Here is a 56,229-nt window from a genome sequence, read left to right as displayed (position 1 = left end):
GGAGGCGCACCGACCAGGCGCGAGACCGTGTGGCGTTCGCCGAACTCGCTCATGTCGAAGCGGAGCATGGCGGACTCGTCACCGAACAGCGACGACGCGAGGGCCTTCGCCAGCTCGGTCTTGCCGACGCCGGTCGGGCCGAGGAACAGGAAGCTGCCGACCGGTCGGCGCTGGTCGCCCATGCCGGTGCGGCTGCGCCGGACGGCCTTCGCGATCGCCGCGACGGCGTCGTCCTGGCCGACGACGCGCTCGTGCAGCTCCTGCTCGAGCACGGCGAGCCGTGAACGGTCGCCCTGGGTCAGACGCGTCGCCGGGATGCCGGTGGCACGCGACACCACGCCCGCGATGTCGCGTTCCGTGATCGAGGTGCCCACGGATTCCGGACGGGTGGGCCCACGCCGCCGGTCCCGCGGCGACGCGTCAGCGGCGTCGCGGCCGTGCCGGTGGGGAGCGCGCCCAGCGTCCGCCGACGTGGCGGCGGCGATCCGGGCCTCCAGTCCGACCGTCTCGTCGCGCAGGCGCGACGCCTCTTCGTACCGTTCCTCGGCGACCGCGCGGTCCTTCTCGGCGAGCAGCTCGGCGACCTGGTCGCGCAGGGCCTCGACGTCGACGTCACCCGAGCGGGCGAGCCGGCGACGTGCGCCGGCCTGGTCGATGAGGTCGATGGCCTTGTCCGGCAGGTGCCGGTCCGTGACGTAGCGGTGCGAGAGCTCGACGGCGGCGCGGAGCGACTCCGGCGTGTAGACGACGCCGTGGTGCTCCTCGTACCGGGGCGCGAGCCCGGTCAGGATCGCGACGGCGTCCTCGACACTCGGCTCCCCGACCGTGACCGGCTGGAAGCGACGCTCGAGTGCGGCGTCCTTCTCGATCCGGCGGTACTCGTTCAGGGTGGTCGCGCCGACCAGGTGCAGGTCGCCGCGGGCGAGCCGGGGCTTGAGGATGTTGCCGGCGTCCATCGAGCCGCCCTCACCGCCTCCGCCGGCGCCGACGACGGTGTGGAGCTCGTCGACGAAGACGATGAGCTCGTCGGCGTGCGCCGCGATCTCGTCCATGGCCTTCGTCAGGCGCTCCTCGAAGTCGCCGCGGTACCGGGTGCCGGCGAGCATGCCGGGCAGGTCGAGTGCGACGACCCGCTTGCCCTGCAGCAGGGACGGGACGTCGCCGTCGACGATGCGCTGCGCGAGTCCCTCGACGATGGCGGTCTTGCCGACGCCGGGCTCGCCGATCAGGACGGGGTTGTTCTTGGTGCGGCGGAGCAGGATCTCGACCGCCTGTTCGATCTCGTCGGCACGACCGATCACCGGGTCGATGCGGCCGTCACGGGCCCGCGCGGTGAGGTCGGTGCCGAACTGGTCGAGGGTCGGGGTGTCGCTGTCGGTCTCGGTCGTGCCGGGTGCTGTGTCGGTTCCGGGCATGGGGCGCCCCTCTCGTGCTGCTGCCGCGGCCTGCTGGGCGTAGTCCTGCATGGCCTGCGGGGTGACACCGGCGCTGGCGAGCAGCTGCCCGGTGACGGTCTCCTGGTCGGTCACGAGCGCGAAGAAGACGTGCTCGGGATCGGTGTAGGTGCTGCCGAAGCCCCGCGCGGCCTGGGTGGCCTCGACGAGGATGCGCTGCGCCGTGCCGGTGAGGGCCGGGCGGCCGGTCTGCTCGGCCTGCGGTTCGCGCGCCATCGGCAGGCGCTGCTCGATCTCGGCGGCGAGGCGCTCGGGGTCGACCCCGGCGGAACGGACGACGGCGTCGAACGGTTCGGTGCGGACGAGCACGTGCAGCAGGTGCAGTGCGTCGACCTCGCGCTGTCCCTGCGACACCGCGTACTCGGCGGTGTGCTGGAGCAGCTCGTGGGTACGGCGGCTGAGGAGCCGCGTGATGTCCACCGGTCGGCCGAACGCACGGACGCGCTGCGGGTCGCCGGTGTTCTGCGCCGCGAGGAGTCGGGCGAGGAACTCGTCGAACGAGTCACTGCCGCTGGTCGGGCCGAACGTCTCTGGCAAAGGGACCTCCTGGGAACTTGAGTGCCTTCGACTCAATGCAACGCAGGAGGACCAGGGTCATTCCCGGTCCGGCGAGAAACTTGCGGCGACCCGACTCAGGTCCGCGCGATCGCAGCGGAGACCGCGTCGGTGACCCGCGCGAGGTCGGCCGGTGCGACCTCGATGTCGAACCCGCGGCGACCTCCGGAGACGAAGATGCTGTCGTACGCCAGCGCCGACTCGTCGAGGACGGTCCGGATCCGGGACTTCTGGCCGACCGGGCTGATCCCGCCGACGACGTACCCGGTGCGCTTCTCGGCGAGGGCCGGGTCGGCCAGCGTCGCCTTCTTCCCGCCGACGGCCGCGGCGATGGCCTTGAGGTCGAGCCGGTTCGCCACCGGCACGATCGCCACCGCCAGTGCGCCGTCGACCGACACCACCAGGGTCTTGAAGACCTGCTCCTCGCGGAGTCCCAGGGCGGCGGCGGCCTCCTCGCCGAAGTTCGTGGCGCTCTCGTGGTGGTCGTACACGTGCGGCGTGTACGACACCCCGGCTCGGTCGAGCGCGACGGTCGCTGGGGTGCTCGGCGAACCTGCGGTCATGCGCCGATCCTCTCCCGTGCTCCCGTCCTGTCCGTGGCGGCACGCGGGCGTTACGCTGAACCGACCATGACCGTCGCCCTGCTGGTCCTCCGCGCCGCCGCCGCGCTCGTGCTCGGTGCGCCGGCAGTCGGCGACCCCGCGGGCGGTGTCCTGCCGCTCCTGGCGGTCGCCGCGCTCGGTCTGACGGCCGTCGCCGTGGCGGTGCTCGTCGCACAGGTGCTCGCCACGGTGCTCGCCGCGGTGCTCGGACTCGGCACGACGGTCGTCGAGCGCGACGCGGTCCCCGACCTGGTGACGCGCATCGCGTGGAGCCACCCCGATGCCGACGGGCACGTCCGATCGCGTGCTCCGGGAGTCGTCGCCCCGGCCTGACCACCCATCGGTGGCCGGGCCCGTCGCGACCCCTGCTCTGCACCACCACCGATCGGAACCGTCATGGACCTGTCCACCCTGCCCCTCGTCGGCCCGCTGCTGCACGGCGGCGCGGACCTCGTCGCCGCCCTGACCGCGGCGCTCTCCCCCGTCGCCGGCTCGTTCGCCGCGGCGATCGCCGTCGTCCTGCTCACCCTCGCCGTCCGAGCCGTGCTCGTCCCGTTGTCCGTCCTGCAGGTGCGAGCGGAGCGCGACCGGCGTCGGCTCGCGCCGCAGCTCGCCGCGCTGCGGAAGCGCCACGGGAAGAACGCCGAGCAGCTGCAGCGGGCCGTCCAGCAGCTCTACACGAACGAGAAGGTCTCACCCCTCGCCGGCTGCCTGCCCGTCCTCGCGCAGGCTCCGGTGCTGTCCTTCGTCTACGCCCTGTTCACGCACGCGTCGATCGGCGGCACGGCCAACGCCCTGCTCGAGGCCACCCTGGTCGGCATTCCGCTCGGGCACTCGCTCGTCGTCACGCTGACGTCGCCGCTCTGGGTGCACGCCTGGGTCGTGGTGCTGTTGCTCGTCGTGCTCGCCGTCGTGGTGGAGCTCAGCCGTCGGGCGAACCTGCGTTGGAACCCGCTACCCACGCCGGAGCCCGGCGCGCAGGTGCCCGGTGCCACCGCCACCGCGGCGATCGGGCGGTTCGCACCGTTCATCACGGTCGGGTTCGCCGCGATCGCGCCGCTCGCCGCCGCGCTGTACGTCGTGACGAGCGCCGCGTGGACGGCGGGCGAGCGCGCGGTGTTGCGCCGGGTGATCCGGTAGCGCGGGCGCGCGGCGTCGGGCCCGGCGTCAGCCGCCCTGGCCCTCCTGCTGCGGCCCCTGGTCGACCGGGTCGTACTCGGTGCCGCGACCTTGTTCCTCGTCGGCGGTCGGCACGTGGCGCTCCGTGCCGGTCCCGCCGGGACTCGTCGCGACGTAGTCGGCCTCGCCCGACTGGGTGTCGTGGCTCAGCGGCTCGAGGGTCTCCGGGTCGGCGTCGTGCCGCGGTTCGGGTTCGGTGCTCATGGGTCACGCCTACTCCCCTCGTTCTGGGTGCGCGCCGCCGTCCGCGCAGTGCCACGATGAAGGGAGTCCACGCGACCGGCAGATCGGGAGTGCGCATGGCCCACGACGACGTGGCAGCGGAACGGGCACGGCTCGAGGCCGTCGCCTGGGGAGCGGGATCGAGCCCCGCCGACGCGGCGCGCGCCCGGATCGCGCTGCAGGACCTGGCGAGCGGGCGGCGGTCCGGTGGTCGGCGGGCGGTCGCGGGTGTCGCCGCCGCCTCGGGGTCGGGCGAGCGGTCGGGAGGCACGGCCCCCGCCAGCGCGCAGGTCGCGTCCCCCGAACGGTCGGCTCCACCGCCCGTGCCCTCGCCGGAGCGGTCGGCCCCGGAGCGCCCGACGGCTGCTGCCGAGCCGGAGCCGTCCCTGCGGACGTCGGCCGGACCGTGGGCGGCGACCGAAGCCCGGGAACCCGAGCGTGTCGACGACGCGAGTGGTGACGGCGGGGCTGAGCCGGGCCTCCCGGTCGAACCGACCCGACGGTCCGGGTGGCGCACGCTGCTCTGGACGGGACGGCCGCGCGTCTGGGTCGCGCTCGGCGCGGCGGCGGCCATCGGGGTCGCGTTCGCTGCCGGCACCGTCGTCGGGCCCGTGCGTGGCGACGTGGCGGCGGCACCGAGCGTCACGCCCACGGCGGGCACGGTCACGCTCGAGCAGCTGCTCGACGTCCCGCAGACCTACGCCGACCAGCTGCCGGGGCCGGTGGAGGCGCCGGTGAGCCTGCACTCCACGCGGCTCGTGTTCACGAACCGGGCGCTCGACGGCAGCTCGTTCGACACGCCGTGGGCCGTGTGGGCCGGGATCGGCACCGACCGGTCGACGATCTGCCTCGTCGCGACGGCGAACCGGATCGAGTCGTCGACGGCGTGCTTCCCGCGCGAGGCGGCGCTGCACGGCTCGGTGTCGATGTCGGCGCAGTCGATGAGCGGGACGCTGACGATCGCGCTGCGCGGCGGCGGGGTGCAGGGGCGGGTGACGAACGAGAACTGAGCGGGCGCCGCTTCTCGGCGGTCCGAGTATTGGAGCGCTCCGAGAATCTCGTCCGACCCCCTCGCGGGCTGCGGTCCATCGTGCAACACTGGATGAGCGCACTCGCCGTGGAGTCGTACCCACATCACCCACATCCACAGCGAGCGCGCCCCGCAGACCCCCCGGTCACCGTCGTTCCCCCGAACGGCACCGTTGCGCGCTCGCCCGTGCCCCGGAGGAGGTCAGCAGCGTGTCCACCAACACCACCACCTCGGCCGTGTCGACGAACACGCGGCCGATCACCGTCACCACCCAGTCGATCGTCGGCATCGCCGTGCTCGGGCTGGCGACGTTCTTCGCCATCACCACCGAGCTCATGCCCGTCGGGTTGCTCGGCACGATGAGCGCCGACCTCGGCGTCTCCGAGGCCACCATGGGCATCGTCGTCACCGTGTACGCGGGGGCCGTGGCGCTCCTGGCGCTACCGCTCACCGCCTTCACCGCGAAACTCCCCCGCAAGGCCGTGCTCGTGTCGACGCTCGTCGGCTACACGGTCTCGAACCTGATGATCGCGTTCGCACCGTCGTTCGCCGTCGTCTGCGCGGGTCGCGTGGTCGGCGGCGTCGCGCACGCGTTGTTCTTCTCGGTCGCCTCGGCGTACGCCACCCGGATCGTGCCACCGCGCCTGGCCGGTCGGGCGATCGCGTTCGTGTACTCGGGCAGCTCGCTCGGCTTCGTGCTCGGCGTTCCCGTCGCCACCTGGGTCGCGCAGCACATCGGCTGGCGTCCCGCCGTGTTCTCGATCGGTGTCGCCGCCGCCGTGCTCGCCGCCGTGGCACTGCTGTTCCTGCCCGCCGTCAGCGGTGCGTCGTCGCCGCACATCGGGTCCCCGAAGGCCTGGGCGCGCACCGGCCTGCTGTCCGTCGTGATCGCCGACCTGCTCCTGTTCGCCGGGCACTACGTCGTCTACACCTACGTCGGGCCGTACGCGATCGACGCCGGACTCGACGCCTCGATGGTGAGTGGTGCGCTGCTCGTCCTCGGCGGCACCGGGGTGATCGGCCTCTGGCTCGCGGGCATGTTCGTCGACCGGGCTCCCCGGCAGACCCTCATCGCCGCCGTCGCCGTGATGGCCGCCGCGTTCGCCGCGATGCCGTTCGTGCACGGCTCCCTGGTCGGCACGATGGTCGTCGCCGGCGTGTGGATGGCCGCCAACGGCACGACCGGCACGCTCTTCATGGCGGCGGCGATCCGCTCCGGGGGCGTCTCCCCCGACATCGCCGGCGCGCTCATCAACGGTGCGTCGAACATCGGCATCGCCGGAGGCGCGGCCATCGGCGGGCAGGCGCTCGGGATCGTCGGGCTGCAGTACCTGCCGTTCGCCGGGGGCGCCGTGCTGCTCGGCTCGCTCGGGGTCGTCGTCCTGGCGCGTCGGGGCTTCCCGGTGCACTCGGTCGGGCAGGAGCACCTGTCGACGTCGTCGATCGAGGCGATCACGTCCTCGCTCGCGGTGGTCACCACGTCGGTGCCCGTCGTCGGCCGGGCGATCCAGACCCTGACGGGCTCGGTGGCGACGGTCACGGGGTCGCACCGCACGCACCGCACGCAGTAGCCCGGGCGGGCGCGAGCGCGTCGTCGTCGGGCGCGTGCGTGGGGTGCGTGCCCGTGCGGCGCCGAGGTTCCGAAATCTCGGCATCTCGACGGTCCTGGCAGCGATCCGTGGAACCTCGGCGGTGGGGCGGCGGCATGTCGTGGAACCTCGGCGGCGAAGCCCGGGCGTGGCGTCGTCGCTGCGGAGGGTGTCGGCGTGTGGCGAGGGGCCGCGGCGACATGCCGTGCGCGCGGCGTTGAGGTTCCACGAACTGCCGTTCGCGTTGCGTTGAGGTTCCACGAACTGCCGTTCGGGACGCCGAGATGGGCAGATTTCGGAACCTCGGGGCGCGCACCGACGACGAAGGGCGGGCCCGGCAGCGCGCCGGACCCGCCCTTCGTCCTTCGCAGATCAGTCCTGCAGGTGGCTCCGGCGACGGTTGCGCACCGCGCGGTAGGTCAGGAGCGCCGCACCGAGCAGCACGAGCACCCCGGCCGCGATGAGCCCGGGCTTCAGGTCCGCACCGGTGTAGGCCAGCGGCCCACCGTCGCCGACGTCACCCGAACCAGCGGCCGGCGCGTTGCCCGAACCACCGGCAGCGGGCACGGTCGGGACCGCCGTCGGCGAAGTGCTCGGCGTCGGAGCACTGGGCGACGGCGACGGTGCCGGGGTGACCGCGGCGTCGACCACGAAGGCGAGCGGCGTCGCGGCACCGTCCTCGGGCGTGACGACGGTCGCCGGGGTGGCGCCGTCGACGTCGACCGTGATCACGTACTCGGTCGTCGGCTGGAGGCCGGTCAGGTCGAACGCGCCGTCCTCGTCGGTCGAGACGGTGACGGGGTCGCCGGCGTCGTCCTCGGTCGGGGTGGCGACGACCTCGACGTCGGCGATCGGGTCACCGTTCGTGTCGACCACGGTGCCGGGCTGGTCGGTCGTGACGACCTCGGACTCGGCGGCCGACGTGAACGGCAGGTCCGACGTCACGCTGGTGCCGGTCAGCGCCCCGATGCCGGTGTTCGCGGTGTCGCCGGTCGCACCCGCGGCGGGGACCACCGTGCGGACCGTGTAGGTGCCGGTCACCGTGGCGAAGACGTAGCGGCCGTCGGCGTCGGTGGTGTCCGAGCCGACGACGGCACCGTTCTCGTCGAGGAGTTCCACGACGACGCCGGCCGGGACGGGTGTCCCGTCGAGCGACACGACACCGGTCACGGTGGCGATCACGGCGGGCGGGGCGACGATCGCCTCGGGTTCGGCCGGTGCGGCACCGGCGTCACCGGTGGTGATCGGCACGGGTGGTTCGCCGGCCACCGAGACCTCCACCGCGGTGTCCGCGGGCAGGTCGGATGCGGTGTACACACCGTCGCTGTTCGTCGTGGTCTCGATCGGGTCGCCCCCGGGGACGTCGATGACGACGGGCACGTTGGCCGCGGGGTGGTCCTCCTCGTCGTTCACCGTCCCGATGACCGCGACGGTCTCCGGCGGCGACGTGAACGCGAAGTCGGCGACCCCGTCGACGCCGCCTGGGGTGCCGGCGACGGCGAGCGACACCCGCTGCGGCTGCTCCGGACCATCAGCGCCCGCCGGCGGCGTGACCTCGACGCGGTAGTTCGCGATCACCGGCAACTGCGGGAACACGTAGTTGCCGTCGGCGTCGGTGGTCGTCGTGTACACGGTGCCGCGCGGCGCGGTCACGGTGACGGTCGCACCGGGGATCGGCGTGCCGTCGAGCGTCGCGGTGCCGTTGATCGCCGCCGTGCGGTTGGCGAACCAGGTCTGGTAGACGGGGAACCCGCTGCGCTGCTGGTACGTGATCGTCAGGCTGGTCAGCGAGACGGTCGGGGTGAACCAGGCGGAGGCACCCGCGGTGTCCGACGCGGCGGCGTTGCCGGTCAGGGTGCGGGTCGCTTCGTCCCAGGTCGGCTCGTCCTGGCCGGTCGTGCCGTCGGGGTCGGGCGTGCAGGACCAGCCGCCCGGCGCCGGTGCCGCCGAGCACGAGTTGTAGGACCCCTCGTAGCCGAGCTGCTCGGCGGTCGCCGCGCCACCACCGGCCACCGTCGCCGAGATCGTGGCCTGGTCGGCGTCGATGTCGCCCAGGACGAACGACCAGCTCTGTGCGCCGGGCGTCGCGCCGTCGAAGGTGTAGGTGGTGGTCGACGCGCCGGCCGTGGTGGGCGAGTCGGCGAACGGCCGCTGGTTCATGTACGTCTGCGCCCGACTCGAGCCGTAGACCGCACCCGACGGCGTCCCTGCCGACTGCCACGTGGACGCCCCGCTGATGACGGTCGACTGCCGCGAGTTCGAGGTGAACGTCGTGGCGGGGAACCCGGGCAACGTCATCGTGCCGGTGTACGCCTTCGACGCGCCGCTCAGCGTGAACGTGCCCCAGTTGCCCGCGGGCTCCGCCGAGGCGCTCGTCGCACCGCCGATCGCGAGTCCTGCTCCGAGTGCGAGGGCGGTGAGCCCCGCCGTGACCGCGCGCCAGCGCCGCATGTGTACTCCCCTGGTGATGACGTCGGCGTGCCCCGACGTCCGCGCAGGCTATCCAGACGGCGAGGACCCGGCCCACACCGACACCACATCGTGATTCAGGCTCGTCGGTCGAGCAGCACGAGCAGCGCGTCCAGTGCAGCGACCTGGCCCGCGACGAGCAGTTCCCGTGCCTCGTCGACCGGCACCCACCGCCCGTCGTCCACCTCCGGCACGTCGACGAACCGCCCCGAGCCTCGCGGCAGCTCGAGCCGGACGGTGTTGCTCCGCACCGCGGCGACGTCGAACCCCGGCGCCGAGGCCGAGAACACCCGCACGCGCTTGCCGGACGCCTGCCGGAACTCGCCCAGGTCCGCGACCGCGTCGGCGGTCACCGGTGCGGGGACGCCGATCTCCTCGCCGAACTCGCGCAGCGCCGTCGCGAGTGGGTCCTCCCCTGGTTCGACGAGCCCCTTCGGGATCGACCAGGCTCGCGGTCGGTTCCGCCAGAACGGCCCGCCCATGTGCGCGACGAACACCTCCGGCCCGGTCGGACCGGTCCGGTGCAGCAACAGTCCGGCGCTCACCACCACGCCTGCGACACTACGCGGCGTCGGACGGGAGGCCCGGCCCGCGTCCGTCACGCCGGTCACCAGCGCGCACGGCCGGTTCCACGGCTCCCGACCGGAGTACCGTGTGGCGCACGGAGCGCCAGGTGACGCCCCCGGAGGACCTGCGATGAAGGAGGCCGATCGGGATGGACGAGCGATGGACGACGGTGACGTTGGCCGCCGACGCGGCGATGCCCCACGACGAGGCCCTGCGGTGGATCGCCGCGCGGGTCGGCACGGGCATCGAGCGGCTCAGGATCATCGGCGCCGACCACGCGCTGGAGGGCCGGACCGCGGTCGCCGACCAGCTCGCCGAGGCCGCGCGGACCGCGCTGCCCGGTGTGGCGGTCGAGGTGCACCGGCACGCCGACCCGTTCGCGGCCGCGCTCGTCGAGGAGTCGGACGGCGGCGACCTGCTCGTGATCGGGAGCTTCCGCCACCGGCGCGGGTCGACGGCCGGCGGGGACCCGGCGCGGGTCGCCGAGCGTGCGGCCGTCCCGACCGTGGTCGTGCCGGAGGGTCCGCACCCGATCGACGGCGACGTCGTGCTGGCGGTCGAGGACCCGATCGACGAGCGGGCCGCGTCGGTGGACGCGGCCGATGGTGCGCTCAGCCGGCGAGGGCACGGATCGCGGCGGCCATCCGCGCGGTCAGGTAGGTGACGCCGCGCTCGTTCGGGTGCAGGGCGCCCGCCTTCAGGTCTATCTTCCGCAGGTCACCGGAGCCGGTCAGGGTGACCCCGGCGACGTAGCGCTTCGACGCCGCGCACGGTGAGTGGTCCTGGGTGCTCGCGAAGACGTCGACGAACCGCACCCCGGCAGCGTCGGCAGCCGAACGGGAGACCTCGTTGAGCTCGTCCTGGACGCCGTGCAGGTACTCGACGTCGGTGTCCGTGAACGGGTAGGTGTCCGAGGGGAACGAGCCCGCCAGGGTGCCGAGGTCGAGCGCGGATCGGAAGCAGCCCTTCGCGGGGGTGTCCTCCGCGTCGGGGAAGATCGCCGGGTACCCGAGGAACACGACGACGGCGTTCGGGGCGGCCCGCTGCACCGCGCCCAGGGTGTCCGCGATGCCGAGCGCCACCCGCGACTGGATCTTCACGGCGAGCTGGTCGACGCCGTCCCGCACCAGGGTGCTCTCGCACGAGGGGGCGTCGCGGCCCGAGAACACCGGGCCGTTCGCGGAGATCGCCAGGCAGGACGCGGCCGTGCCGAACAGGTCGGCGTCGTTGCCGCCGATCGTCAGGGTCACCAGCCGGGTGCGGTCGGACAACGCCTCGATCTGGGGTGGGACCCCGTTGAACTGGTGGCCCGTGGTGACGTCGTCGCTCGTGGCGCCGGCGCAGGTGACGTCGGTCAGGGCGAGCCCGAACTGCGCCGCGAGCCGGTGCGGGTAGTCGCGCGCCGACTGCACGCAGGCGGTGGTGGGCAGTCCGGTGCGGTCCCGCAGGCCGTACCCGGCCGAGTAGGAGTCGCCGAGCGCGACGTACTCGCTGCCCGGTGGGATCGCGTCGAGCCACTCGGCGGGGTCGCCGGTGACGGAGTACGGCGCCGGCACCGGCCACATCGGCGCCGCCGACGCGGACGGCACACCGACGGACCCGCCGAGGCCCGCCGCCACGAGACAGACGGCGCCGACCACCGCCAGGGCGGCGCGCAGTGGTCGGCGGACGATGCGGAGCAGGTGCGGCCTCAGCGGCGTCCGAGGCGGCGCTCGCCGCCGCTGCCCGTGCGGTACTCGATGCCGTAGTGCTGGTAGAGCTCGGGCTCGGTCGCGGCGTCGAGCTCGCCGTCGGTCGCGATGGACGGCGCGTCCTTCACGAGCTTCTTCGGGAACGTCACGCGCAGGTGCTTCGGCGCGACGGTCGCCCCGACGAGCGGGACGAACACGAGCTTGTGGAAGCCGACGAGCCCGGTCGTGAGCGCACCGAACGTCGGTTCGGACGTGGCGGTGTCGTAGTAGATGCTCTCGAGCGTCCCGACCTTGTCCTCGGCCTCGTCGACGACCGGCAGGCCGATCCAGTCACGGATGTTGGCGGCTTCGAACACGAAGGTCTCCTTCCGAGTGCCCGGAGGGTCCGGGTGGCTCTCGGTCGACGCTACCGGTCGGTCGCCTGTGCGGTCACCGCGAGGACGCCGAGCCGGTCCACCGCGGCGAGCACGTCGTCCGCCCCGACGGCGAGGATGGCGGGATCGGGATCCTCGGCGAAGACGTCGCCGCGCCGGACCGATGCGTCCGTGAGGACGATGTGCGGGCCGGATGCCGGGGGTCCCCACGCCTCCGGCGGCGCCGGCCCGAACAGCACCACGGACGGCACGCCGTAGGCGGTCGCGAGGTGCGCGGCACCGGTGTCGACGGTCACGACGAGGCGCGCCGCGGCGATCACCCCCGCGAAGTCCTGCAACTCCAGGGAGCCGGCCAGCACCGCCCCCGGCGCCAGGCCGGCCGCGTCCGCGACGGCACGAGCCCGGACGACGTCGTCCGCGCCTCCCGTCAGGACCACGTCGGCACCGCGGTCCCGCAGCCCACGCACCACGTCGGCGAAGCGGTCCGTCGGCCAGTGCCGCGCCCCGTGGAAGGCGCCCACGTGCACGACGGCGGCGTCGGCGACGACGGGCGGGGCCGCCGGACGGGCGAGGGACACGTCGTCGGCGTCGGCGGGTACGCCGTGCCAGGTGAGCAGGTCCGCCCAGCGGTCGCGCTCGTGCACGTCGGACCGCCACTCCGGGCCCTCGTAGCCGCGGGTGGGGTCCGCGTGCCCGATGACCCGGCGGGGCTGGAGGGCGGTGATCAGGTCGGACGACTCCGGACCGGCGCCGTGCAGGTTCACCGCGATGTCGACCGTGCCGGCGGGGACGGCGATCGGGTGGTCGAGGCCGTGTTGCGCCAGGTGGACGTCCACCGCCGGGACGAGCTCGACGACCGGAGCCAGCCACGCGGTCGTGGCGAGGGTGATCCGGTGGTCGGGGAAGGCCCGTCGCAGGGCACGGAGCGCGGGGACGGCGACCAGGAGGTCGCCGAGCTTGATGGCGCGGAGGACGACGAGTTCGGGGCGTCCGTCGGCGTCGGGGAGTGTCTCGAGGGCGGTCACGACCGCGACGGTAGGCGCTGTGCGCTGGTCGCGTCGGCAGCGAACGCGTTCCCCGGCTGTTCCTGGGGCGGCGCCCGGCGGCTCCCCGGTACTCCGGGTGCATGTCCCTCGCACCGGACCGCGTGATCCGCGGCCTGCTCTTCGACCGCGACGACACCCTCGTCGTGGACGTCCCGTACAACGCCGACCCTCGGCTCGTGGTCCCCGTCCCCGGCGCTCGTCGTGCCGTGGAGCGGGCCCGCGCCGCGGGGCTGCTGCTCGGCGTGGTCACGAACCAGTCCGCGATCGCGAAGGGCCTCGCAACCCGTGCGCAGGTGGACGCGACGAACGACCGGGTCGACGAGCTCGTCGGACCGTTCGACGTCTGGTGCGTCTGCCCGCACGACGCCGCCGACGACTGCGCCTGCCGGAAGCCGCGCCCGGGCATGGTGCTCGACGCGGCCGAGCGACTCGGTGTCCCCCCGCAGGCACTCGTGGTGGTCGGCGACATCGGCGCCGACGTGATGGCCGCCCGGGCCGCCGGGGCGCAGGGCCTGCTCGTGCCGACGCCGCGCACGCGACCCGAGGAGGTCGACGCCGCCGACACGGTCGCGCGGACCCTGGCCGAGGCCGTCGACCTCGTGATCGCGGCGGCCGAGCCGTCACTCGTCGAGACGGATCGGGCGTGAGCCGTCCCCGCGTCCTCGTGGCGCGCCTCGACTCCTTCGGCGACGTCCTGGTCGCCGGCCCCGCCGTCCGCGCCGTCGCCGCCGGGGCGTCGCACGTCACGATGCTGTGCGGGCCGCAGGGCGCGCCGGCGGCCGACCTGCTGCCCGGCGTCGACCGGGTCCGGGTGTGGGCCGCGCCGTGGGTCACCGAGACCGCGCGGCCGATCGACGACACCGTGCTCGACGAGTTCCGTGCGCTCGTCGCCGAGGAACGCCCCGACGAAGCGGTCGTCCTCACCTCGTTCCACCAGTCGCCGTTGCCGCTGGCGCTGCTCCTGCGTCTCGCCGGGGTCCCCCGCGTGTCCGGGGCGTCGGTCGACCACCCCGGCGCACTGCTCGACGTCCGGCTCCGGCCCGGCGAGGACCTCCCCGAGGACCTCCCCGAGCCGGAGCGTGCGCTGCGGATCGCCGCGGCGGCCGGGTTCCGGCTGCCGCCGGACGACGACGGGAGGCTCGTGGTCCGCCACGACGCCGTCGCACCACCATCCGTGGCCGGGCTGGAGCGGTACGTGGTCGTCCACCCCGGTGCGAGCGTGCCGGCCCGGTCGTGGCCGGAGTCGCACCACCGGGAGCTCGTCGCCGCCTACGCCGAGCGCGGCGTGCCCGTCGTCGTGACCGGCTCCCCCGGCGAACGCGACCTCACCGCCGCCGTCGCCGGCGACACCGCCGTCGACCTCGGCGGCCGGACCACGCCCGCCGAGCTCGCCGCCGTCCTGGCCGGCGCCGAGGTCGTCGTCGTCGGCAACACCGGCCCGGCGCACCTCGCCGCTGCGGTCGGGGCTCCGATCGTCAGCCTGTTCTCGCCGGTCGTCCCCGCGGTCAAGTGGGCGCCGTACGCACCGCTGGTCGAACTCCTCGGGGACCAGGCCGCACCGTGCCGTCTCAGCCGGGCGCGGGAGTGCCCCGTCGCCGGCCACCCGTGCCTGTCCACGGTGCGCACCGAGGACGTCCTCGCAGCCCACGGACGGCTGCTCGACCGCGCTTCTCGGATGGAACCGAGAAGTCTGCGGAGCGCCCCAGAAGGCGCTGCGTAGCGTCCGCCACTGCTTCTCCTTCTCCTCCTGCCCGACCCACCCGAAAGGCTCCGCATGCGCATCCTCGTGTGGCACGTGCACGGTGGCTGGATGGACGCCTTCGTCCGCGGCCCGCACGAGTACCTGATCCCGACCACGCCGGCGCGCGACGCCTGGGGCCTCGGCCGCGGTGGCCGCGCCTGGCCGGCGTCCGCGATCGAGATCGACCCCGCCGACGTCGCCGACGCCGACGTGGACGTCGTCGTCCTGCAGCGCACCGAGGAGCTCGACGCAGCGAAGCGCCTGCTCGGCGGTCGCGACGTGCCCATCGTCTTCGTCGAGCACAACGCCCCCCGGGTCGACGTGCCGAACAGCCTGCACCCGTTCCGCGACCGCGACGACCTGACCATCGCGCACGTCACGCACTGGAACGCGCTGATGTGGGACTGCGGGACCACGCGCACCACCGTCGTCGAGCACGGGGTCGTCGACCCCGGGCCGCTGTACACCGGCTCACTCGAACGCCTCGGCGTCGTCATCAACGAGCCCGTCCGCCGGAACCGCGTCGTCGGCACCGATCTGCTCCCCCGGTTCGCGGCCGTGGCGCCCGTCGACGTCTGGGGCATGGGCACCGAACGACTGCCGGAACTCGGCTTCGGCGACCGCGTGGTCGCGCAGGGCGACGTCCAGGCCGACCCGATGCACGCCGCACTCGCCGAACGACGGGCCTACGTCCACCCGAACCGGTGGACCTCGCTCGGGCTCTCGCTCCTCGAGGCGATGCACCTGGCCATGCCCGTCCTGGTGCTGGCCTCGACCGACGTGCCCCGCACGGTCCCGGGCGAGGCCGGTGCGATCGCGACGGACGTCGAGGAGCTGGTGCGCGCCTCCCGGATCCTCATCGAAGACCCCGACGAGGCACGCCGACGGGGCGCCGTGGCCCGCGAGGCCGTGCTCGCACGACACGCGCTCGGCCGCTTCACCGCCGACTGGGACGAGCTGCTCGACGACGCCGTCACCCGTGGCACCGGACGCAACCGGGTGGCCGCGGCCGCCCTCGAGGGGAGCCCCCGATGAAGATCGCGATGGTGTCCGAGCACGCGAGTCCACTCGCCGTGCTCGGCGGTGTCGACGCCGGTGGACAGAACGTCCACGTGGCCGAACTGTCCGGAGCGCTCGCCGACCGCGGACACCAGGTGACCGTCTACACGCGGCGGGACGACGCGGCGCAGCCCGTCCGGGTCCCGCTGCGCCCCGGCGTCGAGGTCGTGCACGTCGACGCCGGACCCGCGCGGCACGTGTCGAAGGACGAGCTGTTCCCGTTCATGGGGACGTTCGCGTCGGTGCTCGCCGCGGAGTGGTTCGTCGACCGGCCCGACGTCGTGCACGCCCACTTCTGGATGTCCGGGCACGCGGCGCTCGACGCCGTCGCGCAGGTGCAGGCGCGGACCGGTGGCACCCGCATCCCCGTCGCGCAGACGTTCCACGCGCTCGGCGTCGTGAAGCGTCGACACCAGGGGTCGGCCGACACGAGTCCCGCAGAGCGCGAGTGGCTCGAACCGGCCGTCGGGCGGAGTGCCGACCAGGTGGTCGCGACGTGCTCCGACGAGGCCTTCGAACTCAAGGCACTCGGTGTCCCCCTGCAGCGCATCTCCGTCGTGCCGTGCGGCGTCGACGTGTCGCTGTTCCGCCCGGACGGACCCGTCGAGGAGCGCGGCCGTGCACAGCGGGTCCTCACCGCGTCGCGCCTGGTGCGGCGCAAGGGCGTCGGCACGACGATCGCGGCGCTCGCCGCCCTGGTCGCCCAGGGCCGCGACGTCGAACTCGTCGTCGTCGGCGGTGCCGGCGTCGCCGGGGCCGACCTGGTGGACGACCCCGAGTACCAGCGGCTCGACGCCCTCGCCCGGACGCTCGGGGTCCGTGACCACGTGACCTTCCGCGGCCAGCTGGGGCAGCACGAGATGCCCGCCGTCTACCGGAGTGCCGACGTCGTGGTCTGCGCCCCCTGGTACGAGCCCTTCGGCATCGTGCCACTCGAGGCGATGGCCTGCGGACGACCCGTCGTCGCGTCGAGCGTCGGCGGGCTCATCGACACCGTCGTCGAGGACGGCACGGGGCTGCACGTCCCGCCGCGCGACGAGGCCGAGGTCGCTGCCGCCGTCGGCGCCCTGCTCGACGACCCCGACCGCCGCGAGGCACTCGGCCGGGCCGGCCGCGCACGCGCCGAGTCCCGGTACACGTGGCAGAAGGTCGCCGCGGACAGCGAGCGCGTCTACGAGCGGCTCCTGGCCGGTGCGGTCGCCGTGGCCGCACCGACCGCACCCGCGGGCGCACCGCAGCGCACCGCCACCCACGCCGGACGGGTCACCCGTGCCGCACAGCCGACCGAGAGGACCGCCCGATGACCATCGACCAGCAGCCCGGGATCGACGAGCACACGACCGCGAGTGCACGCATCGTGCTCGACCACGTCGCCGCCTCGGTCCCCGTGATCGCGTCGCTCGTCGACCACCACGACCACATCGCCGCCTGGGCCGACGACATCGCCGGCCGGCTCGTCGCGGGCCGACGGCTGCTCGCCGCCGGCAACGGCGGATCCGCCGCCGAGGCGCAGCACCTGACCTCGGAGCTCACCGGTCGGTTCGACGGCGACCGCCCCGCCTACTCGGCGATCTCGCTGCACGCGGAGACGTCGGCGGTCACGGCCATCGGCAACGACTACGGGTTCGACCAGGTGTTCGCCCGCCAGGTGTCGGCGCACGCCCGGGTCGGCGACGTCGTCGTGCTGCTGTCGACCAGCGGCAAGAGCCCGAACCTGCTCCGCGCCGCCGAGGCCGCCCGCGCCGTCGGTGCACGTGCGATCGCACTGACCGGACCGCGACCGAACCCGCTGGCCGACGCGGTGGACGACGCGATCTGCATCGAGGGCCCGTCCGCCAACGTGCAGGAGGCGCAGCTCGTGCTCGTGCACGCCCTGTGCCGGGCGATGGAGCCCGCACTGCACCGTGGAGGACGACGATGACGACACAGCCGCAGTCGTCGGCACCTCACCGCACCACCGGCCGTCGCCTGCGGATCGCCGTCGTGGGCGACACGCTGCTCGACGTCGACGTGGCCGGCACGAGCGAACGGCTCAGCCCGGACGCGCCCGTACCCGTCGTCGACGTCACCACCGACGACCGCCGAGCGGGTGGTGCCGGACTCGTCGCCACGATGCTCGCGCGCGACGGGCACGACGTCACCCTGGTCACCGTCCTGAGCGACGACGCCCGCGCGCAGGAGATCCGCGACCTGCTCCCCGACGTCACCGTCGTCGCCGGCCCGTCCGGCGCACCGACACCGGTGAAGACCCGGGTGCGCGTCGTCGACCACGCCCTGGTCCGGATCGACGAGGGCTGCGCGACCCCGCCCGTCCCCGAGGCGACCGACGCCATGACCGCCGCCCTCGACGACGTCGACGCGGTCGTCGTCGCCGACTACGGCCGCGGGGTCGCCGCCGTCCCGGCCCTCCGGGACGCGCTGGCACGGGTCGCCGAGCGCACGCCCGTGGTGTGGGACCCGCACCCGAAGGGCGCCGCACCGGTCGCCGGGATCACCGTGGCCACCCCGAACGCCGCCGAGGCACGACGCTTCACCGACGTCGAGGGGCACGGCGTGCCCTTCGCCACGGTCGCTGCAGCCCGGCTCGTCGAGCAGTGGCAGGTCGGCGCGGTCGCCGTGACGATGGGCGACCGTGGGGCACTCCTCGCCGATGCCCGGGGCGACAGCCGCTTCGTCCCGGCGCCCTCCGTCAGCGCCGGTGACCCCTGCGGTGCCGGCGACCGACTCGCCGCCGGGGTCGCCGTCGCGCTGGCCGGTGGAGCGGACGTGCCCGATGCCGTCTCCGCCGGTGTGGTCGCCGCGTCCGAGTACCTCGCGGCAGGCGGCGTCGCGGCGCTCTTCGCCGACGTCGGCGCGGCTCCGCTCCCGGTGCCCGGCGCCGACCGCGACGCCCTGCGCACCGTGCACGACGTGCGCAGTGCCGGCGGCACCGTCGTCGCGACGGGCGGCTGCTTCGACCTGCTGCACGCCGGCCACGCCCGCACGTTGTCCGCGGCTCGGGCGCTCGGCGACTGCCTGGTCGTGTGCCTCAACTCGGACAGTTCCGTCCGGGCGCTCAAGGGACCCGACCGGCCGATCATGACGCAGGACGACCGGGTCGAACTGCTGCTCGCCCTGGACTGCGTCGACGCCGTCGTCGTGTTCGACGAGCACACCCCCGACGAAGCCCTGCGCCGCTTCCGGCCGGACGTCTGGGCGAAGGGCGGCGACTACACCGCGAGCGAACTGCCCGAAGCCGAGACGCTCGCCGAGTGGGGCGGACGCGTCGTCACCGTCCCGTTCCACCCCGGCCGCTCGACGACCCGGCTCGCCGCGGCCCTCGAACACGTCGGCTGAGGCCGACACGATCCACGCCCCTACGGAAGGAAGTCCATGCCCGTCCCCACCACCCCCATCGGCCGCGTCCTCGTCACCGGCGGTGCCTCCGGTCTCGGCGCGGCGGTCGTCGCCGCGGTCACCGAGGCCGGCGGCACCCCGATCGTCCTCGACCTGCGCGTCGACGCGGTGCCCGAGGGCATCGACGCCGTGGCCGTCGACGTGTCGGACACCGACGCGGTCGAGCAGGCGGTCCGTCAGGCCGCCGAGCGCCACGACGGACTCGACGCCGTCGTCACCGCCGCGGGGATCGACACGCCCGCACCGATCGACGCGATCTCGTCGGGCAACTGGGAGAAGATCGTCGCCGTCAACCTGATCGGCACCGCTTCGGTGGTCCGGGCAGCACTCCCCGCGCTCGAGGCGAGCCACGGTCGCGTCGTGACGATCTCGTCGTCGCTGGCCCTGCGCGGCGTCGGCGACGGCACCGCGTACTCGGCGTCGAAGTTCGGCGTCCGCGGGTTCTCACAGGCCCTGGCAGCCGAGACCGCCGGCCGCATCGGCGTCACGAACGTGATCCCGGCCGGCATGCGGACGAACTTCTTCGCCGACCGCACCGAGCAGTACAAGCCGGGGCCGGACGCGCAGCTGATCGAGCCGGAGTACGTCGCGAACTCGATCATCTTCGCGTTGTCGCAGCCGGCCGGCTGCGAGATCCGCGAGCTGTCGATCATGCCCGCGACGGAGCCCAGCTGGCCGTAGGGCCGGCGGCCCCGTCCACCTCGCGAACGCGACAGATCGCTGCGGAACGTTCGCAGGGATCTGTCGCGTTCGCGGACGCCGGACGGGAGGCGCGGTGCCGGTCGCATGCTGTGCCTCCCGTCCGTCCGTCCCGTGACGTCGCCTGCACGGTGCGGTTTGCGTCGTCTGGTGCCGGCTTGACGGCGTGGTGCGCGCCTGCAGCGCCGCACGGTGCGGCCAACCGCACACCGGGTGGCGACGTGCGCACGGTGCCTCAGACGGTGCGGAGCAGGTCGGCCACGTCGTCGAGGACCGGCTGCGGGTCGACCTCGTCGACGTAGGACGGGTCGTGCGCGCAGCGCTCGGCGGTCCAGCCCACCTGCGTGACGTCGACCCCGCAGACCGGGCAGCGGGTGACGTACGACAGGTGCACGCGGTGGCGCCCACGATCGAACGGTCCGGCGTTGACGACGTTCCCGAACCAGAACACGCCGACGGTGGGCGTCCCGACGGCGACCGCCAGGTGCCGCGGCCCCGAGTCGTCGCCGACCATGACGTCGGCGGCGGCGAGCACGGCCGGCAGCTGCCCGAGCGGCACGGTGCCGGTCAGGTCGTGCACCCGGCCGGTGAGGTGGGCGGGCAGCGCGTCGACGATGGCCGTCGCCGCCGGCACGTCCGACGCGTCACCGACGAGCACGACGTCGTCGCCGGCCTCGAGACGGGCGCGGGCGACGGCGGCGAACCGGTCCGGGCTCCAGCGCCGACGCGGGTCGGTCGCGCCGGGGTGGATCGCGACGAGTCGCGCGCCGTCCCCGGTGACGCCCAACCGCTCGCGGACCGCTGCCTGCTCGTCGACGGCGACGCGCACCCGGGGGTCGAGCGTCACGGGCACGGCCCCGGCGAGGGACACGACCTCGAGTGCACGGAGCACCTCGTGCTGGTAGTAGACGTAGCGGACCCAGCGCTCGAGGACCTCGGCGTCCTCGGTCGCGGTGCCGACGGTGTGCCGGGCGCCGAGCCGGAGCAGGAACGGGTTCGAGTTGCGGCCGCCACCGTGCAGCTGCACCGCGAGGTCGAACCGTCCGTGCAGGCGCGCGACGAAGTCCTCGGCGTCGGGCGCCCCGTCGCCGGAGTCGCGGACGCCCGGCGCGATCGGGAGTTCCTCGAAGGCGTGGACGGCGTCGGTCCGCCCACGGAGGACCGTTGCAGCGGCGGGTGTGCCGAGCAGGGTGACGCGCGCGTCCGGGTACGCCGCCGCGAGTGCCTCGAGTGCGGGCACGGCGAACATCAGGTCACCGAGACCGCCACCACGGAGCACTGCGATCTCCGTCACGCCGTCGAACCGTTCTCCGCCCACACCGATCTGCTGCACGACTCCCGTCTACCGGTCGGACGCCGGTGGCACGTCCAGCACCGGGCTGCGGAGGGCCGTCGATGGACACGAAGCGCGATGCCGAGACCGCACACAGAGGAGTCCGAGCAGCGTCTGACTCCCGCCCGCCCTCCGGAAGGACACCATGACGATCGCACCCGCTGCTGCCGACGCCACCACGGACCTGGTGGTGACCGACCCCGTCGACGGGACGGTCGCGTCGACCGTGCCCCGTGCCTCCGAACCGGAGGTCCGCGACGCCGTCGCCCGCGCCCGGGCCGCGGCCGGCCCGTGGGCGCGCACCGCACCGGCCGAGCGCGGCGCGCTCCTGCGCGCGGCGGCCGAGCACGTGCGTGCGCACGCGCAGGAGCTCGCCGACCTGAACACCCGCGAGACCGGCAAGGTGCCGGGTGACGCACTCGGCGGGGTCGACGCGGGCGTCGGCACCCTGGTGCAGTACGCCGAACTCGGACCGGTGCACCGTGGCGAGGCCCTGCGCGGCCAGTTCGGTGCCGCCGACTGGGCGGTCCCACACCCCCGCGGCGTGGTGCTCGCCCTGACGCCGTGGAACGACCCCGTCGCCGTGGCGTGCGGCATCCTGGGCGCAGCGATCGTCACGGGCAACACCGTGGTCCACAAGGGCAGCGAGCGCTCCCCCGCCACCATCGCCCGCCTGAACGCCCTGCTCGCCGAGGTCCTGCCCGACGGCGTGCTCGTCGGCGTCGACGGGGACGGGTCCACGGGCGAGCTGCTGCTCGCCCAGGACGGCATCGACGTCTACGCGCACGTCGGGTCCACCGCGACCGGGGACCGACTGTCCGAGGTCGCCGTCGCGACCCGAGCCCACGTGGTCCGCGAGAACGGCGGGAACGACGCGGTCCTCGTCGACGCCGACGTCGACCCGGAGTGGGCCGCCGCCCAGGTGGCGCTCGGCGCGTTCGCGAACACCGGGCAGATCTGCACCAGCGTCGAGCGCGTGTACGTGCACCGCGACGTCGCCGAGCCCTTCGTCGCCGCGCTGGTGGCCGAGGCGGAGCGTCGCACGGCCGCACCCGCGGACACCTACGGTCCGCTCGTCGACCAGCGGCTCCGCAGCACCGTGCAGTCCCACGTCGACGACGCCGTGCAGCGCGGCGCGACGGCTCGGACCGGCGGGGTCACCCCGGACGGTGTCGGGACGTTCTACCCGGCGACCGTGCTCACCGACTGCACCGACGACATGCTCGTGATGACCGAGGAGACCTTCGGCCCGATCGCGCCGGTCCGCGTCGTCGACGACTTCGACGAGGGACTCCGGCTCGCCGCCGCAGACCGTTACGGCCTCGCCGCGACCGTCCTGACGAACGACACCGGCCACGCCCTGCGCGCCGCAGCCGAGCTGCCGGTCGGCACCGTGAAGGTCAACGCGGTGTTCGGCGGCGCACCGGGCGGCAGCGCCCAGCCGCGCGGCGCGTCCGGAGCGGGCTTCGGGTACGGCCCGCACCTGCTCGACGAGCTGACCACCACCACGGTCGTCCACCTCGAGCCCGCACCCGCACGCACCACCGGCGGTACGAAGTGAGTGTCGACGTCCGGCTCGTCCGCGACCTCGTCGCCACGATCGACGACCGCGAGCCGCTCGTCGTCGTGATCGGCGACTGCATCCTCGACCGGTGGACCGTCGGCGAGGCCGAGCGGGTCTCGCGCGAGGCACCGGCACCCGTCGTCCGGGTCACCGAGACCATCGCGGTGCCCGGTGGCGCCGCGAACACCGCGGTGAACGCCCGCGCCCTCGGTGCCCGTGTCCGGATGGTCGGACTCATCGGCGACGACGAGGCCGGCGACGTCCTGCGCGAACGGCTCGAGACCGCGGGCGTCGACACCTCGTTCCTGGTCGAGATCACCGGAGCGCGCACCACCACGAAGTCCCGCGTGGTCGGTGGCGACCGGGTCGTGGTCCGGGTCGACGACCTGGCCGGCACCCCGACCGCCGAGCACAACGAACGGTTGGCGCGTGCCGTCGCCCGTGCGATCCGGTGCGCCGACGCCGCGGTCGTCTGCGACTACGGGCTCGGCGTCCGGGCCGAGGACGTCGTGCCGGTGCTGGACCGCGACCGCCCCGGCGCGATCGTCGTCGACGCGCACGACCTCCCCCGCTGGGCGTCGTTGCGACCCGACCTCGTCACGCCCAACGCCGGCGAGGCCGCACAGCTGCTCGGCCACGACCTCGGGACCGGTGCCGACCGGGTGGCCGCCGTCGTGGACGCCCGCGCCGACGTCCTCGCCCGCACCGGTGCCCGCGCGGCCGTCGTCACGCTCGACCGCGACGGCACCGTGCTGCTCGAGCGCGGCTCGGACGAGGGCTACCGCACGCGTGCGGTCCCGGCCTCGGAACAGCAGGCCTCCGGAGCCGGCGACACGTTCTGCGCCGCCGCGTCGGTGGCACTCGCCGTCGACGCGTCCGTCCGCGACGCGGTGTCGGTGGCGCAGGCCGCCGCCGACGTCGTCGTCCGTGAAGCCGGCACGTCGGTGTGCAGCGCCGCCGCCCTGCTCGCCTCGGTGGCGGCCCCGGCAGCCACCGTCGTCGACCACGACGAGCTCGCGGTCGCGGTCGGACGAGCGCGCCAGGACGGGCGCCGGGTGGTGTTCACGAACGGCTGCTTCGACGTCGTGCACCGTGGACACACGACGTACCTGCGCCAGGCCCGTGACCTCGGCGACCTGCTCGTCGTGGCGCTGAACGACGACGACTCGGTGCGCCGGCTGAAGGGCCCGGAGCGACCGATCAACCCGGCCGAGGACCGTGCCGGGGTGCTCGCCGCCCTCGCCTGCGTCGACCTGGTCACGGTGTTCGCGACGGACACCCCGATCCCGCTCATCGAACGGCTGCGACCCGAGGTCTACGTCAAGGGCGGGGACTACTCGCCGGAGATGCTCCGCGAGACGTCGGTCGTCCGCGGGTACGGCGGCGAGGTCGTCATGGTCGACTACGTCCCCGAGCACTCCACGACGGCCGTGGTCCGGCGCATCCGCGAAGCCGCGGCGGCGTCGGCCGGGTCCGCCGTGCCGGCCGCCGCGACCACCGCGCCCGCAGCCGCGACCGACCCCGAGGGGACCACCGAGGGAAAGGTCATACCGCAGTAGGGGGTCGTCGAGACCCCGGCGGGATGGCAGCGCTCGTGGCGCTCCGTAGCGTCGAACCCGTCGACGAGGTCCGTCGGCGGAGGGAGCATCGCCGTGTTCGACCAGATCACCCCGTTCGTCGTCGAGTTGGCCGCGAGTCCGCTCGTCTACGTCGTGCTCGTCGCCCTGTGCTTCGTCGACGGCTTCTTCCCGCCGGTCCCGAGCGAGTCGGCCCTGGTCGCCGTCGCCGCCATCGCTGCCACGTCCGGCCAGCCCGTCCTGGCCGGCGTCCTGGTGGCCGCCGCGGTGGGGGCGATCGCGGGCGACTCGGTGGCGTACTGGATCGGCCGCCGGATCGGACTCGACCGCCTGGCGCAGTCCCGACGGCCGCGCATCGCTGCGGCGTTCGCGTTCGCCGAGCGGCAGATGCAGCGCCGGTCCGCGAGCCTGATCCTGGTCGGCCGCTACATCCCCGTCGGCCGGGTCGCGGTGAACACGACCGCCGGGGCGACCCGGCTGCCCTACCGTCGCTTCCTCGCCATCAGTGCGATCGCCGGGACGGCGTGGTCTGCGACCTCGGTCGGGATCGCCCTGGCCGCGTCGCAGGTGCTGCACGAGCCGCTCGTCGCCGCCCTGGTGTCGATGGTGGTCGCGGGCGTCCTCGGCATCGCGGTCGACCGGGTCATCGGTAGCATCAGCCGCAGGCGCGACGCCCGTGCCGCCCGAGCGGCCGCCGCGATCGTCCCCACGACCGGGATGCCCGCGACCGGGGTGCCCGCGACCGACGTGTCCACCGCGAGCACCACACCGGTCGCGCACGCCCCGTCCGCCACACCCCGCATCGTCCCCACCGGAGAGATCGTCCGACCGTGACCACCGCCTTGCTCCGCCCGCGACCGACCTGGCTGCCGCTGGCGACCCGGATCGCACTCGTGGTCTCGGTGGTGTCCCTGTTCAGCGTCGCCGCCCCGGTGACCTCGGTGCACTACGCCGTCGCCGTCCCGCTCTCCCTGCTCGTGTCGGCAGTGCTCGCGGTCAGCATCGGCATCGCCCCGTTCGTCCCCCGCACCGCCGCCGCGGTCCACCTGGTCGGACTCGTCGCGCTCGGCCTGCTCACTGCCCCGGTCGAGACGAGCCCGTGGCCGATCCCGGTCACCGGCATCATCGGCCTGAGCGTCCTGCTCGTCGTGCTCGGGGTCCGCTCGACCTGGCGGCTGACCGCGATCGTGTGGGCCGTCGCCACCGTGCTCCCCCTGCTGCTCGTCGCCGTGACGCCGGGCCGCTGGGATCAGCCCGCCGTGTGGGCGACGAGCTTCGTCGTGTCGGCCGGCGACACGCTCCTGGTCGCCGCGGCCGCCGTCGTCATCGGGCAGCGGCGCAGCATCCGCCAGGAGCTCGTCGCCGCCCGCCGCGACGCCGAGCTCGAGCAGGCCCGGCGCCGCACGGTCGAGGAGCGCTCCCGGATCGCCCGCGAGCTGCACGACGTCGTCGCGCACAGCATGTCCGTCGTGCACATGCAGGCGGAGTCGGCCCCGTACCGGGTGGCCGACCTGCCGCAGGAGGCCCGCGCCGAGTTCGCCGCGATCGCCGAGACCTCGCGCACGGCGCTGCGCGAGATGCGCCAGCTGCTCGGCACCCTGCGCGGGGACACCGCCGCCGAGCGCGCGCCGCAGCCGGACCTCACCGACCTGCCCGCGCTCGTGCAGGCCACGCGCGCAGCCGGCATCCCGGTGGAGCTCGACATCGACGTCGCCGACGACGTCGACCGGCTCGCACAGCTCACGGTCTACCGGGTCGTGCAGGAGGCGCTCGGCAACGTCGCCCGGCACGCGCCCGGCGCGTCGACCGTCGTGACGGTCAGGAGGCTCGACACGCGTCTCCGGGTCGAGGTCGCCAACACCCCTCCACCAGCTGGCACCGTGCCGGCCGCACCACCCGACGACGGTGGCTTCGGCCTCGCCGGGATGCGCGAGCGGGTGACCGCGCTCGACGGCACGATCGACCACGGCCCCGTGGCGGACGGCGGCTTCACGGTCGTGGTGACCCTGCCCGTCCGCGTGCCGGCAGCCGGCGGGGGAAGCCGATGACGCGGGTGATGGTGGTGGATGACCAGCAGATGTTCCGCATGGGACTGCGGGCGATCCTCCAGGCCCAGGACGACGTCGAGGTCGTGGGCGAGGCCGCGAACGGTGCCGAAGCGGTGGTCGCGGCGATCCGGCTGCAGCCGGACGTGATCCTGATGGACGTCCGGATGCCGGAACTCGACGGGATCGAGGCGACGCGACGGATCACGGCGGCGCCGACGGACCGACCGGTCCGCGTGGTCATGCTGACGACGTTCGACATCGACGACTACGTGTTCGACGCCCTGCGGGCCGGGGCGAGCGGCTTCCTGCTCAAGGACGCGAGCGCCGACGAGCTCGTCGCGGCGGTGCGCACGGTGGCTGCGGGCGAGGCGCTGCTCGCTCCGCGCGTGACCCGGCACCTGGTCGAGGCGTTCGTCGCCGGACCGGTCACCGCCGCTCCGCGCACCGAGGTGCTCGACGTCCTGACCGACCGGGAGCGCGACGTGTTCCTGCTCATGGCGCGCGGGCGGTCGAACGGCGAGATCGCGGGCGACCTGTTCATCGCGGAGCAGACCGTCAAGACCCACGTGGGGCGGGTGCTGGCGAAGTTGCAGTTGCGCGACCGGGTGCACGCCGTGGTGCTGGCGTACGAGGCCGGCCTGGTCCGCCCGCTGGGCTGACGCGTCGCGCCCGTCCGTCCAGGCGCGCCGCTCACGTCCCCTGAGGTTCCGAAATCTGCACATCTCGCGCGCCGAAACGTCGATCCGTGGAACCTCGGCGTCGCGCCAGCGGCGTGTCGCGCGCTCGTCGGCGACGCACCGGGTCGACGCGGGTCGCGGTGGGCGGACGGGGCCGCAGACGGACGGGAGGCCCGGTGCCAGCTGGCACCGGGCCTCCCGTCCGTGGGTGGTCGCGACTCAGGCGGCGAGGTGCGCCTGCAGGAACCAACGGTCCTTCGTCAGGCCGCGCTCGATCTCGATGACGACGTCCTGGCTGTTGAGGTCGACCTCGTCGAGGCCCTCGACGGCGCGACGGACCTGGAGCAGGGCCGCGTCGATCTGGGCGATGACCTCGGTGATGGTGACGTCGGAGTTCTGGAAGCCCTGCGACAGCGGCGGCAGCGTCGTGTTGGCGGCGACGGTCGCGATGCGCGAGTCGACCGGCAGGCCGAGGGCGACGATGCGCTCCGCGGCGGTGTCGGCGTAGGCCTGGGCGTGCTCGACGATGTCGTCGAGGAGCTCGTGCACGCCGACGAAGTTGCGGCCCCGGACGTGCCAGTGCGCCTGCTTGCCGTTGACGACGAGTGCCTCGAGGTCGATCACGACGGGGGCGAGGAACTGTGCCACTCCGGCGGCGAGCTCCGGCGTCGTCGAGAACGGGGACGTGGTGGTCGTGGTGCTGGTGGTGGTCGTGGTCATGTCTGAACCTCCTGCGTCGTGGTCACACCGGATCGCTGGGCCTGTCCTGACCAGTTCGGTGCTGCCGATGGTCACAACCATGCCCCCTTCCCTTGTATGCCGCAAGGAAGTAGAGGCTGCCCTTACCGGCGGCGGTCAGCCGACGAGGGTGTCGAAACCGGCGTCGCTGAGCTCGATCTGCACGACGGACCGCGCGCGCTCGACCCAGGGGCTCTCGGTGCACCCGATCCAGACGCTCGTGCGCGGTTCGCAGTCGGCGACGCACCACTCGGCGGCCCACCCGGTCAGGGCGTGCGCGAGTGCCTCACCGTGGTCGGCGAACACGAGCGGCGACACGGCGGAGGCGCGGGCGCTGCGGACCAGCCACGTCACGGTCACGCGGGGCGGAGCGGGAAGGATGCGGACCTGCTCGTCGAGGGCGACCTCGACGAAGACCTGGCCGTACGCGTTCTCCGGCAGGTCCTCGAGCTGGCGGCGGATCTCCGACAGGTCCTCGACGCCGCCGGCGATGAGGATGCGTTCGGTGGGCTGTCGCCGGGTCCGTGCCATGCTGCAACGGTAAGGCAAGCCTTACCTCATCACAAGGGCTGCTGGCCGGTTCCGGCGATGTCCACAGCCGGCACACCGAGTTCGTGCGCCAGGAACGTCCACATCCACGACAGCGCGACGGTGTTCGTGAGCCCCGGGACGCCCTGGGCGATCTGGGTCGCGACGCCGTCGCTGTACGCCGCGAGCTTCAGGGCGACGGTGTCCGGGTCGGCGGGCTCGGCGCCACCCCGGAACACCCCGGCATCGGCGCCGCGGCGGATCACCCGGACCAGGCAGGCCTCCCAGACGCGGATCCGTTCGGCGTACTCGGCGGCCACCTCGGGCCGACGGACCACCGCGGTCCAGTAGTCGGACCAGATCCGCCAGTGCTGCCGGACCTGCTCGGTGTCGCCGAACAACGGGGCGACGAGCATCCGCAGCGCCTCGACGGGGTCGGGTTCGGCGTCCACGGCGATGACGATCGCACCGTAGAAGCGCTCGGTCTCGAGCACGACGACCTCGTTGAGGATCTCCGCCACGCTGCCGAAGTGGTAGGTCACGGTTCCGACGGACACCCCGGCCTCGGCGGCGATGTCCCGCAGGCCCGTCGCCCCGACGCCGTTGCGGACGATGACGGCGCGGGCGGCCTCGACGATCATGGCGCGCCGGACGGCGGGACGCTGCCGGACCCGCGGTGCCGCGCCCGCCGCCTCCGCGCCCGCCGCCTCCGCGGCCGCGCCGGTCATGCCGAGGTCCGCGGGACGTCGTCGACGAACGTCTGTTCGGTGACCAGGACCTCGTCCACGTCGGGGCCGCCGTCACGAGCCCAGGCACGGACGGTGTTCACGACGTGGAAGGCGTCGGCGTCGGCGGTGACCTCGGACGACGTCTCGAGCCGTGCCGTCCACTCCGGCTTCGCCAGGCCGATCGACCAACGCGACGCAGCCACGGCCGAGTTCGGGTCGTCCGACCGGATGCGGTAGGTCTCGCGGGCGTCCTCGCTGAAGACGAGTCCGTCGGGGTACACCCGTCCGCCGCCGTAGCCGGGGTCGACGTCGAGGGTCCACTCCCCCGACTCGACGTCGTGCGTGACCGTGCGTTGCGGCAGCCGCTCGGTCGGTGCCACGCGGTCGATCGCCAGCGGCGTCGACCGCTCTGGCTCGTCGAACCGCACGTCGTCGTCGGTGTCGCGCGTCCAGACCGGCAGGCACACCTCGGACGTCGCCGGGTCGACCGTGAGGGTGGCCTCGGTGCCGTGCGGCCAGACCCAGGGCCAGTACGACGACGAGACCGCGATCCGCAGGCGGTGCCCGGCGGCGAACCGGTGACCGGTCGCGACCAGCTGCACCGGCAGCGACGCGGTCGCTCCCGGGACGAGCGGGTCGTTGCGGTCCATCCCGTCCCGCTTCGCCGCGTTGAGCACCCCGCGGGTGACGAGCGTCGAGGAGCCGTCCGGCGCGACGTCGCACAACCGCACCGTCAGGGTGGCGCGGGGCTCGTCGCTCGTGACCGACAGCGTGACGACGACGTTGCCCAGCAGGTCGAACGCCTTGCCGACGGGCAGGTCGAAGCAGACGGATCGGCCGTCCTCGGCACGCTGGTCGGGTGGCAGGTCGGTCGCGTTGCCGAACGGGAAGAACCGGCCGGCGTCGGCACCGGTGTGCTGCGGCGAGCGGACGACGACCGGGCCGTCGCCACCGCCGCGGAGTGTCGCGAGGGGCAGCACGCGCCGGTGGGTCGCTGCTGAGGGCCATGCTTCGGCGCCGACCCACCGACCCCGTCGGGACTCGTAGTACGTCGCCGGTGCTTCGCCGTCGTTGATCCAGGCCCGCAGTGCGGGGTCCTGCTCGACCCCGGTGTCCTCGTCCCGCAGCCAGCGGTCCCACCAGCGCAGCGTCTCCTGCAGGAACCCGATCGACGGGCCGGGTGCGAGACCGCGGTCCGGGTACTGGTGCGACCACGGCCCCACGATGCCCTTGACCGGGGACTGCACGTTCGACACCAGTCGGAGCACGGTGTCGCGGTACGGGTCCGCCCAGCCGCCGACGGCCAGGACGGCTGCCCCGATGTTCCCGTACTCCTCGGCGGCGCTCCCGTGCCGCCAGTAGTCGTCGCGCTCCTGGTGGGACAACCACACCGGCGTCATCGGCCGGTTCGCCTCGAGGCGCTCGCGCCACCGGTCGACCCAGCCGCTGCCGACGACCTCGGGCCGCGGTGGTCGCGAGTTGAACGCGAACATCGTCGCGCCCCACGCGGCCATGTCGATGCCGAGCACCGCACCGCCGACGTAGTGCACGTCGTTGTCGTACCGGTCGTCGGTCGAGCACACCGTGACGATCGCCTTGAGGGCCGCTGGTGCCCGCGCAGCCAACTGCAGGGCGTTGAACCCGCCCCAGGAGATGCCGAACATGCCGACGGCGCCCGTGGACCACTCCTGCGCGGCGAGCCAGGCGATCACGGCCTCGCCGTCACGGAGCTCCTGCTCGCTGTACTCGTCGTCGAAGAACCCGTCCGACGAACCGCTGCCCCGGATGTCGACCCGGACCGACGCGTACCCGTGCTGGGCGTACCAGGGGTGCCGCTCGGAGTCGCGGGGCGCGGTCCAGTCGTCGAGCCGGTACGGCAGGTACTCGAGCAGGACGGGCACCGGACCGTCGGGCGACACCGGTGACCAGATCCGGGTGTGCAGCCGGACGCCGTCGGGCATCGGGATCCACTCGTCGCGGACGGTCACGCCCTCGGGCAGCGAACCCGTGTCGCCGATGGCGGTGAAGGTGGCGGGAGTGGCCCCGTCGGTCATGCGTCCTCCCAGTTGCGGGTGCGGTGTCCGTCGCCGTGGTCGGTCCAGCCCTCGGCGTGCTTCCAGCGCGGCACACCGTCACCGACGTCGGGCAGCACGGTGCTGCCCGGTTCGAGCGTCGCGGCGAGCAGCGTCGACGTGTACGGGTGGTTCGGGCCGGTGAACACCCGCTCGGTCGGTCCGATCTCGACGATCCGGCCGCCGGTCATCACCGCGACCCGGTCGGCGACGCCCCGGACGACGGCCAGGTCGTGGCTGATGAACAGGCAGCTCAGTCCGCGCTCGCGCTGCAGGTCGGCGAGGAGCGCGAGGATCCCGGCCTGCACCTGCACGTCGAGCGCGGTGGTGATCTCGTCGGCGATCACGAGCGAGGGCCCGGCGGCGAGGGCGCGCGCGATCCCGACGCGCTGCCGCTGCCCACCGGACAGCTGGGCCGGCAGCCGGTCGGCGAACTCCGGTCCGAGGCCGACCTGGGTGAGCAGCTCGCCGACGCGCTGTCGTGAGGAGGCGCCCGTGAACAGCTTGAGCGGACGCCCGATGGCCGCCCCCACGGTGCGCCGCGGGTTGAGCGAGGTGTCGGCGTTCTGGAACACGAGCTGCACCGCGCGCCGCAGTGCCGCCGTCCGTCCGGCGATCGGCTCGCGCAGGTCGCCGCTCGTGGTGCCGTCGTCGTAGGCGAAGGTGCCGGACTCGGCGGGCACAAGCCCGGCCAGCGCCGTCGCGAGCGTCGACTTGCCGCTGCCGGACTCGCCGACGACGGCGAGCGTCTCGCGCTCGGCGATCGTGAACGAGACGCCGTCGACGGCGGCCGGCAGGCCGCGGGCGTAGCGGATCACCAGGTCGTCCGCGGTCACCACGAGACGGGCGGAGCGGTCGGGAGGCACGGTGCCGGTGGTCGTGGAGTCGACCGTCTCCGGGGCGGTCGCGTCCTCGGGCACGTGCCCCGGTCCTCCCGGCCGCCGCCCGTCCGACACCGCGGCCAGCAGGGCGCGCGTGTACTCGTGCTGCGGGGCGGCGAAGAGCGCCGCCGTGGCGGCGTGCTCGACGATCTCGCCGTCGCGCATGACGGCGATCTCGTCCGCCATCGCGGACACGACGCCGAGGTCGTGGCTGACGAGCAGGACCGCCATGCCGAGCTGCCGGCCGAGGTCCGCGATCAGGTCGAGGACGGCTGCCTGGGTGACGACGTCGAGCGCCGTCGTGGGTTCGTCGAGGACGAGCACCCGGGGGCGGGCCGCCACGGCCATCGCGATCGCGATGCGCTGCTGCTGCCCGCCGGAGAGCTGGTGCGGGTAGCGGCGGACGATCGTCTCCGGGTCGGGCAGCCGGACCAACCGGACGAGTTCGAGGACCCGTTCCGGGCCGTCCGGCTCACGGTGCGCGCGGAGGGCCTCGCGGATCTGCTCGCCGACGCGCATCGACGGGGTGAGGGCCTGGCCCGCGTTCTGCGCCACGACGGACGCGACGCCACCGCGGAGCTCGCGCCGGCCGGACGGCGACAGCGCGAAGACGTCGTCACCGCCGACGCGGACCGAGCCGCCGACGATCGTCGAGCCGGCACGGAGGTGTGCCAGCAGCGTCCGGGCGACGGTGGACTTGCCGCTGCCGGACTCCCCGACCAGGCCGAGGGTGCGGCCGGCGGGGATCGCGAAGGACACGCCCCGGACCACGGGGACCAGGCGCTTGCCGGCAGCGTAGGAGATCGCGAGGTCGTCGACGCGGACGATCGGGTCCGGTGCGGTCGCCGTCGTGGCCGACGCGGCGCTGGTGTCGGTGGCGGTCATGCGCTCACTCCCTGCTTGGCGCGGTCGACGCCGAGCGACTTGCTCAGGCCGTCGGCGGCGAGGTTGAGCCCGATCACCAGGGTCGCCAGGGCGACGATCGGCGCGAGCGTCCCGAGCGGGACGACGGTCAGGGCGGTGCGGTTCTCCTGCACCATCAGGCCCCAGTCCGGATTCGGCGGGTTCGCGCCGAACCCGAGGAAGGACAGCGACGCGACGAGCAGGACGATCCACGAGGCCCGCATGGCGTACTCGACGAGCACCACGTCGAGGACGTTCGGCAGGATCTCCCGGAACACGATCGACAGCGCGCGTTCACCACGGGCTCGGGCTGCCGTCACGTAGTCCTGCGTGATGACGGTGCGGGCGGCACCACGGACGACGCGGGTCACGGCGGGCGCGTAGACGACGGTGACGGCGAGGACGATGACCCAGAGCCCGGCGTCGAAGACGGTGACGACGACGAGCAGGGCGAGGATCGACGGCACGCTGAGCAGGGCGTCGACGACGCGCATGACGGCCTCGTCGAACCAGTTGTCCGCGTACGCCGTGATGCAGCCGAGCACGGTGCCGACGGCCACTGCGATGGTCGTGGCCAGGAACGTCACGAGCAGGGCGTACCGGCCGCCGTTGAGGGTCCGCGACAAGACGTCACGGCCGTACTGGTCGGTGCCGAGCCAGTGCGTCCAGGTCGGTCCGGCGAGGACGTCGCCGGCGTTCGTGGCCACCGGGTCGTGCCCGGCGATGACCGGGGCGAGGAGTGCGAGCACGACGTGCAGGGCGATGAGGCCGAGACCGATGCTCAGCGCGGTCGAGCCGCGCAGGGGCGCGAGCGCGCCGGCGAGGACGGCGCGTCCGGGGCGGCGAGGGGCGATGGCGGTCATGCGGCGGCCTTCCTGGTGCTGCGCGTCGGACGGGTGCGCGTGCGGGGTCGCCGCTGGCGGGTCCGCAGCTTCGGGTCGAGCGCGAGCGCGACGAGGTCGGCTGCGAGGTTGCAGACGACGTAGATGACGGCGCTGAGGAGCGCGATCGCCTCGATCGTCGGCAGGTCGCGGTTGAAGACCGACTCGAGCATGAGCTTGCCCATGCCCGGGTAGTTGAAGACGTTCTCGACGACGACGACCCCGCCGAGCAACCAGGCGACGTTGAGCGCGACGACGTTCAACGTCGGCAGGAGCGCGCTCGGCACCGCGTGCTTCCAGACCACGCGGCGCATCGTCAGGCCCTTGAGCTCGGCCGTGGTGACGAACTCGGATGCCATCACGTCGATGGTCGAGGACCGCGCGGTGCGGACGATGTAGGCGGCCATCGCGAGGGTGAGCACGATGATCGGCAACCAGATCGTCGGCAGCAGCTCGCCGACGGTGGCGTCGCTCCCCCGCAGCACGACGGCGGGGAAGACCGGCAGGCCGATCGCGAAGAGGAGCACGAGCACGGTCGCGACCATGAACTCGGGAACGCTCATCACGACGAGGCTGACGATCGAGATGACCTTGTCGGACGGGCGACCGCGACGGACCCCGGCGAGGACGCCGAGCGTGAGGGACACGGTGACGCCGACGAGCATGGCGGGCACGGCGATGAGCATGCTGTTGCGGAAGGCCGTGAACAGCGTCGGCGCGACGGCCTCGCCACTGACGAGCGAGGTGCCGAAGTCACCGTGCACCGCACCACCGAGCCACTGCAGGTAGCGGAGCCACACGTTCTGGTCGAGGCCGAGGGTCTCGCGCAGCTGCTTGACGGCGTCCGGCGTGGCGTTCTGCCCGAGCAGCTGCTGCGCGACGTCCCCGGGCAGGGCCTGCACGGCCAGGAACACGAAGAGCGAGGCGAGCACCACCGTCAGCACGGCGATGCCGACCCGGCGGAGGACGGGGACGAAGACGTCCGACGGCGTGTTCGTGGTCGTCATCGGCGCAGTCCGATCCGGAGGTAGTCGAACTCGAAGCCGTACTCCGAGTAGTTCACGACGTCGCGGGAGAGCCCCACGAGCCGGTCGCCGAACATCGGCGTCATGTCCGCCCCGTCCTCCACGACGAGCCGTTGGGCGTCCTGGTAGAGGCTGAGGCGCTTGGCGTCGTCCATCTCGGCGCGGGCGTCGTCGAGCAGCCCGTCGAAGGTCTCGTTCGACCACGCGCTCTCGTTGTAGGAGGACCCGGTGCGGAAGATCTGGTTGAGCAGCTGGTCGATCGGCCGACCGGTGAACCAGTAGCTCACCATGAGCGGCTTCTGCATCCAGATCTGCGTGTAGTACGAGTCCGAGCTCGCGTTGCGGACCGTCAGGTGGATGCCCGCATCGGCGACGGCGTCGCGGTAGGCGACCGCCATCGGCGTGAACACCGACTCGTAGCTGGACGTGTAGATCGACGTCCGGAACCCCTCGTGGCCGGCCTGCTTGAGCAGCGCCTTCGCCTTGTCCGGGTCGTACTCGCGGTGGTCGTCGACGAACGCGGCGAGCTGCGGCGGCACCGGGTTGTCCCACCCGGGCGAGCCGGTGCCCTGCAGGGCGGTGTCGACGATCTGCTGCGGGTCGTAGGCGAGCTTCATCGCCTGACGCACCCGCGGGTCGCTGAACTCGTCGCTCGTGGCGAGCATCGGGATCGTGTACCACTGGGCGTTCTTCGACCGGGCGACGGTGGCGCGGTCGGAGGCCGACACCACCCGCGCGGTCGCGAAGTCCAGGTTCGTCTGCGAGATCAGGTCGATCTGCCCGGCGAGCAGCGCGTTCACCCGGGCTGTGGTGTCCTGGATCGAGTAGAAGTCGATGCCGTCCAGCGCGGGGCGGCCGGCGAAGTGGTCGTCGAACGCCTCGACGCTGCCGGCACCGGCGGGCGTGAACGACGAGAGCCTGAAGGGCCCGGTACCGATCCCGGTTCGGCCGATGTCGGCGATCGCGGCCGCCGGCACGATGTAGCACTGGTAGGCGGTCAGCAGCGACGGGAACTCGGCGTTCGGCTTGGTCAGCGAGAACCGCAGCGTGTACGGGTCGGTCGCGCGCATCGAGTCGGCGTCCATCACCTCGCCGAGGACACCGGCCTGCGGGCTGCCGGTCTTCTCGTCGAGGATGTGCCGGATGCTCGCGATCGCGTCGTCCGCGGTGAAGCGCGACCCGTCGTGGAAGGTCACGCCGCGACGGAGCGAGAACGTCCACTCGGTGCCGTCGGCGTTCGCGGACCACTCCTCGGCGAGGTCGGGCACCGTGGTGCCCTGTTCGTCGAGCTTGACGAGCCGGTTGTACAGCGCGCCGAGGTACTCGTAGGCCGACAGCGAGCTGGCGGAGTCGAGCGTCTCGGCGGCCGAGGCGGCCGGGCGCGCGATGCGCAGACGACCGCCGCGTCGGGCCACACCGGTGGCCGCCGCCTCGGGGATCGTGGGGGTGCCGGCGTTCGCACCGGAGCTGCACCCGGTGAGCGTGAGCAGGCCGAGGCCGGCGAGACCGGCGGCACCGGTGAGGAGCGCTCGACGGCTCGGGCCGCGGGCGTTCCGGGGTTCGGGGACGATGGGCTGCATTCGGGGTGACCCCTCCTGTAATCGTTCCGGTGAACGATAGAGGGAGACCGGCGATCCCCCAAGTCCTGGCCCCCGTCGGCCCGAGTGTTTACGAAGTCGTTACACGGACGCCCTCGGTGCGGTGCATGATCGGAGCATCTCGTCCGAGGAGGATCATGGCGACGTTCACCAGGGGGTTCGGTGGCCGCCGGGCCGACCGCGACGACACCCGCCTCCCGCCCGGCCAGACCCTGGTGCGCGACTGGCCGGTGCTGTCGGCCGGAGCCACACCCGAGATCGAGCCCGAGTCGTGGACCTTCTCGATCCGCACGGAGAACGGGCTGCACACCTGGACGTGGGAAGAGGTCCAAGCGCTCGGTGTCGAGGACGTCACCGTCGACATCCACTGCGTCACCCACTGGACCAAGCTCGACATGCCCTGGCGCGGCGTCCCCCTCGACCGCCTGTTCGAGGACGTCGAGACCTCGCTCGACTTCTGTATGGTGCACAGCACCGGTGGGTACACGACGAACGTCCCGCTCGACGAGCTGCTGGACGGCAAGGCGTGGATCGCGTTCGAGGCCGACGGCGAACTGCTCGAGCCCGAACACGGCGGACCGGCCCGCCTGCTCGTGCCGCACCTGTACTTCTGGAAGAGCGCGAAGTGGGTGAGCGGGATCGTCATGCAGGCGGAGGACGAGCCGGGGTTCTGGGAGAACGCGGGGTACAACCTGCACGGCGACCCGTGGAAGGAAGAGCGGTACTGGTGACGGTTCCCGACACCGACCAGTCCACCGACCTGGAGGCCCGGATCGCGCCCGCCGGTCGGCCCGCGCCCCGCAGGCGGCCGGCCTGGCACCCCGCGACGGTCGCGTCGGTGGAGCGTGAGACCCCCAACGCACGTCGGATCGTCCTCGACGTCCCGACGTGGCCGGGGAACGAGCCCGGCCAGCACCTGGACCTCCGGCTCACGGCCGAGGACGGCTACCAGGCCTCCCGGTCCTACTCGATCGCCTCGGCCGGCGACGGCACCGACGTCGTCCTCGCCGTCGACCGTGTCGAGGGCGGCGAGGTGTCCCCGTTCCTGGTCGACGCGGTCGAGGTGGGCGACGCGCTCGAGGTGCACGGTCCCCTCGGCGGATGGTTCGTGTGGCGTCCCGGCGGGTCCACCCGGCCGGTGCAGTTGATCGCCGGCGGATCGGGCATCGTGCCGCTCGTCGCCATGGTCACCGCGCACGCCGAGGCCGAGGACCCCGCACCGTTCCGCTTGCTCGTCGCCGTCCGGACTCCCGACGACGTCTTCTTCCGTGCAGAACTCGACCGGGCCGTCGGCTCCGAGGCCCCGCTCGAGGTCACCACCGTGTACAGCCGAACCGCTCCCCCCGGGTCCGACGTGCCCGCGGGGCGGCTGACCCGCGACGCCCTCGCCACCGCGGTCTTCCCACCGGACGTCGGCGCGCTCGTCTACGTGTGCGGGTCGACGCCCTTCGTCGAGCAGGTGCTCCGCTGGCTCGCCGAGCTCGGGCACGACACCACCGACGTCCGTGCCGAACGCTTCGGGGGCAGCTGATGACGGTCGTGGACGGCAACGCGCTCGCGGGCGTCCTGTCGGAGGTGCTCGGTGCGGAACCGACCGTGACGGTGCTCTGCTGCGGGGGCTGCGGCTCGCTCGGCTCGGTCGCGCGCACCGCGGTCTACCGCACGGCGATGGGCTCCGTCGCCCGCTGTCGTGACTGCGACACCGTGCTCGTGACGGTCGTCGAGGCCGGGGCGAACCGGTGGGTCGGACTGCCGGGTACCCGGGCCGCAGCGGCTTCACTACCCGAGCGACTCGGTGAGAGCAACCCGTAGCGGCGTGTCCTGCGGAGTTCTTGCGGCTTTCCGCACGACCCGAACTGGGGTCCAATCCGTGGACGGCGATGCTCCGGATGACTCTCCGGGACATCGCCGGGCCACCCACCCGGCGTCTCCACCCGGGGCAGTGCGGCCTCTGCGTCCGGCGGGCGCGGGTACCCGAAGCCTGCGCCCCCGGATGCGCCGCGTGCGGCGCCCGGAGACGACAGAACCCCCGGTGCTGCTCCGTCGAGCAACCCCGGGGGTCCTGTTCTGTCCGAGCGGATGACGAGATTCGAACTCGCGACCCTCACCTTGGCAAGGTGATGCGCTACCACTGCGCCACATCCGCATTCGCACGCCGTGTCGGCCGTGCGGAGTCGACTGTACCCGATCCCGGACCGACCGACGTGTTCTGCGGCGAATCCGGGCGTGTCCGGCGGACTCGGGGCGCGGTGCTGCCGGCGCGGGCGGTCCTCAGGCGGGGAGGAGTTCGATCGGTGCATGAGCTACGTGCACGACAACCCGGGTGGGACCGAAGCCCACGGCGTCGACCTGATCGACGGCGACGCCCCCGCCATCCGCATCCTGGTGCACGGCGACCTGCCGACCACGATCGAGCACGAGGGGCGGACCTGGCTCGCCACCGGGGGCGCGCACGACGACGGGGACGACCAGGCTCCGCCGATCGCGATCTACCGGCCCGTCTGAGCGACGCGCGGCGACGAGCGGATCAGCTGCGCGGCTTCGAGACCCGCTGACGCGAGACCCGCTGACGTCAGTGTCCGCGCACGTCGCCCGTCAGGATCGCGTGCTCGGCGCCGGCCGACAGTTCGTCGTGCAGCGCGTCCGCGAAGAACTCCCCCGCCCCGAGGCTGATCAGGTGGGTGAGCGCGCCACCCACGTCCGTCAGGCCGGGGTTCCACTCGTCGTGCAGGGACGCACGGACGTGTCCTGACTCGTGCACGATGACGGCGCCGATGTGGTCGTGGCTGTCGCCGACCTCGAGCACGGCGTCGTACACGACGGGCTCGGTGTCCTCGCCGAGCGGCTCCAGGTGCACCTCACCGATGCCGGGCCACTCGGTGCGGAACACGGGCAGGTCCGGTGCGTGCAGGTGCGGTGCGCGTTCGTCGGTGACGGACTCGACCTCGCCGGACGTCAGGTACTCGTCGACGACCTCGTGGATGCGGTCGTGCAGTCCGGGCTCGTACTGCCACCACCGCTGGTGCACGGCGCGGAGCCAGTCCTGCGTCGCGGCGTCGGCCGAGGCCGAGGTCCCGACCAGCTGCGGCGCCGTGCCCGGCGAGCCGACGACCTCGAGCTGCTCGTCGTGCGTCTCGACGGTGATGGACCCCGTGGTCTCGTCGGGGTGCACGCCGTGCACGTCCTCGGGGGCGGCTGCCCAGATGCTCGCCGGCAGCTTCGGCGGCAGGTCGAACGCCACCGCGATCGCCGGGCGCGCCAACGCCTCGTCCAGCGCGTCGCCGAGGTGCACCTCGTCCGATCGGGAACCCATGACGACGCCGCCGGCCGGGGGTACGGCGGCCAACCGCTCCAGGTCCTCGTGGTCCGCGTTCATCGATGCGAGCACGGTCGTGTCCGCCCACTGGACGAACTCGCCGGCCGCACGGTCCTGGTCACCGAACGGCACGTTCCAGACCGAGGGGTCCGCGAGCACCCACGATGCCGAGCGGCCGGCGGGACCACGCCGCACGGCGTCGACCAGGGCGGGGACGAGCCCGGGCAGCGCGCGGTAGGCCGGACGCACGGTGACCCGGTCCAGCGCGAGCAGGTCCGGCTTGCCGAGCATCTCGGCTGCGTGCGTCTGCAGCGACAGGAAGGTCTCGCCGGTGGCGTCGGGGACGACGATCGCGGCGGCGAAGTCCCCGTCGACGTCGGACACCTGGTAGCCGAGCACCAGCGCCTCGACCGACTCCGGCGACCGGCTCGTGTAGGCGGTGACCTCGGCGACCGACACCGCCTCGGCCTCGTCGTCGGTGATCGGCACCCGGACGTCGATCACCCACCGGTCGACGTCCTGCCCGGGGTAGGCGTCGCCGTCCTCGTCGGAGATCGTGATGTGCACGAGTCGCAGGGAACCGTCCCAGGCATCGTGGACGTGCTGGGCGATGGCGGCTTCAGGGTCGTCGGTCACGGACGCCACCGTACCGGTGGGGGCACGGTCGTGCGGTCACGGACCGGCCGCGACCATCGCGTCGACCGTCCGCATCGCGGTCGCCAGGATGGTCAGGACCGGGTTGACGCCGCCGTTCGTGACGTGCACCGAGCCGTCGGTGACGCGCAGGTTGTCGTGCCCCCACACCCGGCCGGACGGATCGACCACCGACGTCGCCGGGTCCGCCCCCATCCGGAGCGTGCCGGCCTGGTGCTGTCCGCCGCTCGTGCCGTGGACCGGGCCGTGCAGCTCGGCGACGCGGGTGGCACCGGCGGCTCGCAGCCAGTCGCCGCTGCGGGCGCTGGTGTGGTCGCGTGCGCGGACGTCCTCGGGGTGGACACCACCGCTGAACGACGCCACCGGGATGCCGTACCGGTCCGTCACGGCCGGGTCCACCCGGACGCGGGCGTCGGCCGTGGTGACCTCCTGGATCGGCCCCGTGATCCGCAGGCTGCGCCGCGCCAGGTCCCGCATCGCGTGCTTGCCGTCGAGCCCGGTACGTGGGACGAGCCCCGTGCCGACGAGGTACTGGTAGGTGTTCGACGGCGTCGCGATGAACTCGTTCGCCAGGATCCCGCCACCGATCTGCCCGGGCACGCCGTGCCGGTAGTCGGTGGTGGCGATCGACGGTCCCGGTCCGAGACCGTCGTCCACCACGTCGTCGAAGACCCCCATCGCGCCGCCGTAGACGTGACCCTGCAGGTGCCGACCGACCTGGTCCGTGCCGTTGCCGATGCCGTCGGGTTCCTGGTCGCTCCGGCTGTTCAGCAGGAGCCGTGCCGACTCCACCGCCCCGGCCGCGACCACGACCTCGGCCGCGTCCACATCGGTCCGCCAGTCGTGGCCGTCGACCGTGCCGACGATCGTGACGCCGACCACGCGACCCGCGCCGTCCGTCCGCAGCCGGGCGACGCGGGCCTCGAGCACGATCGACGCGTTCCCGGTGGTGAACGCCCGGCTCAGCATCGTGTTCTGGCTGCCGTTCTTGGCGTCGACGGGGCAGGCGAACCCCACGCACATGCCGCACTGCCCGCAGGCCCGGCGGCCCAGGTACGGCGTCGAGTTGATCAGGAGCGGGACGTGCACCGTCGAGATGCCGAGCGCGTTCGCGGCGCCGGCGAGCCGGTCCCGAGCGGCGCCGGACGGCAGCGGTGGCATCGGTCGCGCGCGCGAGCGCTCCCCGGACCACGGACCGTCGACGTCGCCCCCGCTGACCCCGACCTCCCACTCGGCGCGCTCGTACCAGGGCTCGAGTTCGTCGTAGCCGAACGGCCAGTCGGCCAGGCTGCTGCCGTCCGGCACCCCGTACGTCGACGCCATCGTGAAGTCCCGCGGTCCGAACCGCCACGCCTGTGCGCCGTAGACCCGGGTGCCGCCCCCGGCCGTGGCCGCGTTGTTGTGCCACCCCGGCGACGACGGCCGGAGCACCAGCAGCTCCCGCCCGTCCGCCACCGTGCGCGGGTTCCCGACGTCCGACGGCCCGGACAGCGGTGCCACGCCCCAGCTCGACCGCGGGTTCCGGATGTGGTCCCGGCTGAGGTCCGCGGTGCCGGGCCACCCACCGGCCTCGACGACGAGCACGCGCCGCCCGGACTCGGCGAGCCCGCACGCGGCGACGCCCCCGCCGGCGCCCGACCCGACGACGACCGCGTCGTACCGGTCGGCCAGCTGCGACGGGTGCACGACCGAGGGGACGGCGGTCGACACCGGGACCGGCACGCTCCAGCCGTCCGGCGGACCGGGCTGCCACCCCACCATCTCCCAGGACCGCTCCCCCGCGTTCCCGCCGTTGCCTGCGTCGGCGTAGTAGCCCGCGGCGACGAGCTCGGCGAACCAGGTCCAGTCCGGATCCTGCTCGTCGGCGGCGCCGTCGACGCCGTCGTGGTCGTCCGCGTGCTCGACGACGACCCGGAGGCGGTCCAGCCAGTCCGGCCGGTCGACCAGGATCCCGGCCAGGAAGGCGAGCGCGCCGGCCTCGGACGCCGACGGGTACTCGTCCGCCGGCACCACCCGGTCGACCAGGGCGCGGAGCCGTTCGTCGTGCGTGCGGAGGAACTCCTGGGCCGCCGTGGCCGCGTGGTCCGTCATCGGTCCTGCCTCCCGGGCGGCGCCGGTGCCGCTCACGAGCACCGTAGCGGACGCGGCGGGGTCCGGGTCGGGCTCAGCCGCCGATGCCCTCGAGGTCGAGCAGGTCGTCGTCGCTCAGCACGACGGCGGCACCCTCGATGTTCTCGCGCAGGTGCGCCCGCGACGACGTGCCCGGGATCAGCAGGATGTTCGGGGACCGGCGCAGCAGCCATGCCAGAGCGACGGACATCGGCGTCGACCCGAGCCGTGCCGCCACGGTCGAGAGCACCTCGGACTGCAGCGGAGAGAAGCCACCGAGCGGGAAGAACGGCACGTAGGCGACTCCCTCGTCGGCGAGACGGTCGATGAGCGGATCGTCCTGCCGGTTGGCAAGGTTGTACATGTTCTGCACCGACACGATCGGTGCGATCCCCTGCGCTTCGGCCACTTGGTCCGTCGTGGCGTTGCTCACGCCGAGGTGCCGGATGATGCCCTGCTGCTGCAGGTCGACCAGCGTCTCGAAGGCCGAGGAGATCGGCCCCGCGACCGGACCGTTCGCGTCGCCCAGCCGCAGGTTGACGAGGTCCAGCACGTCGACGCCGAGCGTCTCGAGGTTGTCGTCGACCTGCGCACGCAGTTGGTCGGGTTCCCGAGCAGTCGGCCAACCGCCTCGGGCGTCCCGCCGCGCGCCGACCTTGGTCGCGATGACGAGGCCGTCGGCGTACGGGTGCAGCGCCTCGTGCAGCAGCTCGTTGACGACACGGGGGCCGTACGTCTCGGCGGTGTCGATGTGCGTGATGCCGCCGGCGACCGCGTCCCGGAGCACGGCGACGGCCTCGTCGTGGTCCTTCGGCGGCCCGACGACCCACGGACCGGTGAGCTGCATCGCGCCGTAGCCGAAGCGTGCCACCGGCCGGTCGCCGAGGGTCCAGGTGCCGCCCGGCAGGCGAGGGGTGGTGGTGGTCATCGGATCTCCTTCGAGGACTTGTGGAGCGGTTGCTCCTGTTCCACTCTTGACGAACTGCTTCCCGTTCGGAAGGAGTTACCCAGAAGTGCGTTGCTACCCGAGGCGCCCTGTGCCGACCACGACCGCCGCCGAGCGACGAGCTGACGCCAAGGCGCAGTACAACGCCTACCTGGCAGCCTGCCCGAGCCAGCAGCTGCTCGCACGGGTCTCCGGCAAGTGGGTGACGCTCGTGCTGTCGGCACGCGGGAGCGGCCCGGACTGCGACGGCGACCCGAGGCCGATGCGGTACTCCGAACTCGGTCGCGTCCTGGCGGGCGTGAGTCCGAAGATGCTGTCGCAGACGCTGAAGTCGCTCGAACGCGACGGTCTCGTCGTCCGCACGGCGACGGCGACGGTGCCCGTGACGGTGACGTACGAACTCACGGATCTGGGGCTCTCGCTGCACGGCACCGTGCGGCAGCTCAAGCGCTGGTCGGAAGCCCACCGCGACGAGGTGGCCGCGCACCAGGAGCGCTACGACGTCACCGGCTAGCCTCCGGCGCGCTTGCACCGGACGTCCGGCGGGACGTATGGTCTTCCCAGAGGGCAAAACGCCTCGTCGCCCCGGCGGCCTGGCACCCACACGCGGTCTCGGACGAGTCGCCACTTCTTCTTCGAAGGAGTGCACGTGTCCACCCGTTCCCCCGCCCGGCTCCGCGACGCCGGGATCGCCCTCGCCGGCCTGTCCGCCGTCTTCCTGTTCGAGATGCTCGACAACTCGGTGCTGAACGTCGCCCTGCCCACCATCGGCCGAGAACTCCACGCGTCGACGACCGGCCTGCAGTGGGTCACCGGTGCCTACTCGGTCGTGTTCGGCGCCCTCATGCTCCTGTTCGGCGCGGTCGCCGACCGGTTCGGCCGACGTCGGGTCATGCTCATCGGTCTGGTGCTGCTCGCGCTCTCCGCCCTGGCGACCACCCTCGTCACCACGACCGGCGAACTCGTCGCGGTCCGCGCGCTGATGGGGCTCGCAGCGGCCATGACGACGCCCGGGTCGATGGCCCTGGCCTTCCGGCTCTTCGACACCGATGCCCTGCGCGTCCGCGCCTTGACGGTCATCTCCACCGCGGGCCTCGTCGGGCTCGCGGTCGGACCGACGGCGGGCGGCTTCGCCCTCGCGGTGGCACCGTGGCAGGCCTTGCTCCTGGTGAACGTGCCGATCGCGGCGCTCGCGTTCGTCGGCATCCGGACCGGCGTCCCCGCTGACCGACCGGAGGACCTGCACCCCGACCGGATCGACGTGACCGGCGCGCTGTTCGGCACCACGGCCCTGGTCGGTGCACTCGGGACGCCCACCCTCTTCGCGGAGGCGAGCAGCGCCTCCTGGCCGGGGTGGACCGGGGTCGTCGTGACGGCCGCGGCGGTGGCGGCCTTCGTGCAGCGGGAGCGCACCGCGGCACAGCCGCTGCTCGACCTGCGCCTGCTCGCCCGTCCGCTCGTCGCCAGCGGTCTCGCCTACAAGGCGGCCTCCGGACTCGCGGTCTCCGGCCTGTCGTACCTGGTGACGCTGCAGCTGCAGTTCGCCTGGGGCTGGTCGCCGGCGCTGGCCGCGGCGGCGACGCTGCCGCAGGTGGTGGTGCTCCTGGCCTCCGGACGGTTCGTCGGCCCCTTCGTGCAGCGGGTCGGCCTCGGCCGCGCGGCCTGGCTGAGCGCCGGTGCCGTTGTGGCCGGGCTCGCGCTCTTCACCATCGGCGGGCGTGCCGGGTACGGCTGGGTCGCCGGGGCACTCGTCCTGGTCGCCGCGGGCATGCGGGTCGTCGGGGTCGTCGCCGGCAACAACGTGCTCCGGGGCCTGCCGTCGAACCGGACGTCGGTCGGTGCGGCGCTCGTCGACACCTCGAGCGAGCTCGCGACCGCGGTGGGCATCGCGGCGACCGGGACGGTGCTGGCGCTGCTCGTGCCCGGCAGCATCGCGTCGACGTCGTGGACGGCGGCCCGGCTGGCCGCCTTCGAGGGCGGGATCACCGTGGCGGGCGTGGTCCTGACGGTCGTCGCCGCGCTGCTCGTCGGCATCGGGATGGCACGTGCGCGGACCCGCGCGGGCACGCCGGTGGCCGAACCGGCTCAGACGGCGCTGTAGCCGCCGTCCGCGACGAGGACCGACCCGGTGATGAACGACGCCGCGTCGCTCGCCAGGAACACGACGCTCGGCGCGATCTCCTCGGGCAGGGCGAACCGCTGCTGCGGTGCGTCCTCGATCCAGTACCGCCGGAACTCCGGGGAGTCCACCGGAGCCATCTCGGTCTTCACGTACCCCGGGGCGACGGCGTTCACGCGGATCCCGTACTGCGCCCACTCGACCGCGAGCGACTTCGTCAGGTGGTGCACGGCGGCCTTCGACGCGTTGTACGCCGGCTGCCACTGCGGCCGGTTCACGATGAGGCCCGACATGCTGCCGATGTTCACGATCGAGCCCGACCCGGCGTCGCGCATGTGCGCGCCGATGGCGGTCGACGTCTTCCAGAGCGCACGGACGTTCAGGTCGAACACGTCGTCCCACTCACTGTCGGGGACGTCGAACGCGTCCCGGTGGTGGCACGTACCGGCGTTGTTCACGAGCACGTCGATCCGACCCAGGCTCGCCATCGCCTCCTCGGTCATGCGCGTCACCTGCGCGCCGTCGGTGATGTCCGCCGTGATGGTGACGAAGTGGTGGCCGGCGTCCGCGGCCTCGGCGGCGACCCGGGCGTTCCGGTCCGCCGACCGCCCGACGATGGCGACGCGGGCACCCGCCTCGGCGAGCCCGAACGCGAAGGCCCGGCCGAGTCCCTGGTTGCCCCCGGTGACGAGGGCGGTCCTGCCGGTGAGGTCGAACAGAGAAGTCATGTGGCGGGCGCCTTCCTCGGGTGGTCGACGCCGTGCACCGCGTCGACGCGGTACTGCCCTGCGTACACCCTCGAGCGCTCCGCCTCCCGACCCGGCGGTGGCGCCCGTCGCCCATCATTCCGGCACGTGCTCGGTGGTGCCCGCCCTAAGATGATCGCGTGCCGACGAGTCCTGATGATCGCTTCCGGTTCTTCGACACCCTGGTGCGGGCCGAGATCCGGCTCTGGGGCGCGGTCGACGGGGCGGTCTCCGAAGCCACCGGGACGAACCTCGGACTGATCACCGCGCTGCGCACGATCGACGAACTCGACGGGTCCGCTCGGGTCCAGGAGGTCGCCGACGAGATCGGGATCACGGTCGGGGCCGCGAGCAAGATCGTCGACCGGCTCGAGCGCGCCGGACTGGCCGAGCGCGTCCCGAACCCCGCCGACCGCCGGTCTTCCCTGCTCCGGATGACGAAGCCCGGACGGAAGACGCTCGCCGACGGGCTCCGCGCCGCGCGACAGGAACTCGGCCGCCGCACGGACACGATCACGCAGGCGCAACTCGACGCGACGACCACAGCCCTTGCTGCCCTCGCGGACGCCTTCTCGGTCGACGACTGAGACGACGGAGTAGTATTACTCCACGGAACATTCCTCCACGGAATGCGCCGAGATCCGACGCCGCCGTGGAGGCCGAAGAGGAGCACACATGTCCCGCGCCGAGAACGGCAAGGTCGCCCTGGTCACCGGAGGCGGACAGGGCATCGGACAGGCGATCGTCGAGCGGTTCCACGCCGACGGGTTCGCGGTCGCGATCGCCGACCTCAACATGGACACAGCGAACGCGGTCGCCGAGGGACTCGGAGGCAAGGCCGGCAGCGCGATCGCCGTCCCCGTGAACGTGTCGGACCGCGACAGCGTGTTCGCTGCGGTGGAGACCACCGTCCGCGAGCTCGGTGGGTTCGACGTGATCGTGAACAACGCCGGCATCGCACCGCAGTCCCCCATCGAGGACATCACGCCCGAGAGCCTCGAGAAGATCTTCTCGATCAACTTCAACGGCGTCGTCTGGGGGACCCAGGCCGCGGCGAAGGCGTTCCGCGAGCTGGGTCACGGTGGGAAGATCATCAGCGCCGCATCCCAGGCAGGACACGAGGGCAATCCGGGCATCGCGCTGTACTCCGCCACCAAGTTCGCGGTCCGTGGCTTCTCGCAGACGGCTGCGAAGGACCTTGCGCAGTTCGGCATCACCGTCAACACCTACGCGCCGGGGATCGTCCGCACGCCGCTGATGGCGGACCTCGCGAAGAAGACCGCCGAGTCCGCTGGGCAGCCGGAGGAGTGGGGTTGGAAGCAGTTCACCGACGGGATCACCCTCGACCGCCTCGCGGAGGCGAGTGACGTGGCGAACGTGGTCGCCTTCCTCGCCGGTTCGGACTCGGACTACATCACCGGGCAGTCGATCATCGTCGACGGCGGCATGGTCTTCAACTGAGTTGCCGGGACCGACGCGCGTCGATCACGGAACGCGTCAGCCCACAGGACGGGAGGCCCGGTGCCAGCTGGGACCGGGCCTCCCGTCCGTCACACAGCGGACCGGACCCGTCGGAGCGCGGCAGCGGGGTGCGATGCCGGCAGCCGTGAGCCGGCGCCGAGCAGACGGTCCCGTAGCGTCACGCCGGGACGGACGTCCGTGGGCAGCATCCCGGCGACGCGGAGTGCCGGCGCGACCCAGTCGACGAAGTCGTCGTAGGTCTGGGGCGTGACGTGCGGCTGCACCAGGAACCCGTCAGCGTCCGTCTGGTCCACGAAGGCCGCGACCTGGTCTGCGATGCCGGGGCCGTCGCCGACGAAGACCGTTCCGTTGATGCCGTTGTCGCGGTACTCCTCGAGTACCTGTCGGACCGTCTTCCGGCGACCCGACGCGGGGTCCATGAACCGGTCGACCGAGGACTGCCCCTGTTCTGTGCGCAGGTCGGGCATCGGTTCGTCGAGTGGCAAGGCGGTGAGGTCGATCCCTGTGACCCAGGCGTAGGTCGTGGCGGCCTGCTCGAGGGTGGCGAGCGCGACCATCTCGGCGCGTTTGTGCTCGGCCTCCTCAGTCGTTGCCGCCGCGACGAAGTGTGCGCCGACCAGGAACCGCAGGGCGTCCGCGCCGCGACCGGCCGCTTCCGCTCGGCGACGGATGTCGACGATCTGGTCGCGGATGAGGTCCGCGTCGCCACCACCGATGAAGATCACTTCGGCGTACCGTGCCGCGAAGTCACGACCGGCCACCGATGTACCGGCCTGCAGCAGGAGCGGGGAGCGTTGCGGCGAGGGCGGGATGCCGAAGACGCCACGGGAGCTGAGGTGGCGGCCCGCGTACCTGACCGCGCGGACGCCGTCCGGCCGGGCGTACACGCCGGCGTCAGCGTCCTCGACGAGCGCATCGTCGTCCCACGACCCCTCCCAGAGCCCCAGACAGATCGCGAGGTGGTCCTCGGCTTGTGCGTACCGCTCGTCGTGCGCGATCATCGGCTCGCCGAAGAGCTCCGCGGAGGAAGCCTGCGCTGCACCGGTGACGATGTTCCAGCCGATGCGTCCACGTGTGAAGTGGTCGAGGGTGCCGTACCGTCGCGCAACCGATGCGGGACGCTCGACCGTGGTCGACGACGTGACCACGATGCCGAGGCGTTCGGTGGCGGCCGCCACGGCGGAGACGACCGTGATCGGGTCCGCCATCGGGATGTACATCGCATCGGTGAGCGCGGTCGGGATGACCTCGCCGTCGATCATCGGGTAGCCGTACGAGTCGGCGAAGAAGAGGAAGTCGAACCCGCCCTCCTCGAGTCGCTTGCCGAGCCCCGTCCAGTGGTCGAGGTCGAGGTACCGGACGTCGGTGTTGCCGGGCACGCGCCAGCTGGCCCCGATCGTGCCGTTGGGGTTCATCGTCTGGAACGCCCCGAGGATGAGGTCCTTCATGCGGTTCGCCAATCCTGTTCGTGTTCGTGTTCGGGGATCCTTCGCGGGTCCCGGATGAGTGCTCCGGTCTCCCGGCGCCAGTCCTCCCGGCGCGGGTCGTCGGTCGCGAGCCATGCCGCGTCGAGGGACGCGGCGGCGACGGCGGCCGTGGTCTGACGGTCCCAGCCCCAGGTCCGGCTCGCGAGCCGGTACTCCTGCGCGGAGTCCGTGTGGAACATCGCTGGGTCGTCGGTGTGCAGCGACACCTGCACCCCGGCGTCGCGGAGCTGCTGGAACGGGAACGCCGACGCCGTGGGGAAGAGCCCTGGCAGCATCACGAGGCAGCTCGACAGCGCCATGGTCACGGGTGTGCCCGCGTCGGCGACCCGCCGCTGCAGGTCCGGCCGCCCGCCGAGCTCCCACGCGTGGTCGATGCGGTCGAGGCCGAGTTCCAGGACGTCGAGCACGTCCTGGGCCTTGTTCGCGTGCGCCGTGGTCCGCAGGCCGGCGTCGCGCGCACGTGCGAACACCGTTGCGAAGTCACCGAGCGCGCGCGACGGTGATCCGTCGTTGCCGATCCCGAGGACGGGCACGCCCCGTCGGCGCGCCGCGAGCACCTCGGTGAGGGCGTCCGTGGCCACGTCGGGTCCGCTGTTCCGATCGGTCGCGAACACGATCCCGCCGCTGAGTCCGGTCCGGTCGGCCATTTTCGCGAACGCATCGCCCACGGCGTCCAGGAACGTCGCGGTCGGGAGTCCGCCGACCCGGCTCTCGACGTGGTTCACCGAGAGTTCGACGTGCCGGCAGCCGGTGTCGACGGCGTTCCCCAGGACGTGCAGCGTCGCCGCATGCACCCGCTCCGCGGTGCGGAGCTCCGCCGCGAACTCGTGGTGGCGCACGAAGAAGTCGGGGACGTCGGCGTAGTCCCAGCGCCGCTCGGACCGCACCCCATCGGTCCCGCCACCGACGAACGAACGGCGGAGCGCACCGGTGAGGTGCATGTGCAGTTCGGCCCGTGGCAACCGCCTGGCCAGGACGTCGAGCAGGTAGGACTCGTCCGGCTCGCCGCGCCCCTCCGCGGTCCAGTCGTTGTCGACCGGTGTCGCGGTGTTCACAGCACCTCGCTGCGTTCCGAGGCGCTGTGCGTGAGCTGTTCGAGCAGGAGCAGTTCGCTGCGTCGGAACTCGTCCGTCTCCATGTACGACAACGGACGCGGTCGCGGCTCTGCCTGCTCCAGTACCGTCCGCACGACGGCCGGCCGGTTGGACAGCACGTGCACCCGGTCCGACAGGAACAGCGCCTCGGGTACGTCGTGCGTGATGAGGATGACCGACAGTCCGTCCCGGACGCAGAGGTCGGCGAGCCAGAGCTGCAGCTCCGTCCTGGTCAGGTAGTCGAGCGCGCCGAACGGTTCGTCGAGCAGCAGCACCGGCCGGTCCTGGACGATCGTCCGGAGAAGCGCCACGCGCTGTCGCATGCCGCCGGACAACTCGAACGGGTACGCCCTCGCGCGACCGCCCAGCCGGAACGTGTCGAGGAGGCCGCGGACCCGGTCGCGGGCGTCCCGCTTCGACGCTCCTTGGAGCACGAGCCCGAGCGCGGCGTTGTCCTCCACAGTCAGCCACGGGAAGAGCAGGTCCTCCTGTGGCATGTACGCGGAGAACGGCTGGCCGCCCGTCGTGGGCCCCGTGTACCGCACGCTGCCGGACGTGGGCGCCACGAGTTCGGCGAGCACGTTGAACAGGGTCGACTTGCCCGACCCGCTCGGTCCGACGACCGAGACGAACTCGCCTGGCGCCAGCTCCATCTCGATGTCGCGCAGCACCTCCGTGCGCTGGCCGCCCGGGGCGGTGAACGACTTCGCGACGTGCTCGATCCTGAGCAGCGGTTCACTCATCGCTGCACCGCCTTCCTGCGCCGTTCCCACGGCATGACGAGCGCCTCGACGACGTAGGAGAGCGCGAAGAGCGCGAGTCCGATGACGATGCTGATCACCACGGCCGCGAAGACCAGGTCGGTCCGGAAGAGGTTCTTCTGCAGCTGCATGTAGATGCCCAGACCGTCCCGGGCACCCACGTACTCACTGAAGATCGCCGACACGACGACGAAGCTCGAGACGATCCGGAGCCCGGTGACGAAGTGGCCGAGGGCGCTCGGGACACGGAGCCGGACGAACACCTGCCACGTCGACGCACCCATCGACCGCATCAGGGTGACCGCCTTGGGGTCGGCTCCGATCAGCCCTTGCAAGGTCGAGATCGTCATCGGGAGCATGCTCACGATCGCGACGAGCAGGATCTTCGGGCCCGAGTCGAAGCCGAACCAGATCACGAACAGCGGTGCGAGCACGACGATCGGTACGGACTGCGCGGCGATGAGCAGTGGCAGGAGCGTCTGCCGGAGCGGTGCGACGAAGGTCAGGGCCGATGCGGCGACGACCGCGACCAGACACGCGGCGAGCAGTCCCAGGACACTGATGGTGAGGGTGGGCACCGTCGCCGCAGCGAGTGCGGCACGCTCTCCCCAGCCGCTCGTGACGACGCGCACCGGGGACGGGAGGACCGTCGGGTCGACGTCCCCGACGGTGGTCACGATCTGCCAGATCACGAGCAAGCCGACGAGCGTCGCCGTCGGAGCGACGACGTTCACGGCGCGAGAGCGGGACGACGCGGCGCGAAGCCGCGCAGCGCCAGTACCGGAGATGACCCGGACTTCGCGATCGGGTGCAGTGGTCTGGCCGACCAGCGCAGTGTCGGTCATCGCAGGTACTCGTTCGTGACGAGGTCGGAGACGTCGTACGCCTTGAGCACCTTCCCGGTGCTGTCCTTGAGCAGGCCCTGCTCGATCAGCCAATCGGCGTTCTCCTGCCAGCGGTCGACGCTCTGGGAGTTCACGACGCCGTCCTCGCTGCGGTAGAGATCCTCCGTCTGCTCCCTGCTCACCACGTCGACCACCTTCCGGTCGAGGTCCTTGGGCCAGGTCTTCATGAGGGCGTCGTCGGCGGCATCCGGGTCGTCCAGAGCGGCCTCGTAGCCCGCCTGGAACGCGTGCATGAACTTCTTCGCGACGTCCGGATGCGCCTTCAGGTACGAGTTGCTGGAGATGACGACCGTCGCGTAGCCGTCGGGCACCCCGTAGTCGATCGGATTCCACGTCGTCACCTTCGGGCCCTGCAACCCGAACTCGGCGATCTCGTTCGGGAACGACAGCACGGTGTCGACCCGCTCCGACTTGAGCGCGTCGAAAGCGGCGGTGCTCAGTGTGACGGCGTCCGCGTCCTTCGTGCCGCCGTCGTGCTCGATCATCTCGTTCACGACGGCGACCTCCATCGGCGAACCGAAGCCGCCGTACACCTTGCCGGCGAGCTCCTTCGGCGATGAGTACCCGGCCGAGGCGAGGGTCGTGAGCACGTAGGGCGAGTGCTGGTAGACCGCTCCGAGGGACACGAGGTCCGAACCGGCTGCGTCGGCGAGCAGCGCCGTCCGCACGTCGGTGGCGAACCCGAGCTGTGCCTGCCCCGACGACACCAGTGCCTCCGGAGCCGTCGAGCCCCAGGGCAGGAGGTCGACCTCGAGTCCTGCCTTGCGGAACAGGCCGTGCTGCTGCGCGTACGCCAGTCCGTTCAGGTCCGGGTCCGGCAGGAAGCTCAGGGCGAAGTCGATCTTCGTGAGGCCGCCGTCCGTAGATGCGGAGGGCTTGGAAGCGCACCCGGCGACGACGACGGCGGACACAGCCACCATCGTGACGACTCCGAGGATGCGTCTGGGGCGACGACTTGCTGTTTTGGTCAATCTGGGGGTCATTTCGACAGTAAAAGCGATGTGTGTTCCCTCTGGATGCCGCTTGCGTTTCAGGCGTGTAAATCCGCTGCTGCGTGCCATCGGCGCCGGAGACGCCAGACGAGGGGCTCCGTCCCGTGGTCGACGCCGAACCCCAGGACACGCAGCAGCACGAGGTCGTGGTCGCCGACCGCGTGCACCTCGTGCACCTCGGTCTCGTACCACGCGGCACAGCCGGCCAGGACGACCGCGCCGCCGGGCAGCCGATCGAGATCGACGCCGACGAGCCGGCCGTCACGGTCACGTGACGCGATCTGCCGGGTCAGCGCGCCCTGCCCCGTGGACAGCACCGACACACCGATCCGTGCTGCGCGCCCCAGCACGGGCCACGTCCTGGACGTTCGCTGCAGCGCCACTGATGCGAGCGGAGGCTCCTGGGACACACCCACCGAGAACGACGATGCGATCATCACCTCGACTTCTCCGCCCTGCTCCGCCGCCAGTGCGACCAGACCGGTCGGGTACGCGGCGAACGCGTCGCGCACGCCGAGGTCCGCGGCAGCTGGTGGCGTCGACTCCATCAGGCACGCACCCAGGTGTCGATGGCATCGAGAGCCGCACCCCGGAGCGCGTCGGGCATGCTCGCCGCTCGGATCGAGGTGCGAGCACACGTGGCGAGCTCATCGTCAGACAGGCCGAGATCGCGCCGTGCCAGTTCGTACTCGCCGAGGACGGTGGTGCCGAACAGGAGTGGGTCGTCCGCGTTGATGGAACAGGGGACCCCGGCGCTGAGCAACGCGCGGAGCGGATGGACGCTGAGGGTCGACACGACGCCGAGCGCGACGTTCGAGGTCGGACACACGTCGAGCTGCACACCCTCCCGCGCGAGCCGTTCGACGAGCACCGGGTCCTCGACGGCCCGGACACCGTGCTGGACGCGATCGGCGCCCAGGACGTCGATCGCTTCCCGGACGGCGTCCGGCCCCACCAGCTCGCCCGCGTGCGGCGCCACGCGGAGCCCGGCGGCCCGGCCGAGCGCGAAGGCCCGGGCGAACGGCGTCGCCGGGTGGCCGACCTCGTCGTTGGCGAGCCCGAGTGACACCACTCCCCTGCCGGCGTGCGCGACGGCGGCGCGTACCAAGCACTCGGCCTCCTCTGGGGATCGTGTCCGGTCCACCGTGACCATGAGCCTGACCGACACCCCGGTGTAGCGCGAGGAGTCGAGCGCGGCTTCGGTCATGACGGCCAACACCTCCTCGACCGTGTGGCCGGCGTCGACGGCGAACTGCGGACTCACGGCGAGTTCCAGCGCGACGACGCCCTCGTCGAAGGCGTCCTCGGCCGCCTCGCCGATCACGCGCCGCATCGCCGCCGGATCGGCAAGGACAGCCGCGAGCGCCGTGTAGGCCGCCGCGAATCCAGCGAAACCGCCGCGGTACGGCAACTCGAGGTCCGGCAGGCCCGCTGCTGCGAGCAGATCCCGCGCGGTCGTTGCTCGGGGCACCGCCTCCAGATGGACGTGCAGGTGCGCTTTCGGGAGCCGCCTGAGGTCCTTGCGGTCAACGGTTCTTGTATCAGAACGGTTCATCGTGCCAGAAAACACGACCCACGTGACGTTGGAAGGGCGGTGCTGTTTCCGGCATGTTACGAAGCGGTGGATCAGGCCTCGACCCACGTCATCCGGTCGCGAACCGTGAGGAGCGGGGTCGTCCGCGCGTCCCGCACGTCCACGTCCACCGTGATCGAGGCCACCGCGCGAGCCAACTCGGCGGTGTCGGGCGCCACGACGAAGCAGGCGAGCGGCCACGGGCCCGTCTGTTCGACGACGTACCGCACGGCGTCCTGCCGCAGGAGACGCTGGGTGACCGCGGCAAGCCGGTCCGGACGGACATCCAGGTCGACCGATGCCTCCGACCGGAGCGCTCCGGGGTGGTCGAGCAGCGTCGCGAACCGGATGAGACCGTCCTCGACCAAGCGGAGTACGCGCCGCCGGGTCGCGGTGACGGTCAGGCCCACCGCCGCGCCGAGGTTCGTGAAGCTCGCTCGACCATCGTCCCGCAGCAGCGCGATCAGCGCTGCGTCGACGACGTCGACGGCACGGCGGGGTCGTGATGCCCAGATGGCGTCGTCGGGACGGTCGGCCTCCCACCGGGCTCCGACGTGGACCCGCCAGAGCACCGACGTGGCGATCCCCAGCGCGCCGGGCTGGGACCGTACCGCATCGACGACGACGGTCAGAGCATCGAGGTCCGGCGCGGCGACCTGGACGCGCAGAGCGCCACTGTCCGCTTCGCGTGCCGACCACGGTGCGGTCGCGAGCACCCCCGCGTCGAGGAAGGATTCCGGTGAGCAGCTGTCCTCGAGTTGGATGCGGAGCGACGCGAGCGCAGGTCGGCCGGCCACATCGGGGTGAACGAGCACGGTCGGTCGCAGCCGCCCGCTCGCGATCAGTCGACCGAGCCGCGTCCGCGCGGTCGACTCGGCGACGCCCAGTTCCTCCGCGATCCGCCGACTCGTGATCCGCGGGTGGTCCACAACGAGTCCGATGAGCGGGTCCTCGCCCCGATCCACCGCTTCTCCTCTCCGTCGCCGCGCCTGGTGCGGCATGACCCCTCGTCGATTCAACACGACGGAGGACGGGGAATCGTCGAGCGACTCGGCAGGGTGCCGGACTGCGGTGGACCTTTTGATTACATGGAATAGACTTTCCTGGAACTCGAACTGATCGGAGCACCGTGACCACCACAGCAGTCCTCGTCGTCGACATGCAGAACGACACCGTCCACGCAGAAGGCGCCTTCGCCGAGACCGGCGCAGCTGCACACGCGGCGTCGCAGAACGTCATCGAGAACGTCCGTCGCATCACTGAGGCCGCCCGGACCTCCGGATCGACGGTCTTCCACAACCGGATCGTCGTGTACCCCGGCGAACTCGGCGGGTCGAACGCGCCGATCTTCCGCATGCTGGGCCCGGAGTCCTTCAAGCTCGGAAGCTGGGGCGCGCAGATCGTCGACGAGTTGACCCCGGTCGACGGAGACATCGTTCTCGACCGCAACCGGATGAGCGTCTTCAACGGCACGGGTATCGACTTCATGCTCCGCAACCTCGGCGTCGACCACGTCGTCGTCGTCGGCGCGTGGACGAACATGGCCGTCGAGCACAGTGTGCGTGACGCTGCGGATCACGGCTACGCCGTGACCATCGTCTCCGACGCGACCTCCAGCCTGAGCGAGGACTGGCAGCACGCAGCACTGAACTTCGCGCTGCAGAACATCGCGACGGTGACGACCACCGACGAGGTCGTCGCGGACCTCGCCGTCTGATCCCTGACGCGATGGCCCCGGTGAGTGCGAGCCGCTCCCCGCACAGGAGACCCCTGCCCGTTCGATCGGGCAGGGGTCTCACTTCGTGCAGGCCGAGGCCAC

Annotated in this window: 55 protein-coding genes and 1 tRNA gene (1 of these 56 only partly in view); 26 read left to right on the top strand and 30 right to left on the bottom strand. The window is 72.7% G+C overall.

Annotation, left to right across the window (positions count from 1 at the left end; all coding sequences use genetic code 11):
* Together KZI27_RS11100 and ybaK are read right to left on the bottom strand one after the other, a co-directional pair.
* Nucleotides 1-1,991 carry the 5' portion of an ATP-dependent Clp protease ATP-binding subunit gene (locus KZI27_RS11100; protein WP_222657696.1) on the bottom strand. Its footprint begins 673 nt before the window's first position, so the window shows 1,991 of its 2,664 coding nt (coding positions 1-1,991); its start codon is at nt 1,989-1,991; the stop codon falls past the left edge of the window.
* A 95-nt stretch (nt 1,992-2,086) separates the two neighbouring features.
* Nucleotides 2,087-2,572, bottom strand: a complete 486-nt coding sequence (gene ybaK / locus KZI27_RS11095; RefSeq protein ID WP_123312643.1) for a Cys-tRNA(Pro) deacylase — start codon at nt 2,570-2,572, stop codon at nt 2,087-2,089.
* A 66-nt stretch (nt 2,573-2,638) separates the two neighbouring features.
* On the opposite strand from ybaK, the gene KZI27_RS11090 reads away from it, so the two are divergent.
* Complete coding sequence (locus KZI27_RS11090) at nt 2,639-2,944, top strand: DUF6412 domain-containing protein (RefSeq protein WP_222657695.1); 306 nt, start codon at nt 2,639-2,641, stop codon at nt 2,942-2,944.
* A gap of 63 nt (nt 2,945-3,007) precedes the next feature.
* Nucleotides 3,008-3,751, top strand: a complete 744-nt coding sequence (locus KZI27_RS11085; RefSeq protein ID WP_222657694.1) for a YidC/Oxa1 family membrane protein insertase — start codon at nt 3,008-3,010, stop codon at nt 3,749-3,751.
* Between the two features lie 27 nt (nt 3,752-3,778).
* On the opposite strand, the gene KZI27_RS11080 is transcribed toward KZI27_RS11085, so the two are convergent.
* Nucleotides 3,779-3,994 (bottom strand): hypothetical protein, encoded by a 216-nt coding sequence (locus tag KZI27_RS11080; protein WP_111084054.1) that lies wholly within the window; start codon nt 3,992-3,994, stop codon nt 3,779-3,781.
* A gap of 95 nt (nt 3,995-4,089) precedes the next feature.
* Between KZI27_RS11080 and KZI27_RS11075 the strand changes: the two genes are divergently transcribed.
* Both KZI27_RS11075 and KZI27_RS11070 read left to right on the top strand, forming a co-directional pair.
* Nucleotides 4,090-5,022 carry a hypothetical protein gene (locus tag KZI27_RS11075; protein WP_222657693.1) on the top strand — a complete coding sequence of 311 codons (933 nt, stop codon included), beginning with the start codon at nt 4,090-4,092 and terminating at the stop codon, nt 5,020-5,022.
* A gap of 229 nt (nt 5,023-5,251) precedes the next feature.
* Nucleotides 5,252-6,613 (top strand): MFS transporter, encoded by a 1,362-nt coding sequence (locus tag KZI27_RS11070; protein ID WP_123312647.1) that lies wholly within the window; start codon nt 5,252-5,254, stop codon nt 6,611-6,613.
* Between the two features lie 390 nt (nt 6,614-7,003).
* Here the strand turns inward: KZI27_RS11070 and KZI27_RS11065 are convergent, their stop codons facing one another.
* Nucleotides 7,004-9,082 (bottom strand): carboxypeptidase regulatory-like domain-containing protein, encoded by a 2,079-nt coding sequence (locus KZI27_RS11065; protein ID WP_222657692.1) that lies wholly within the window; start codon nt 9,080-9,082, stop codon nt 7,004-7,006.
* 95 nt (nt 9,083-9,177) lie between these two features.
* Entirely contained in the window at nt 9,178-9,645 is a 468-nt protein-coding gene (locus tag KZI27_RS11060) for an NUDIX domain-containing protein (protein ID WP_315971194.1), read from the bottom strand.
* Between the two features lie 170 nt (nt 9,646-9,815).
* Between KZI27_RS11060 and KZI27_RS11055 the strand changes: the two genes are divergently transcribed.
* Complete coding sequence (locus KZI27_RS11055; protein WP_222657691.1) at nt 9,816-10,331, top strand: universal stress protein; 516 nt, start codon at nt 9,816-9,818, stop codon at nt 10,329-10,331.
* On the opposite strand, the gene KZI27_RS11050 is transcribed toward KZI27_RS11055, so the two are convergent.
* The 3 genes from KZI27_RS11050 to KZI27_RS11040 form a co-directional block, all read right to left on the bottom strand.
* Nucleotides 10,279-11,286 (bottom strand): SGNH/GDSL hydrolase family protein, encoded by a 1,008-nt coding sequence (locus KZI27_RS11050; protein WP_222657690.1) that lies wholly within the window; start codon nt 11,284-11,286, stop codon nt 10,279-10,281. The two genes, KZI27_RS11055 and KZI27_RS11050, sit on opposite strands and share 53 nt — an antisense overlap.
* A gap of 71 nt (nt 11,287-11,357) precedes the next feature.
* Nucleotides 11,358-11,714, bottom strand: coding sequence for a PRC-barrel domain-containing protein (locus tag KZI27_RS11045; RefSeq protein WP_222657689.1), 357 nt, complete (start codon nt 11,712-11,714; stop codon nt 11,358-11,360).
* A 50-nt stretch (nt 11,715-11,764) separates the two neighbouring features.
* Entirely contained in the window at nt 11,765-12,757 is a 993-nt protein-coding gene (locus KZI27_RS11040) for a glycosyltransferase family 9 protein (RefSeq protein WP_222657688.1), read from the bottom strand.
* Nucleotides 12,758-12,858: 101 nt separating this feature from the next.
* Between KZI27_RS11040 and KZI27_RS11035 the strand changes: the two genes are divergently transcribed.
* Genes KZI27_RS11035 through KZI27_RS11005 form a run of 7 tightly spaced genes read left to right on the top strand, consistent with a single transcriptional unit; the run spans nt 12,859 to nt 19,655 of the window.
* On the top strand, nt 12,859-13,425 hold the full coding sequence (locus tag KZI27_RS11035) for a D-glycero-alpha-D-manno-heptose-1,7-bisphosphate 7-phosphatase (protein WP_222657687.1): 567 nt from the start codon (nt 12,859-12,861) through the stop codon (nt 13,423-13,425).
* A complete protein-coding gene (locus KZI27_RS11030) occupies nt 13,422-14,498 on the top strand; it encodes a glycosyltransferase family 9 protein (RefSeq protein ID WP_261783870.1) in 1,077 nt (358 codons plus the stop codon). Before KZI27_RS11035 ends, KZI27_RS11030 begins: the two co-directional genes overlap by 4 nt.
* A gap of 54 nt (nt 14,499-14,552) precedes the next feature.
* Nucleotides 14,553-15,554, top strand: coding sequence for a glycosyltransferase (locus tag KZI27_RS11025; protein ID WP_222657686.1), 1,002 nt, complete (start codon nt 14,553-14,555; stop codon nt 15,552-15,554).
* Nucleotides 15,551-16,882, top strand: a complete 1,332-nt coding sequence (locus KZI27_RS11020) for a glycosyltransferase (protein ID WP_222657685.1) — start codon at nt 15,551-15,553, stop codon at nt 16,880-16,882. Before KZI27_RS11025 ends, KZI27_RS11020 begins: the two co-directional genes overlap by 4 nt.
* Entirely contained in the window at nt 16,879-17,499 is a 621-nt protein-coding gene (locus KZI27_RS11015; RefSeq protein WP_123312657.1) for an SIS domain-containing protein, read from the top strand. Before KZI27_RS11020 ends, KZI27_RS11015 begins: the two co-directional genes overlap by 4 nt.
* Before the next feature lie 47 nt (nt 17,500-17,546).
* Nucleotides 17,547-18,914, top strand: coding sequence for a PfkB family carbohydrate kinase (locus KZI27_RS11010; protein WP_222661321.1), 1,368 nt, complete (start codon nt 17,547-17,549; stop codon nt 18,912-18,914).
* Between the two features lie 36 nt (nt 18,915-18,950).
* Nucleotides 18,951-19,655: an SDR family oxidoreductase gene (locus KZI27_RS11005; RefSeq protein ID WP_222657684.1), complete on the top strand. Its 705-nt coding sequence runs from the start codon at nt 18,951-18,953 to the stop codon at nt 19,653-19,655.
* 253 nt (nt 19,656-19,908) lie between these two features.
* Here KZI27_RS11005 and KZI27_RS11000 read toward each other — a convergent pair whose 3' ends face one another.
* Nucleotides 19,909-20,967: a glycosyltransferase family 9 protein gene (locus tag KZI27_RS11000; protein WP_261783869.1), complete on the bottom strand. Its 1,059-nt coding sequence runs from the start codon at nt 20,965-20,967 to the stop codon at nt 19,909-19,911.
* A 184-nt stretch (nt 20,968-21,151) separates the two neighbouring features.
* Between KZI27_RS11000 and KZI27_RS10995 the strand changes: the two genes are divergently transcribed.
* From KZI27_RS10995 to KZI27_RS10975, 5 genes are all read left to right on the top strand, one after another.
* Entirely contained in the window at nt 21,152-22,567 is a 1,416-nt protein-coding gene (locus KZI27_RS10995) for an aldehyde dehydrogenase family protein (protein WP_222657682.1), read from the top strand.
* On the top strand, nt 22,564-24,129 hold the full coding sequence (rfaE2, locus tag KZI27_RS10990) for a D-glycero-beta-D-manno-heptose 1-phosphate adenylyltransferase (RefSeq protein WP_261783868.1): 1,566 nt from the start codon (nt 22,564-22,566) through the stop codon (nt 24,127-24,129). The genes KZI27_RS10995 and rfaE2 overlap by 4 nt, the downstream gene beginning before the upstream one ends.
* A 93-nt stretch (nt 24,130-24,222) precedes the next feature.
* Nucleotides 24,223-24,981 carry a DedA family protein gene (locus KZI27_RS10985; protein ID WP_222657681.1) on the top strand — a complete coding sequence of 253 codons (759 nt, stop codon included), beginning with the start codon at nt 24,223-24,225 and terminating at the stop codon, nt 24,979-24,981.
* Nucleotides 24,978-26,195 carry a sensor histidine kinase gene (locus KZI27_RS10980; RefSeq protein ID WP_222657680.1) on the top strand — a complete coding sequence of 406 codons (1,218 nt, stop codon included), beginning with the start codon at nt 24,978-24,980 and terminating at the stop codon, nt 26,193-26,195. Before KZI27_RS10985 ends, KZI27_RS10980 begins: the two co-directional genes overlap by 4 nt.
* The gene (locus tag KZI27_RS10975; protein ID WP_123312664.1) at nt 26,192-26,854 is read left to right on the top strand and encodes a response regulator; all 663 of its coding nucleotides are present in this window, start codon (nt 26,192-26,194) and stop codon (nt 26,852-26,854) included. The genes KZI27_RS10980 and KZI27_RS10975 overlap by 4 nt, the downstream gene beginning before the upstream one ends.
* 237 nt (nt 26,855-27,091) lie before the next feature.
* On the opposite strand, the gene KZI27_RS10970 is transcribed toward KZI27_RS10975, so the two are convergent.
* The 8 genes from KZI27_RS10970 to KZI27_RS10935 all read right to left on the bottom strand — a co-directional run bounded on the left by KZI27_RS10970 (nt 27,092) and on the right by KZI27_RS10935 (nt 36,208).
* Nucleotides 27,092-27,592, bottom strand: a complete 501-nt coding sequence (locus KZI27_RS10970) for a Dps family protein (RefSeq protein ID WP_111084072.1) — start codon at nt 27,590-27,592, stop codon at nt 27,092-27,094.
* Between the two features lie 135 nt (nt 27,593-27,727).
* Nucleotides 27,728-28,141, bottom strand: coding sequence for an SIP domain-containing protein (locus tag KZI27_RS10965; RefSeq protein WP_222657679.1), 414 nt, complete (start codon nt 28,139-28,141; stop codon nt 27,728-27,730).
* Nucleotides 28,142-28,170: 29 nt separating this feature from the next.
* Entirely contained in the window at nt 28,171-28,866 is a 696-nt protein-coding gene (locus tag KZI27_RS10960; RefSeq protein WP_261783867.1) for a TetR/AcrR family transcriptional regulator, read from the bottom strand.
* Nucleotides 28,863-30,920 carry a CocE/NonD family hydrolase gene (locus tag KZI27_RS10955; RefSeq protein WP_222657678.1) on the bottom strand — a complete coding sequence of 686 codons (2,058 nt, stop codon included), beginning with the start codon at nt 30,918-30,920 and terminating at the stop codon, nt 28,863-28,865. The genes KZI27_RS10960 and KZI27_RS10955 overlap by 4 nt, the downstream gene beginning before the upstream one ends.
* Nucleotides 30,917-32,704, bottom strand: a complete 1,788-nt coding sequence (locus tag KZI27_RS10950; RefSeq protein WP_222657677.1) for an ABC transporter ATP-binding protein — start codon at nt 32,702-32,704, stop codon at nt 30,917-30,919. The genes KZI27_RS10955 and KZI27_RS10950 overlap by 4 nt, the downstream gene beginning before the upstream one ends.
* The gene (locus KZI27_RS10945) at nt 32,701-33,585 is read right to left on the bottom strand and encodes an ABC transporter permease (protein ID WP_222657676.1); all 885 of its coding nucleotides are present in this window, start codon (nt 33,583-33,585) and stop codon (nt 32,701-32,703) included. Before KZI27_RS10945 ends, KZI27_RS10950 begins: the two co-directional genes overlap by 4 nt.
* A complete protein-coding gene (locus KZI27_RS10940) occupies nt 33,582-34,610 on the bottom strand; it encodes an ABC transporter permease (protein ID WP_222657675.1) in 1,029 nt (342 codons plus the stop codon). Before KZI27_RS10940 ends, KZI27_RS10945 begins: the two co-directional genes overlap by 4 nt.
* Nucleotides 34,607-36,208 carry an ABC transporter substrate-binding protein gene (locus KZI27_RS10935; RefSeq protein ID WP_222657674.1) on the bottom strand — a complete coding sequence of 534 codons (1,602 nt, stop codon included), beginning with the start codon at nt 36,206-36,208 and terminating at the stop codon, nt 34,607-34,609. The genes KZI27_RS10940 and KZI27_RS10935 overlap by 4 nt, the downstream gene beginning before the upstream one ends.
* A 155-nt stretch (nt 36,209-36,363) precedes the next feature.
* On the opposite strand from KZI27_RS10935, the gene KZI27_RS10930 reads away from it, so the two are divergent.
* Genes KZI27_RS10930 through KZI27_RS10920 form a run of 3 tightly spaced genes read left to right on the top strand, consistent with a single transcriptional unit; the run spans nt 36,364 to nt 38,038 of the window.
* Nucleotides 36,364-36,957 carry a molybdopterin-dependent oxidoreductase gene (locus tag KZI27_RS10930; RefSeq protein ID WP_222657673.1) on the top strand — a complete coding sequence of 198 codons (594 nt, stop codon included), beginning with the start codon at nt 36,364-36,366 and terminating at the stop codon, nt 36,955-36,957.
* Nucleotides 36,954-37,757, top strand: coding sequence for a ferredoxin reductase (locus tag KZI27_RS10925; RefSeq protein ID WP_222657672.1), 804 nt, complete (start codon nt 36,954-36,956; stop codon nt 37,755-37,757). Before KZI27_RS10930 ends, KZI27_RS10925 begins: the two co-directional genes overlap by 4 nt.
* Entirely contained in the window at nt 37,757-38,038 is a 282-nt protein-coding gene (locus tag KZI27_RS10920; protein WP_222657671.1) for a DUF6510 family protein, read from the top strand. Before KZI27_RS10925 ends, KZI27_RS10920 begins: the two co-directional genes overlap by 1 nt.
* A 262-nt stretch (nt 38,039-38,300) precedes the next feature.
* Here KZI27_RS10920 and KZI27_RS10915 read toward each other — a convergent pair.
* A tRNA-Gly gene (locus KZI27_RS10915) sits at nt 38,301-38,372 on the bottom strand.
* A 152-nt stretch (nt 38,373-38,524) separates the two neighbouring features.
* Between KZI27_RS10915 and KZI27_RS10910 the strand changes: the two genes are divergently transcribed.
* The gene (locus KZI27_RS10910) at nt 38,525-38,731 is read left to right on the top strand and encodes a hypothetical protein (RefSeq protein ID WP_123312674.1); all 207 of its coding nucleotides are present in this window, start codon (nt 38,525-38,527) and stop codon (nt 38,729-38,731) included.
* A 67-nt stretch (nt 38,732-38,798) separates the two neighbouring features.
* Here the strand turns inward: KZI27_RS10910 and KZI27_RS10905 are convergent, their stop codons facing one another.
* The 3 genes from KZI27_RS10905 to KZI27_RS10895 form a co-directional block, all read right to left on the bottom strand.
* Nucleotides 38,799-40,178, bottom strand: coding sequence for a hypothetical protein (locus KZI27_RS10905; protein ID WP_222657670.1), 1,380 nt, complete (start codon nt 40,176-40,178; stop codon nt 38,799-38,801).
* 36 nt (nt 40,179-40,214) lie between these two features.
* A complete protein-coding gene (locus tag KZI27_RS10900) occupies nt 40,215-42,287 on the bottom strand; it encodes a GMC oxidoreductase (protein ID WP_222657669.1) in 2,073 nt (690 codons plus the stop codon).
* Nucleotides 42,288-42,360: 73 nt separating this feature from the next.
* Entirely contained in the window at nt 42,361-43,233 is an 873-nt protein-coding gene (locus KZI27_RS10895; protein ID WP_315971193.1) for an oxidoreductase, read from the bottom strand.
* A gap of 109 nt (nt 43,234-43,342) precedes the next feature.
* On the opposite strand from KZI27_RS10895, the gene KZI27_RS10890 reads away from it, so the two are divergent.
* A complete protein-coding gene (locus KZI27_RS10890; protein ID WP_222657668.1) occupies nt 43,343-43,765 on the top strand; it encodes a winged helix-turn-helix transcriptional regulator in 423 nt (140 codons plus the stop codon).
* Between the two features lie 135 nt (nt 43,766-43,900).
* Nucleotides 43,901-45,352, top strand: a complete 1,452-nt coding sequence (locus tag KZI27_RS10885; RefSeq protein ID WP_261783866.1) for an MFS transporter — start codon at nt 43,901-43,903, stop codon at nt 45,350-45,352.
* Here the strand turns inward: KZI27_RS10885 and KZI27_RS10880 are convergent.
* Complete coding sequence (locus tag KZI27_RS10880) at nt 45,337-46,098, bottom strand: SDR family NAD(P)-dependent oxidoreductase (protein WP_222657667.1); 762 nt, start codon at nt 46,096-46,098, stop codon at nt 45,337-45,339. The two genes, KZI27_RS10885 and KZI27_RS10880, sit on opposite strands and share 16 nt — an antisense overlap.
* A 158-nt stretch (nt 46,099-46,256) precedes the next feature.
* Between KZI27_RS10880 and KZI27_RS10875 the strand changes: the two genes are divergently transcribed.
* Together KZI27_RS10875 and KZI27_RS10870 are read left to right on the top strand one after the other, a co-directional pair.
* Nucleotides 46,257-46,703 (top strand): MarR family winged helix-turn-helix transcriptional regulator, encoded by a 447-nt coding sequence (locus tag KZI27_RS10875; protein WP_111084087.1) that lies wholly within the window; start codon nt 46,257-46,259, stop codon nt 46,701-46,703.
* Between the two features lie 88 nt (nt 46,704-46,791).
* Complete coding sequence (locus KZI27_RS10870; RefSeq protein ID WP_111084088.1) at nt 46,792-47,577, top strand: (S)-acetoin forming diacetyl reductase; 786 nt, start codon at nt 46,792-46,794, stop codon at nt 47,575-47,577.
* Between the two features lie 89 nt (nt 47,578-47,666).
* Here the strand turns inward: KZI27_RS10870 and KZI27_RS10865 are convergent, their stop codons facing one another.
* The 8 genes from KZI27_RS10865 to KZI27_RS10830 all read right to left on the bottom strand — a co-directional run bounded on the left by KZI27_RS10865 (nt 47,667) and on the right by KZI27_RS10830 (nt 55,375).
* The gene (locus KZI27_RS10865) at nt 47,667-49,046 is read right to left on the bottom strand and encodes an NtaA/DmoA family FMN-dependent monooxygenase (RefSeq protein ID WP_222657666.1); all 1,380 of its coding nucleotides are present in this window, start codon (nt 49,044-49,046) and stop codon (nt 47,667-47,669) included.
* Complete coding sequence (locus tag KZI27_RS10860; RefSeq protein WP_222657665.1) at nt 49,043-50,140, bottom strand: adenosine deaminase family protein; 1,098 nt, start codon at nt 50,138-50,140, stop codon at nt 49,043-49,045. Before KZI27_RS10860 ends, KZI27_RS10865 begins: the two co-directional genes overlap by 4 nt.
* The gene (locus KZI27_RS10855) at nt 50,137-50,922 is read right to left on the bottom strand and encodes an ABC transporter ATP-binding protein (protein WP_222657664.1); all 786 of its coding nucleotides are present in this window, start codon (nt 50,920-50,922) and stop codon (nt 50,137-50,139) included. The genes KZI27_RS10860 and KZI27_RS10855 overlap by 4 nt, the downstream gene beginning before the upstream one ends.
* Nucleotides 50,919-51,785 (bottom strand): ABC transporter permease, encoded by an 867-nt coding sequence (locus tag KZI27_RS10850; protein WP_222657663.1) that lies wholly within the window; start codon nt 51,783-51,785, stop codon nt 50,919-50,921. The genes KZI27_RS10855 and KZI27_RS10850 overlap by 4 nt, the downstream gene beginning before the upstream one ends.
* Entirely contained in the window at nt 51,782-52,756 is a 975-nt protein-coding gene (locus KZI27_RS10845; RefSeq protein WP_222657662.1) for an ABC transporter substrate-binding protein, read from the bottom strand. Before KZI27_RS10845 ends, KZI27_RS10850 begins: the two co-directional genes overlap by 4 nt.
* A gap of 119 nt (nt 52,757-52,875) precedes the next feature.
* Nucleotides 52,876-53,385, bottom strand: coding sequence for a flavin reductase family protein (locus KZI27_RS10840; RefSeq protein WP_222657661.1), 510 nt, complete (start codon nt 53,383-53,385; stop codon nt 52,876-52,878).
* Entirely contained in the window at nt 53,385-54,392 is a 1,008-nt protein-coding gene (add, locus tag KZI27_RS10835) for an adenosine deaminase (RefSeq protein ID WP_222657660.1), read from the bottom strand. The genes KZI27_RS10840 and add overlap by 1 nt, the downstream gene beginning before the upstream one ends.
* Nucleotides 54,393-54,463: 71 nt before the next feature.
* The gene (locus KZI27_RS10830; protein WP_181437403.1) at nt 54,464-55,375 is read right to left on the bottom strand and encodes a winged helix-turn-helix domain-containing protein; all 912 of its coding nucleotides are present in this window, start codon (nt 55,373-55,375) and stop codon (nt 54,464-54,466) included.
* Between the two features lie 164 nt (nt 55,376-55,539).
* Here KZI27_RS10830 and KZI27_RS10825 point away from each other — a divergent pair, with 164 nt between their 5' ends.
* Nucleotides 55,540-56,127 carry a cysteine hydrolase gene (locus tag KZI27_RS10825; protein ID WP_111084097.1) on the top strand — a complete coding sequence of 196 codons (588 nt, stop codon included), beginning with the start codon at nt 55,540-55,542 and terminating at the stop codon, nt 56,125-56,127.
* The last annotated feature ends 102 nt before the right edge of the window (nt 56,128-56,229 follow it).

Source organism: Curtobacterium sp. TC1, from assembly GCF_019844075.1.
Lineage (GTDB): Bacteria > Actinomycetota > Actinomycetes > Actinomycetales > Microbacteriaceae > Curtobacterium.
This window is presented reverse-complemented; position numbering and strand designations above follow the sequence as displayed.

Excerpts from the sequence above, each read along its gene's own strand:
- KZI27_RS10930 (WP_222657673.1), top strand. The coding sequence starts at position 36,364 with ATGGCGACGTTCACCAGGGGGTTCGGTGGCCGCCGGGCCGACCGCGAC.
- KZI27_RS10870 (WP_111084088.1), top strand. The coding sequence starts at position 46,792 with ATGTCCCGCGCCGAGAACGGCAAGGTCGCCCTGGTCACCGGAGGCGGA.
- KZI27_RS11055 (WP_222657691.1), top strand. The coding sequence starts at position 9,816 with ATGGACGAGCGATGGACGACGGTGACGTTGGCCGCCGACGCGGCGATG.
- KZI27_RS10945 (WP_222657676.1), bottom strand. The coding sequence starts at position 33,585 with ATGACCGCCATCGCCCCTCGCCGCCCCGGACGCGCCGTCCTCGCCGGC.
- KZI27_RS11090 (WP_222657695.1), top strand. The coding sequence starts at position 2,639 with ATGACCGTCGCCCTGCTGGTCCTCCGCGCCGCCGCCGCGCTCGTGCTC.
- KZI27_RS10970 (WP_111084072.1), bottom strand. The coding sequence starts at position 27,592 with ATGACCACGACCACCACCAGCACCACGACCACCACGTCCCCGTTCTCG.
- ybaK (WP_123312643.1), bottom strand. The coding sequence starts at position 2,572 with ATGACCGCAGGTTCGCCGAGCACCCCAGCGACCGTCGCGCTCGACCGA.
- KZI27_RS10840 (WP_222657661.1), bottom strand. The coding sequence starts at position 53,385 with ATGGAGTCGACGCCACCAGCTGCCGCGGACCTCGGCGTGCGCGACGCG.
- KZI27_RS11020 (WP_222657685.1), top strand. The coding sequence starts at position 15,551 with ATGAAGATCGCGATGGTGTCCGAGCACGCGAGTCCACTCGCCGTGCTC.
- KZI27_RS11085 (WP_222657694.1), top strand. The coding sequence starts at position 3,008 with ATGGACCTGTCCACCCTGCCCCTCGTCGGCCCGCTGCTGCACGGCGGC.
- KZI27_RS10880 (WP_222657667.1), bottom strand. The coding sequence starts at position 46,098 with ATGACTTCTCTGTTCGACCTCACCGGCAGGACCGCCCTCGTCACCGGG.
- KZI27_RS10940 (WP_222657675.1), bottom strand. The coding sequence starts at position 34,610 with ATGACGACCACGAACACGCCGTCGGACGTCTTCGTCCCCGTCCTCCGC.
- KZI27_RS10960 (WP_261783867.1), bottom strand. The coding sequence starts at position 28,866 with ATGACCGGCGCGGCCGCGGAGGCGGCGGGCGCGGAGGCGGCGGGCGCG.
- KZI27_RS10965 (WP_222657679.1), bottom strand. The coding sequence starts at position 28,141 with ATGGCACGGACCCGGCGACAGCCCACCGAACGCATCCTCATCGCCGGC.
- KZI27_RS10850 (WP_222657663.1), bottom strand. The coding sequence starts at position 51,785 with ATGACCGACACTGCGCTGGTCGGCCAGACCACTGCACCCGATCGCGAA.
- KZI27_RS11025 (WP_222657686.1), top strand. The coding sequence starts at position 14,553 with ATGCGCATCCTCGTGTGGCACGTGCACGGTGGCTGGATGGACGCCTTC.
- KZI27_RS10900 (WP_222657669.1), bottom strand. The coding sequence starts at position 42,287 with ATGACGGACCACGCGGCCACGGCGGCCCAGGAGTTCCTCCGCACGCAC.
- KZI27_RS11015 (WP_123312657.1), top strand. The coding sequence starts at position 16,879 with ATGACCATCGACCAGCAGCCCGGGATCGACGAGCACACGACCGCGAGT.
- KZI27_RS11005 (WP_222657684.1), top strand. The coding sequence starts at position 18,951 with ATGCCCGTCCCCACCACCCCCATCGGCCGCGTCCTCGTCACCGGCGGT.
- KZI27_RS10895 (WP_315971193.1), bottom strand. The coding sequence starts at position 43,233 with ATGACCACCACCACCCCTCGCCTGCCGGGCGGCACCTGGACCCTCGGC.
- add (WP_222657660.1), bottom strand. The coding sequence starts at position 54,392 with ATGAACCGTTCTGATACAAGAACCGTTGACCGCAAGGACCTCAGGCGG.
- KZI27_RS10920 (WP_222657671.1), top strand. The coding sequence starts at position 37,757 with ATGACGGTCGTGGACGGCAACGCGCTCGCGGGCGTCCTGTCGGAGGTG.
- KZI27_RS10995 (WP_222657682.1), top strand. The coding sequence starts at position 21,152 with ATGACGATCGCACCCGCTGCTGCCGACGCCACCACGGACCTGGTGGTG.
- KZI27_RS10855 (WP_222657664.1), bottom strand. The coding sequence starts at position 50,922 with ATGAGTGAACCGCTGCTCAGGATCGAGCACGTCGCGAAGTCGTTCACC.
- KZI27_RS10950 (WP_222657677.1), bottom strand. The coding sequence starts at position 32,704 with ATGACCGCCACCGACACCAGCGCCGCGTCGGCCACGACGGCGACCGCA.
- KZI27_RS10935 (WP_222657674.1), bottom strand. The coding sequence starts at position 36,208 with ATGCAGCCCATCGTCCCCGAACCCCGGAACGCCCGCGGCCCGAGCCGT.
- KZI27_RS11035 (WP_222657687.1), top strand. The coding sequence starts at position 12,859 with ATGTCCCTCGCACCGGACCGCGTGATCCGCGGCCTGCTCTTCGACCGC.
- KZI27_RS10955 (WP_222657678.1), bottom strand. The coding sequence starts at position 30,920 with ATGACCGACGGGGCCACTCCCGCCACCTTCACCGCCATCGGCGACACG.
- KZI27_RS10975 (WP_123312664.1), top strand. The coding sequence starts at position 26,192 with ATGACGCGGGTGATGGTGGTGGATGACCAGCAGATGTTCCGCATGGGA.
- KZI27_RS11075 (WP_222657693.1), top strand. The coding sequence starts at position 4,090 with ATGGCCCACGACGACGTGGCAGCGGAACGGGCACGGCTCGAGGCCGTC.
- KZI27_RS10910 (WP_123312674.1), top strand. The coding sequence starts at position 38,525 with ATGAGCTACGTGCACGACAACCCGGGTGGGACCGAAGCCCACGGCGTC.
- KZI27_RS10865 (WP_222657666.1), bottom strand. The coding sequence starts at position 49,046 with ATGAAGGACCTCATCCTCGGGGCGTTCCAGACGATGAACCCCAACGGC.
- KZI27_RS11065 (WP_222657692.1), bottom strand. The coding sequence starts at position 9,082 with ATGCGGCGCTGGCGCGCGGTCACGGCGGGGCTCACCGCCCTCGCACTC.
- KZI27_RS11080 (WP_111084054.1), bottom strand. The coding sequence starts at position 3,994 with ATGAGCACCGAACCCGAACCGCGGCACGACGCCGACCCGGAGACCCTC.